The 55,750-nt window shown below is 72.0% G+C and carries 49 protein-coding genes, 10 tRNA genes and 1 other RNA gene (2 of these 60 cut by a window edge); 30 read left to right on the top strand and 30 right to left on the bottom strand.

The genetic code is table 11. The annotated features are described in order from the left end of the window. Positions 1–169: the start of an asparagine synthase-related protein gene (locus ACFVX6_RS10700; protein WP_389689967.1), read on the bottom strand. The gene continues 2,147 nt to the left of window position 1, outside the view; 169 of the gene's 2,316 nt are visible here — the first part of the coding sequence; the start codon lies at positions 167–169; its stop codon lies beyond the left edge, outside the window. A gap of 659 nt (positions 170–828) precedes the next feature. Here ACFVX6_RS10700 and ACFVX6_RS10695 point away from each other — a divergent pair. The 4 genes from ACFVX6_RS10695 to ACFVX6_RS10680 all read left to right on the top strand — a co-directional run bounded on the left by ACFVX6_RS10695 (position 829) and on the right by ACFVX6_RS10680 (position 6,065). Further along, positions 829–2,367 carry a sporulation protein gene (locus tag ACFVX6_RS10695; protein ID WP_389689965.1) on the top strand — a complete coding sequence of 513 codons (1,539 nt, stop codon included), beginning with the start codon at positions 829–831 and terminating at the stop codon, positions 2,365–2,367. Positions 2,368–2,445: 78 nt separating this feature from the next. After that, positions 2,446–3,645, top strand: coding sequence for an L-2-hydroxyglutarate oxidase (gene lhgO / locus ACFVX6_RS10690; protein ID WP_389689988.1), 1,200 nt, complete (start codon positions 2,446–2,448; stop codon positions 3,643–3,645). 307 nt (positions 3,646–3,952) lie between these two features. Continuing rightward, entirely contained in the window at positions 3,953–4,702 is a 750-nt protein-coding gene (gene trmB, locus ACFVX6_RS10685; protein ID WP_389689986.1) for a tRNA (guanosine(46)-N7)-methyltransferase TrmB, read from the top strand. Between the two features lie 49 nt (positions 4,703–4,751). Beyond that, a complete protein-coding gene (locus ACFVX6_RS10680; protein ID WP_389689963.1) occupies positions 4,752–6,065 on the top strand; it encodes a PrsW family glutamic-type intramembrane protease in 1,314 nt (437 codons plus the stop codon). On the opposite strand, the gene ACFVX6_RS10675 is transcribed toward ACFVX6_RS10680, so the two are convergent. From ACFVX6_RS10675 to ACFVX6_RS10640, 8 genes are all read right to left on the bottom strand, one after another. Continuing rightward, positions 6,016–7,065, bottom strand: coding sequence for a M23 family metallopeptidase (locus ACFVX6_RS10675; RefSeq protein WP_389689961.1), 1,050 nt, complete (start codon positions 7,063–7,065; stop codon positions 6,016–6,018). The two genes, ACFVX6_RS10680 and ACFVX6_RS10675, sit on opposite strands and share 50 nt — an antisense overlap. A 282-nt stretch (positions 7,066–7,347) precedes the next feature. Beyond that, the gene (locus ACFVX6_RS10670; RefSeq protein ID WP_389689959.1) at positions 7,348–8,529 is read right to left on the bottom strand and encodes a PP2C family protein-serine/threonine phosphatase; all 1,182 of its coding nucleotides are present in this window, start codon (positions 8,527–8,529) and stop codon (positions 7,348–7,350) included. A 172-nt stretch (positions 8,530–8,701) separates the two neighbouring features. Then, a tRNA-Met gene (locus ACFVX6_RS10665) sits at positions 8,702–8,775 on the bottom strand. A gap of 246 nt (positions 8,776–9,021) precedes the next feature. Then, a tRNA-Lys gene (locus ACFVX6_RS10660) sits at positions 9,022–9,094 on the bottom strand. Between the two features lie 254 nt (positions 9,095–9,348). Beyond that, positions 9,349–11,781, bottom strand: a complete 2,433-nt coding sequence (locus tag ACFVX6_RS10655) for a DEAD/DEAH box helicase (protein ID WP_389689957.1) — start codon at positions 11,779–11,781, stop codon at positions 9,349–9,351. A 280-nt stretch (positions 11,782–12,061) separates the two neighbouring features. Further along, entirely contained in the window at positions 12,062–12,544 is a 483-nt protein-coding gene (locus tag ACFVX6_RS10650) for a hypothetical protein (protein WP_389689955.1), read from the bottom strand. Positions 12,545–12,756: 212 nt separating this feature from the next. Beyond that, the gene (locus ACFVX6_RS10645) at positions 12,757–13,131 is read right to left on the bottom strand and encodes a CrcB family protein (protein ID WP_250751918.1); all 375 of its coding nucleotides are present in this window, start codon (positions 13,129–13,131) and stop codon (positions 12,757–12,759) included. Continuing rightward, complete coding sequence (locus tag ACFVX6_RS10640; protein ID WP_389689953.1) at positions 13,128–13,619, bottom strand: CrcB family protein; 492 nt, start codon at positions 13,617–13,619, stop codon at positions 13,128–13,130. The genes ACFVX6_RS10645 and ACFVX6_RS10640 overlap by 4 nt, the downstream gene beginning before the upstream one ends. A gap of 106 nt (positions 13,620–13,725) precedes the next feature. Here ACFVX6_RS10640 and ACFVX6_RS10635 point away from each other — a divergent pair, with 106 nt between their 5' ends. From ACFVX6_RS10635 to ACFVX6_RS10620, 4 genes are all read left to right on the top strand, one after another. Next, positions 13,726–14,076, top strand: a complete 351-nt coding sequence (locus ACFVX6_RS10635) for a metallopeptidase family protein (protein ID WP_250751922.1) — start codon at positions 13,726–13,728, stop codon at positions 14,074–14,076. 155 nt (positions 14,077–14,231) lie between these two features. Beyond that, positions 14,232–14,304: transfer RNA gene (locus tag ACFVX6_RS10630), tRNA-Glu, on the top strand. A gap of 39 nt (positions 14,305–14,343) precedes the next feature. Next, positions 14,344–14,417 (top strand) — tRNA-Asp (locus tag ACFVX6_RS10625). Between the two features lie 22 nt (positions 14,418–14,439). Beyond that, positions 14,440–14,516: transfer RNA gene (locus ACFVX6_RS10620), tRNA-Phe, on the top strand. A 42-nt stretch (positions 14,517–14,558) separates the two neighbouring features. On the opposite strand, the gene ACFVX6_RS10615 is transcribed toward ACFVX6_RS10620, so the two are convergent. The 3 genes from ACFVX6_RS10615 to ACFVX6_RS10605 form a co-directional block, all read right to left on the bottom strand. Beyond that, the gene (locus ACFVX6_RS10615) at positions 14,559–15,410 is read right to left on the bottom strand and encodes a cytochrome c biogenesis CcdA family protein (protein ID WP_389689951.1); all 852 of its coding nucleotides are present in this window, start codon (positions 15,408–15,410) and stop codon (positions 14,559–14,561) included. Further along, positions 15,407–16,162, bottom strand: coding sequence for a DsbA family protein (locus ACFVX6_RS10610; protein ID WP_389689949.1), 756 nt, complete (start codon positions 16,160–16,162; stop codon positions 15,407–15,409). Before ACFVX6_RS10610 ends, ACFVX6_RS10615 begins: the two co-directional genes overlap by 4 nt. 64 nt (positions 16,163–16,226) lie before the next feature. Then, on the bottom strand, positions 16,227–16,640 hold the full coding sequence (locus tag ACFVX6_RS10605) for a hypothetical protein (RefSeq protein ID WP_389689947.1): 414 nt from the start codon (positions 16,638–16,640) through the stop codon (positions 16,227–16,229). Between the two features lie 174 nt (positions 16,641–16,814). Here ACFVX6_RS10605 and hrpA point away from each other — a divergent pair, with 174 nt between their 5' ends. Beyond that, positions 16,815–20,750, top strand: coding sequence for an ATP-dependent RNA helicase HrpA (hrpA, locus tag ACFVX6_RS10600; protein WP_389689945.1), 3,936 nt, complete (start codon positions 16,815–16,817; stop codon positions 20,748–20,750). A 69-nt stretch (positions 20,751–20,819) separates the two neighbouring features. Continuing rightward, positions 20,820–20,893 (top strand) — tRNA-Asp (locus ACFVX6_RS10595). Positions 20,894–21,641: 748 nt separating this feature from the next. Here ACFVX6_RS10595 and bldC read toward each other — a convergent pair. Both bldC and ACFVX6_RS10585 read right to left on the bottom strand, forming a co-directional pair. After that, positions 21,642–21,848 (bottom strand): developmental transcriptional regulator BldC, encoded by a 207-nt coding sequence (gene bldC / locus ACFVX6_RS10590; RefSeq protein WP_003949541.1) that lies wholly within the window; start codon positions 21,846–21,848, stop codon positions 21,642–21,644. Positions 21,849–22,436: 588 nt separating this feature from the next. Further along, positions 22,437–23,291: a hypothetical protein gene (locus ACFVX6_RS10585; RefSeq protein ID WP_389689943.1), complete on the bottom strand. Its 855-nt coding sequence runs from the start codon at positions 23,289–23,291 to the stop codon at positions 22,437–22,439. 196 nt (positions 23,292–23,487) lie between these two features. Between ACFVX6_RS10585 and ACFVX6_RS10580 the strand changes: the two genes are divergently transcribed. Together ACFVX6_RS10580 and ACFVX6_RS10575 are read left to right on the top strand one after the other, a co-directional pair. After that, positions 23,488–24,585, top strand: a complete 1,098-nt coding sequence (locus ACFVX6_RS10580) for a Leu/Phe/Val dehydrogenase (protein WP_389689941.1) — start codon at positions 23,488–23,490, stop codon at positions 24,583–24,585. A gap of 308 nt (positions 24,586–24,893) precedes the next feature. Next, the gene (locus ACFVX6_RS10575; protein ID WP_243341155.1) at positions 24,894–25,160 is read left to right on the top strand and encodes a DUF3073 domain-containing protein; all 267 of its coding nucleotides are present in this window, start codon (positions 24,894–24,896) and stop codon (positions 25,158–25,160) included. Positions 25,161–25,325: 165 nt separating this feature from the next. Here ACFVX6_RS10575 and purM read toward each other — a convergent pair whose 3' ends face one another. Together purM and purF are read right to left on the bottom strand one after the other, a co-directional pair. Continuing rightward, on the bottom strand, positions 25,326–26,396 hold the full coding sequence (gene purM / locus ACFVX6_RS10570) for a phosphoribosylformylglycinamidine cyclo-ligase (RefSeq protein ID WP_389689939.1): 1,071 nt from the start codon (positions 26,394–26,396) through the stop codon (positions 25,326–25,328). A gap of 160 nt (positions 26,397–26,556) precedes the next feature. Next, a complete protein-coding gene (gene purF / locus ACFVX6_RS10565; protein WP_389689937.1) occupies positions 26,557–28,074 on the bottom strand; it encodes an amidophosphoribosyltransferase in 1,518 nt (505 codons plus the stop codon). A 148-nt stretch (positions 28,075–28,222) separates the two neighbouring features. Here purF and ACFVX6_RS10560 point away from each other — a divergent pair, with 148 nt between their 5' ends. From ACFVX6_RS10560 to ACFVX6_RS10550, 3 genes are all read left to right on the top strand, one after another. Beyond that, the gene (locus tag ACFVX6_RS10560; RefSeq protein ID WP_323187867.1) at positions 28,223–28,318 is read left to right on the top strand and encodes a putative leader peptide; all 96 of its coding nucleotides are present in this window, start codon (positions 28,223–28,225) and stop codon (positions 28,316–28,318) included. A 140-nt stretch (positions 28,319–28,458) separates the two neighbouring features. Further along, entirely contained in the window at positions 28,459–29,892 is a 1,434-nt protein-coding gene (locus ACFVX6_RS10555) for a sulfatase-like hydrolase/transferase (RefSeq protein WP_389689935.1), read from the top strand. A 52-nt stretch (positions 29,893–29,944) separates the two neighbouring features. Further along, a complete protein-coding gene (locus ACFVX6_RS10550) occupies positions 29,945–30,550 on the top strand; it encodes an HIT family protein (protein ID WP_389689933.1) in 606 nt (201 codons plus the stop codon). A 9-nt stretch (positions 30,551–30,559) separates the two neighbouring features. On the opposite strand, the gene ACFVX6_RS10545 is transcribed toward ACFVX6_RS10550, so the two are convergent. The 6 genes from ACFVX6_RS10545 to purS all read right to left on the bottom strand — a co-directional run bounded on the left by ACFVX6_RS10545 (position 30,560) and on the right by purS (position 36,120). Then, on the bottom strand, positions 30,560–31,387 hold the full coding sequence (locus tag ACFVX6_RS10545) for an META domain-containing protein (RefSeq protein ID WP_389689931.1): 828 nt from the start codon (positions 31,385–31,387) through the stop codon (positions 30,560–30,562). 38 nt (positions 31,388–31,425) lie between these two features. Then, the gene (locus ACFVX6_RS10540; protein WP_389689929.1) at positions 31,426–32,217 is read right to left on the bottom strand and encodes a sterol carrier family protein; all 792 of its coding nucleotides are present in this window, start codon (positions 32,215–32,217) and stop codon (positions 31,426–31,428) included. Between the two features lie 35 nt (positions 32,218–32,252). After that, positions 32,253–32,792, bottom strand: a complete 540-nt coding sequence (locus ACFVX6_RS10535) for a hypothetical protein (protein WP_389689927.1) — start codon at positions 32,790–32,792, stop codon at positions 32,253–32,255. Between the two features lie 123 nt (positions 32,793–32,915). Beyond that, a complete protein-coding gene (gene purL, locus ACFVX6_RS10530) occupies positions 32,916–35,165 on the bottom strand; it encodes a phosphoribosylformylglycinamidine synthase subunit PurL (protein WP_389689925.1) in 2,250 nt (749 codons plus the stop codon). Then, on the bottom strand, positions 35,162–35,866 hold the full coding sequence (gene purQ / locus ACFVX6_RS10525; protein WP_388509088.1) for a phosphoribosylformylglycinamidine synthase subunit PurQ: 705 nt from the start codon (positions 35,864–35,866) through the stop codon (positions 35,162–35,164). The genes purL and purQ overlap by 4 nt, the downstream gene beginning before the upstream one ends. Before the next feature lie 2 nt (positions 35,867–35,868). Beyond that, positions 35,869–36,120 carry a phosphoribosylformylglycinamidine synthase subunit PurS gene (gene purS, locus ACFVX6_RS10520; protein ID WP_008740952.1) on the bottom strand — a complete coding sequence of 84 codons (252 nt, stop codon included), beginning with the start codon at positions 36,118–36,120 and terminating at the stop codon, positions 35,869–35,871. Between the two features lie 357 nt (positions 36,121–36,477). On the opposite strand from purS, the gene ACFVX6_RS10515 reads away from it, so the two are divergent. The 6 genes from ACFVX6_RS10515 to ACFVX6_RS10490 all read left to right on the top strand — a co-directional run bounded on the left by ACFVX6_RS10515 (position 36,478) and on the right by ACFVX6_RS10490 (position 39,207). Beyond that, positions 36,478–36,795 (top strand): Lsr2 family protein, encoded by a 318-nt coding sequence (locus tag ACFVX6_RS10515; RefSeq protein WP_389689923.1) that lies wholly within the window; start codon positions 36,478–36,480, stop codon positions 36,793–36,795. An 85-nt stretch (positions 36,796–36,880) separates the two neighbouring features. Further along, positions 36,881–36,952, top strand: a tRNA-Gly gene (locus tag ACFVX6_RS10510). Between the two features lie 78 nt (positions 36,953–37,030). After that, positions 37,031–37,103 (top strand) — tRNA-Gly (locus tag ACFVX6_RS10505). 154 nt (positions 37,104–37,257) lie between these two features. Further along, positions 37,258–38,502, top strand: a complete 1,245-nt coding sequence (locus ACFVX6_RS10500; RefSeq protein ID WP_389689921.1) for a sensor histidine kinase — start codon at positions 37,258–37,260, stop codon at positions 38,500–38,502. Continuing rightward, the gene (locus tag ACFVX6_RS10495; protein WP_250751962.1) at positions 38,499–39,110 is read left to right on the top strand and encodes a response regulator transcription factor; all 612 of its coding nucleotides are present in this window, start codon (positions 38,499–38,501) and stop codon (positions 39,108–39,110) included. Before ACFVX6_RS10500 ends, ACFVX6_RS10495 begins: the two co-directional genes overlap by 4 nt. A 24-nt stretch (positions 39,111–39,134) precedes the next feature. Continuing rightward, positions 39,135–39,207: transfer RNA gene (locus ACFVX6_RS10490), tRNA-Gly, on the top strand. A 149-nt stretch (positions 39,208–39,356) separates the two neighbouring features. On the opposite strand, the gene ACFVX6_RS10485 is transcribed toward ACFVX6_RS10490, so the two are convergent. The 6 genes from ACFVX6_RS10485 to ffs form a co-directional block, all read right to left on the bottom strand. Then, positions 39,357–40,259, bottom strand: coding sequence for a phosphoribosylaminoimidazolesuccinocarboxamide synthase (locus tag ACFVX6_RS10485; RefSeq protein WP_389689919.1), 903 nt, complete (start codon positions 40,257–40,259; stop codon positions 39,357–39,359). 77 nt (positions 40,260–40,336) lie between these two features. After that, positions 40,337–41,824 carry a N,N-dimethylformamidase beta subunit family domain-containing protein gene (locus tag ACFVX6_RS10480; RefSeq protein ID WP_389689917.1) on the bottom strand — a complete coding sequence of 496 codons (1,488 nt, stop codon included), beginning with the start codon at positions 41,822–41,824 and terminating at the stop codon, positions 40,337–40,339. Positions 41,825–41,980: 156 nt separating this feature from the next. Further along, positions 41,981–43,597 carry a hypothetical protein gene (locus ACFVX6_RS10475; protein WP_389689915.1) on the bottom strand — a complete coding sequence of 539 codons (1,617 nt, stop codon included), beginning with the start codon at positions 43,595–43,597 and terminating at the stop codon, positions 41,981–41,983. A 309-nt stretch (positions 43,598–43,906) separates the two neighbouring features. Further along, positions 43,907–45,160 (bottom strand): phosphoribosylamine--glycine ligase, encoded by a 1,254-nt coding sequence (gene purD, locus ACFVX6_RS10470; RefSeq protein ID WP_389689913.1) that lies wholly within the window; start codon positions 45,158–45,160, stop codon positions 43,907–43,909. Positions 45,161–45,220: 60 nt separating this feature from the next. Beyond that, positions 45,221–47,446 carry a DNA polymerase III subunit gamma and tau gene (locus tag ACFVX6_RS10465; protein WP_389689911.1) on the bottom strand — a complete coding sequence of 742 codons (2,226 nt, stop codon included), beginning with the start codon at positions 47,444–47,446 and terminating at the stop codon, positions 45,221–45,223. A gap of 112 nt (positions 47,447–47,558) precedes the next feature. Next, an RNA gene (gene ffs / locus ACFVX6_RS10460) (signal recognition particle sRNA small type) lies at positions 47,559–47,657 on the bottom strand. 185 nt (positions 47,658–47,842) lie between these two features. Between ffs and ACFVX6_RS10455 the strand changes: the two genes are divergently transcribed. The 7 genes from ACFVX6_RS10455 (at position 47,843) to ACFVX6_RS10425 (ending at position 53,036) form a co-directional block, all read left to right on the top strand. Continuing rightward, positions 47,843–47,930, top strand: a tRNA-Ser gene (locus tag ACFVX6_RS10455). A gap of 94 nt (positions 47,931–48,024) precedes the next feature. Beyond that, positions 48,025–48,699 carry a histone deacetylase gene (locus ACFVX6_RS10450; protein ID WP_389689909.1) on the top strand — a complete coding sequence of 225 codons (675 nt, stop codon included), beginning with the start codon at positions 48,025–48,027 and terminating at the stop codon, positions 48,697–48,699. Between the two features lie 57 nt (positions 48,700–48,756). Next, a complete protein-coding gene (locus ACFVX6_RS10445) occupies positions 48,757–49,650 on the top strand; it encodes an RNA polymerase sigma-70 factor (RefSeq protein ID WP_389689907.1) in 894 nt (297 codons plus the stop codon). 71 nt (positions 49,651–49,721) lie between these two features. After that, positions 49,722–50,498, top strand: a complete 777-nt coding sequence (locus tag ACFVX6_RS10440) for an SDR family oxidoreductase (protein WP_389689905.1) — start codon at positions 49,722–49,724, stop codon at positions 50,496–50,498. A gap of 121 nt (positions 50,499–50,619) precedes the next feature. Next, positions 50,620–52,320 (top strand): aspartate:alanine exchanger family transporter, encoded by a 1,701-nt coding sequence (locus ACFVX6_RS10435; RefSeq protein ID WP_389689903.1) that lies wholly within the window; start codon positions 50,620–50,622, stop codon positions 52,318–52,320. Positions 52,321–52,401: 81 nt separating this feature from the next. Further along, positions 52,402–52,617 (top strand): type II toxin-antitoxin system VapB family antitoxin, encoded by a 216-nt coding sequence (locus ACFVX6_RS10430; RefSeq protein WP_327305865.1) that lies wholly within the window; start codon positions 52,402–52,404, stop codon positions 52,615–52,617. Beyond that, a complete protein-coding gene (locus ACFVX6_RS10425; protein ID WP_389689901.1) occupies positions 52,614–53,036 on the top strand; it encodes a PIN domain nuclease in 423 nt (140 codons plus the stop codon). The genes ACFVX6_RS10430 and ACFVX6_RS10425 overlap by 4 nt, the downstream gene beginning before the upstream one ends. Before the next feature lie 85 nt (positions 53,037–53,121). On the opposite strand, the gene ACFVX6_RS10420 is transcribed toward ACFVX6_RS10425, so the two are convergent. Further along, positions 53,122–53,985 carry a universal stress protein gene (locus ACFVX6_RS10420; RefSeq protein WP_389689899.1) on the bottom strand — a complete coding sequence of 288 codons (864 nt, stop codon included), beginning with the start codon at positions 53,983–53,985 and terminating at the stop codon, positions 53,122–53,124. Between the two features lie 379 nt (positions 53,986–54,364). On the opposite strand from ACFVX6_RS10420, the gene ACFVX6_RS10415 reads away from it, so the two are divergent. Next, positions 54,365–54,712 carry a DoxX family protein gene (locus ACFVX6_RS10415; RefSeq protein WP_389689897.1) on the top strand — a complete coding sequence of 116 codons (348 nt, stop codon included), beginning with the start codon at positions 54,365–54,367 and terminating at the stop codon, positions 54,710–54,712. A gap of 58 nt (positions 54,713–54,770) precedes the next feature. Here ACFVX6_RS10415 and ACFVX6_RS10410 read toward each other — a convergent pair whose 3' ends face one another. Next, a complete protein-coding gene (locus ACFVX6_RS10410) occupies positions 54,771–55,583 on the bottom strand; it encodes a VOC family protein (RefSeq protein ID WP_389689895.1) in 813 nt (270 codons plus the stop codon). Positions 55,584–55,691: 108 nt separating this feature from the next. On the opposite strand from ACFVX6_RS10410, the gene ACFVX6_RS10405 reads away from it, so the two are divergent. After that, positions 55,692–55,750: the start of an HhH-GPD-type base excision DNA repair protein gene (locus ACFVX6_RS10405; protein WP_389689893.1), read on the top strand. 622 nt of this gene lie beyond the right edge of the window; only the first 59 of its 681 coding nucleotides appear in the window; it begins with the start codon at positions 55,692–55,694; its stop codon lies beyond the right edge, outside the window.

Genomic DNA, 55,750 nt, shown 5'->3' with positions numbered 1-55,750 from the left:
CGTTCCCGGGGCCGTAGGCCGAGGCCGATCCGTAGCCCGCGCCGGATCCGGAACCGTAGCCCGAGCCGTATGCGCCCTGGTCGGAGGCGTGCGCAGCGCCGTGCCCCGCGACCCGTCCGGCCGTGCCGAAGCTCGCGGCGATACTGCTCCAACCCACCAACCAGCGCACCGCCGCCTCCCCAGCCCGTGGGCACCTGACCGGGGTGCGAACCGCGCGGCCGGCGCTCAGCGCGCGGCCGGAGGGACCCCGGGTGGCTCGGGGTCCATGCTGCCACGAGACAGGCGTGCGGGAGTGGGTAAGGGGGGCGCACGTATAAACGAACACGCCCCGGCCGTGCGGTATTTGGCGTTCCGTTCCGACCGCCCCATAGGTCGGTTTCGGCCATTCTTCGGCCGTACTGGGAGCCCTGTGCGGAGCCCTGCGCGGAGCCCCGCGGGTCCGCCGCCCGGGCCCGCCCGGCGGAGCGCGGCCCGGGGGGCGGGATCCACCCCCCGGACCGTTCCGCCACCCGCGGGGATTGAGGCAGCGGCATCCCCCGGCCCGCCCGGTCCACGCGGCGGGCCGACCCACGCACCGCACATCGAATCGCCGGGCCCCCGCAGCGGCCAGAGCGCACGGCCGGGCGCACGGCCACACGGGTGGAGCACGCGCTGACACGTGCGCCCCGCCCCCGGACGCCTGCCCGACTGTGCATACGGACAACAATCCCGCCATACGGAACAGGAGCCCTTAACGCTTGGGAGGCGGGGAACTACGCTGGGTTTACGAAATGCCGGGCGCCTATGCCCCGGCGGCGTCTGCGTTCCGCGTGTGACGAGGGGTGGCGCATGTCCAGGGAGCTCCGCGAGCCCAATGAGAAGCTCGGCGCCGTCCTCGCCCTCGCGGGCATCAGCAACGCCGGGCTGGCCCGGCGGGTCAACGACCTCGGCGCTCAGCGCGGTCTGACCCTTCGCTACGACAAGACGTCGGTGGCCCGATGGGTGTCGAAGGGCATGGTGCCGCAGGGCGCCGCCCCGCACCTGATCGCGGCCGCCATCGGCGCGAAGCTCGGCCGGCCCGTGCCGCTGCACGAGATCGGGCTCGCGGACGCGGATCCGGCGCCCGAAGTGGGGCTTGCCTTCCCGCGCGACGTCGGCGCGGCCGTGCGCTCGGCCACCGACCTCTACCGGCTCGACCTCGCCGGCCGGCGCGGAGGAGGCGGCATCTGGCAGTCGCTCGCCGGTTCCTTCTCGGTGTCGGCGTACGCGACGCCGGCCTCGCGGTGGCTGATATCTCCCGCCGACAGCTCGGTGGCGCGCGAACCGGTAGTACGCGAACCGGTGCCGGGCGCGGCCCCGCCGGAAGGCCTTCCGGCGCCGCCCGGCGCCCACGTCGGGGGTGTGCCCGCCCAGCCTCCACGTGAAACGCCACCGCCGCCCGCTCCGTCCGCACCCGACGCCGGGGTCCCGCAGCGCGTGGGCCACAGCGATGTGACCAAGCTGCGCGAGGCCGCCGAGGACGCCCGTCGCTGGGACTCCAAGTACGGGGGCGGCGACTGGCGTTCCTCGATGGTCCCCGAATGCCTGCGGGTGGACGCGGCGCCGCTGCTGCTCGGCTCCTACACCGACGAGGTGGGCCGCGCGCTCTTCGGCGCCACCGCCGAACTGACCCGGCTGGCCGGTTGGATGGCCTTCGACACCGGGCAGCAGGAAGCCGCCCAGCGGTACTACATCCAGGCGCTGCGCCTGGCCCGCGCCGCCGCCGACGTACCGCTCGGCGGGTACGTGCTGGCGTCGATGTCCCTGCAGGCCACCTATCGGGACTTCCCGGACGAGGGCGTGGACCTCGCGCAGGCCGCCGTCGAACGCAACCGGGGCCTGGCGACCGCGCGGACGATGAGCTTCTTCCGCCTCGTCGAGGCCCGGGCGCACGCGAAGGCGGGCGATTCGGTCGCCGCCGGGGCCGCGCTGCGGGCCTCCGAGGGCTGGCTGGAACGGGCCCGGGACGGCGACGCCGATCCGACCTGGCTGGGCTTCTACTCGTACGACCGCTTCGCGGCGGATGCGGCCGAGTGCTACCGCGACCTCAAACTCCCGCGCCAGGTAAGGCGTTTCACGGAACAGGCACTGTCCCGGCCGACGGAGGAGTACGTACGATCACACGGGCTGCGGCTCGTCGTGAGCGCGGTGGCCGAGCTGGAGTCCGGGAACCTCGACGCGGCGTGCGCGGCGGGGACCCGGGCGGTGGAGGTCGCGGGGCGGATCTCGTCGGCCCGGACGACGGAGTACGTACGGGACCTCCTGCACCGGCTGGAACCGTACGGAGACGAACCGCGCGTCGCCGAACTGCGCGAGCGGGCCAGGCCTCTGCTGGTAACCCCGGCATAGGCCCCGCGTGGCCCCGTTGTCAGTGGCGGGGTGCACTATGCAGGGGTGGGAGGTGTCAGTGTGGGCGGCGTGGGCGGCATGGGCAGGCTGGACTGCGATGTGCTGGTGATCGGAGGCGGGATCGTCGGCCTGTCGACGGCGCATGCCCTCGCGGGGCTCGCTCCGGGGACCCGGGTGGTCGTCCTGGAGAAGGAGGACGGCCCCGCCCGGCACCAGACGGGCCGCAACAGCGGCGTGATCCACAGCGGGATCTACTACAAGCCGGGCTCCCTCAAGGCCCGCTTCGCGGTGCGCGGCGCGGCCGAGATGGTCAAGTTCTGCACGGAGCACGGCATCCCGCACGAGGTGACGGGCAAGCTCATCGTCGCCACCGAGCGGGACGAGCTGCCGCGGCTGCACGCGCTCGTGCAGCGGGGCCGGGAGAACGGCATCCCGGTGCGGGAGCTGGGGCCGACGCAGATCTCGGAGTACGAGCCCGAAGTGCGCGGGCTCGCGGCGATCCACGTCGGGACCACGGGGATCGTGGACTACGGACGGGTCGCGCAGCAGCTCGCGGAATCCTCGGGGGCGGAGATCGTCTACGGCGGCGCCGTCGAGCTGATCTCGCGGCGCGCGGCCGGCGTGGCGGTGCGCACGAGCAGTGGTGTGGTGGTGCGCGCGCGGGTGCTGGTGAACTGCGCAGGGCTGCAGTGCGACCGGATCGCGCGGCTGGCCGGGGACGACCCGCAGATGCGGATCCTGCCCTTCCGGGGCGAGTACTACGACCTGGCCCGGCCCGATCTGGTGCGCGGGCTGGTCTATCCGGTGCCGGACCCGGCGTTCCCCTTCCTCGGCGTCCACCTGACCCGGGGCATCGGGGGTGGGGTCCACGTCGGGCCGAACGCGGTGCCGGCGCTGGCGCGCGAGGGGTACGGCTGGGGCGTGGTCCGGCCGCGGGACCTCGCGGACGAGCTGGCCTGGCCGGGATCCTGGCGGATGGCCGCGCGGCACTGGCGGTACGGAGCGGGTGAGGTGCGGCGGTCGCTGTCGAAGGCGGCGTTCGTCGAGGCGGTACGGAGGCTGCTGCCGGCGGTGCGCGCGGAGGACCTGGTGCCCGCGGCGGCGGGGGTGCGGGCGCAGGCCGTGCTGCGGGACGGGGGGCTGGTGGACGACTTCCTGATCCGGGAGGGGGAGCGGACGGTGCACGTGCTGAATGCGCCTTCGCCTGCGGCGACCGCTTCGCTGCCGATCGGGCGGGAGATTGCCGGGCGCGCGCTCAAGTCCCTGCGCAGCGCGTAGCCCTGCGGGGCTTGGCTCCGGGGCGAGGCCGGATCACCGCTGCGCGGGGCTGTCCCCCGCCCCCGGAGCGTGGCTGCGGGTGCGCCACTGCGCGGGCTGCCCCCTACCCGCCCTTCGCCCGTTCCCCGGGGCTGCGCCCCGGACCCCGCGCCTCACACGCCGGCGAGGCTGGGTTTGCCTGCGCATGCGGGCAGGCGGCCGCACAGCAGGTGGGGGCGGGCGCGCGTAGAATCCGGGGATTGTGTCTGAGTCTCTGAGTCCCCAGAATCCCGCCGCCGAGCCCGCGCCGGAGGCGACCTCCACCTACGTGCCCCCGAAGTGGCGTACCGAGCCGCGGTTCCCCGACGGGCCCGCGCCCGATCCGGCGGGTTCGCACCACGAGCGGCGGATCCGGAGCTTCCAGCCCCGTCGCAGCCGGGTGACCACCGGGCAGGGCGAAGCCCTGAAGCGGCTCTGGGGGACCTGGGGGCTCGACATCGACGGGCACGACGTGATCGATCTCAAGGAGATGTTCGACGGGCTTCCCGTCGTGCTGGAGATCGGCTTCGGCATGGGCGAGGCCACCGCGCAGATGGCCGCCGCCGACCCGGGCACCGGAATCCTGGCCGCCGACGTGCACACCCCCGGGCAGGGCAACCTCCTCGCCCTCGCCGAGCGGAACGGGCTCGAGAACGTGCGCGTCGCCAACGGCGACGCCATCATCCTGCTCCGCGAGATGCTGCCCCCGGACTCCCTCGCTGGGCTCCGCGTGTACTTCCCGGACCCCTGGCCCAAGGCCCGCCACCACAAGCGGCGCCTGATCCAGCCGGAGTTCCTCGCGCTGGCCGCCACCCGCATGGCGCCCGGGGCGATGCTGCACTGCGCGACCGACTGGGAGCCGTACGCCGAGCAGATGCTCGAAGTGCTCACGGCCCAGCCGGAGTTCGAGAACACCCAGGCCGACGGCGGTTACGCGCCGCGCCCCGACTTCAGGCCGCTCACCCGCTTCGAGGGGCAGGGCCTCGACAAGGGACACGTCGTACACGATTTGCTGTTCCGGCGTACCGGTAACGCCTAGAACCGAGGACATCACTCCGCGTGTCGGGTCCGCTCGGTAGAGTCATCATGTGCCCCGAGCGACCCGGCCGCCCAGGCTGTTGCACCGCGTGCCGCGTACTGCCGGCGCCGTGCGCACGTACGCACTCGTCGCGCTGCTCGGCGTCTGCGGCATCGCGATCCTGGAACTCGTACGCGAACAGACCGGTACGCCCGGGTTCTTCGTCGGTCTGGGCCTGGCCCTGCTGCCGGTGGCGCCGCTCGTGGCGGCGTTCCGCTGGGTGGGGCGGGCCGCGCCCCACCCGTGGGCGCAGGTGGCGTTCTGCTTCGGCTGGGGGGCGTGCGCCGCGGCGCTGATCGCCATACTGGCCAACAGTTTCGCGACCCAGTGGATAGCCGCGGCCACCGCCGATCCCTCCTACGGCGACCAGCTCGGCTCGGTGGCGATCGCCCCGGTGGTCGAGGAGAGCGCCAAGGCGGCCGCCCTGCTGCTGGTGTTCCTGTTCAGGAGACGCCAGTTCAGCGGTCCCTCCGACGGTTTCGTGATGGCCGGTTTCACCGCCACCGGCTTCGCCTTCACCGAGAACATCCTCTACCTCGGCAACGCCTTCGACGAGGACGTCGAGAACGGCACCGGGGTGCTGAACTCCGTGACGGCGGCCACGTTCTTCGTCCGGGGCGTCATGTCCCCCTTCGCCCATCCGCTGTTCACCGTGGCCACCGGCCTCGGTTTCGGCGCCGCCGCGCTCGCCGTGCGCCGTACGCGCAGGATCGGTTTGCCGCTGCTCGGCCTCGCCTCGGCCATGGGGCTGCACGCGCTGTGGAACAGCTCCTCGGACCTGGGCGAGTCCGGGTTCTACGTGGTCTACGGCTGCGTGATGGTCCCGGTGTTCGGGCTGCTGGCCTGGCTGGCCGTGTGGATACGGCGCCGCCGACTGCGGGCCGTCGCCGGGGAGCTCGCCGTGTACGCGGCCGCCGGCTGGCTGGGCCCGGCCGAGGTGCCCGCGCTGGTCTCGATGCCCGCGCGCTCCCTGGCCCGCGCGCTGGCCCGGAGCACCGGGGGCCGGCCGGCGGGACGGGCGGTCGCCTTGTACGAGGCCGATGCCGCGGAACTGGCTCTGCTACGTCACCGGGCGCGCAGCGGCGGCCCGGACCGGGAGCCGGACTTCGCGGGGCGGGAGCGGGAGCTGCTGCGCCGGCTCTGGCTGCGCCGCGCGACGGCGGGCCCGGCACTGTCCCGGGCCGCGGTGCTGGAGGAACTCCTCCCGCCCTGCTTCGACCCCCTGGGCCCGATCGGCCCGATCGACGGGCCGGCGCCGGGACTCGTACCGCGACCTAGACGTTCAGGCCCCGTGCCGTCAGCCATGACAGCGGGTCCACCGTGACGCCGCCCTGGCGGACTTCGAGGTGGAGGTGGGGGCCGGTGACGTTGCCGGTCGCGCCGACCCGGCCGATGGTGTCGCCCCCGGCGACGGAGCCGCCGGTCACCGACATCGAGGACAGGTGGCAGTACCAGATCTCGGTGCCGTCGGGGAGTTCCAGCACGATGCGGTAGCCGTACGCCCCGGACCAGCCGGCCGAAATGATCTTCCCGCCGCCGACCGCCTTGACGGGGGTGCCGGTCGGGGCGGCGAAGTCGAGGCCGGTGTGGTGGCCGGAGGACCACATCGAGCCGGAGTCGCCGTAGTGCGAGGTGAGGGTATAGGCCGAGGTGGGCAAGAAGAAGGCTCCGGCCGACCGGGCGGCGCTCTCCGCCTTGGCCTTGGCCTCGGCGGCCTCCTTGGCCTCCTGCGCCTGGCGCGCTTCCTCGGCGGCGGCCTTCTCGGCCGCCTCCGCCGCCGCCTTCTCGGCCGCTTCCTTGGCCGCCTGCGCATCGCGGGCCTGCTGGGCCGCGGCTTCCTGCGCCACCCGCTCGACTTCGGCCCGCTCCTGGGCCGCGGCGGCCTCCTGCTGGGACTCGGCCTGCTGGAGGATGCGGCTGCGCAGCAGCTCACCCGCGTCGGAGCGGCGGTCGGCCTGCTGCGGGATGATCCCCGACCGGGCCGGCTCGGCGGTCCGCGTGGAACCACCGTCGGAGTCCCCGGCGGACCGGTCCGCGCCGCCCAGGGCCTCCGGGAGATCGGGCAGGGGCGGCAGCGAGGGCAGGGATATGGCGACCTGGGGCCGGTCCTGCGCGGTGGCGATGCCTCCCGCGCCGACCGCGGCGATCACGCCGACGCCGAGAACCGTGGAGGAACGGGCCAGTCCCCCGCGCTGCTTGAGCACGCGGTGCTTGCCGCGGGGCGGCCGGGCCGAGTCCTCGGTGGGGTTCCACTCGCCCCAGGCACCGGCGGTGGGCTGCTCCTGGACGTCGATGCCTTCAGGGGCAGGCGAGTTGGAGGCCACCGGGGCACACTCCTCATGGGCGAGCACGCGCACGGTGCCGTCTCTTGCGACGGCTGGGACGACCGCTCTGCGTTATCGAACGGTAATAGAGAAAGGGGAGTGATTCCAAGCAGTTGCGATTGATCGTTAGCGACAATCAGCCACTGCCCGCGCAGCTCTGGCCATGACTTCTCGCCACACTCGGGGACCAACTCGGGCAAAAATCACCCCCCTCTCCCACCCCTCACGCCACATCTTCACATTGACGGTCCGTCAGCTTGCTTGCCGAGCGCGCCTCTTCGGTCACGCTCCGTTCCCCTTCGCGACCACCCGCACCGTCCGCCGCCGGTTCGGCTGCCGCGCCCCGGGCCTGGCCACCGCCAGCAGGGCCATGTCGTCCGTCGCCGCGCCGCCCGTGTGCCGGCGGACATCGGTGGCGAGCGCGCTCAGCAACTCCTCGGGCCCGGGGAAGACCCGCCCGCGCAGCCGGGCCGCCGGATCGTAGAAGGCCCCCGTCCCGTCGCGGGCCTCGGTCAGCCCGTCCGTGTACAGGAGCAGCGTCGCGCCCTCCGGGAAGGGCCACTCCTGCACCCGGTCCGGCCAGCCGCCCAACTCCCCCATGCCCAGCGGCAGCGCCGGCTCGGCGGGGGGCAGCTCCACGAGGCCGCCGTTCGCGTACAGCAGCAGCGGTTCGGGGTGGCCACGGTTGACGAGCCTCAGCAGTCCGGCGCCCGGCGGGATCTCGCCGAGCACGCACGTCGTGAACCCCTCCACCGCGTCCAGGCTGTCGCGCCGGTTCCCCTCCCGGGCGAGCGCCCGCTCCAGCCGCCGTGCCACCCCCTCCAGGGTGGGCTCGTCCTCGGCCGCCTCCCGGAACGCCCCGAGGACCACGGCCACCGCCTCGACCGCCCCGAGCCCCTTCCCCCGTACGTCGCCCACCGCGAGGCGCACCCCGTACGGGGTGTCCTGGACGGCGTAGAGGTCGCCACCGATGAAGGCGTCCGCCTGCGCGGCCTCGTACGAGGCCGCGACCTGGAGGCCCGCGATCCGGTCGGCGGGCGTCGGCAGTACGGCGCGCTGGGCCGCCTCGGCGATCCCGCGCGCGGAGGCGAGTTGCTCCGTACTGCGCCGCACGACGATGTTGATCAGCGTGGCCAGCCCGGAGACGGTGAGGACGGTGGCCAGCTCGGTCATGGCCTCCACCTTGAAGGTGGTGCCGTTGAAGATGTGCAGTACGACCACGGCGAAGGTGGACAGGATCCCCGTGAGGACGGTCGCCCGGAGCGTGAACAGCGGGGCCGCGATGAGCGGAGCGGCGGAGAAGAAGGGGGAGCCGGTGAAGCTGGGCGGGGTCAGCACGTCGAAGAGGAAGCCGAGGACGATCAGGGTGCCCGGGAGCATCTTGACGATCCGGCGGACCACGGCGCTGCCGGCGACCGCGCCGAAGACGCGCTCGCCCCTGCCCTGCCGGCCCAGCCCCACCACGCTGCTCTCCTGCCGCCCGGTCCGCCTCGCCCCCCAAGGCTGGGGGCAGGAGGGCCCGTACGGCGACCCGGACAGGACCGTCCGAGTGACGGGACGCGCCCCACGGATACACCGGACACACGGAAACGACGAAGGCCCGGTCCCCCAAAGGGGACCGGGCCTTCGTACTGAGTAGCGGGGGCAGGATTTGAACCTACGACCTCTGGGTTATGAGCCCAGCGAGCTACCGAGCTGCTCCACCCCGCGTCGGTAAACACAACTCTACGCCATCCGGGGGGAGCCCCCCGCCAATTACCGCCCGCACCACCCACACATAGGGCATCACCGCAGGTCAGAGCCCTGAAACCGGCCGATCGGCGGCACTCCGACCCCTCCCGGGCACCCCGAACAGCACCCCTAACTCCGCCTCGACTCCGCCTCCGCACCCCTCTGACTCCCCTTCAGGACACAAAAACGCCCCACCCGGCGGACCGGGTGGGGCGTTGTGAGCTGTAGGCCATGTCGGACTCGAACCGACAACCAACGGATTAAAAGTCCGCTGCTCTGCCAATTGAGCTAATGGCCCTCGGCGTGCTCACCCCAGAGCATAGCCGCAGAGCGCGGGGCAGCCGATCGTAAATCGGCTGTCCGGCCCGGGGATGTCGGTACGGGCTTCGTCTCGTGGTTCCCGCCCCTGGAGTTCGGGGCCTCATGGCGCCAGTGGTCCCCGGCTTCGCCGTGCCCCCGGGCACAAAGTCTGCGGAGCCTGGCATCAACGGCACAGGGCCCCAACGACGGTGTCGTTGGGGCCCTGTGTCAATCAGTCAGTTCAGACTGCGATCAGTCGTTGCGCTTCCAGCGCGGCTTGTCGTCGCGACGGCCGCCGAAGGAGGAGCCGCCGGTCGAGCCGGTGGGACGGTCGCCGCCGGAGCGGAAGCCGCCGCCGGCCGGACGGTCGCCGCCGGAGCGGAAGCCACCGGTCGGACGGTCGCCGCCCGAGCGGAAGCCGCCACGGTCGCCGCCCCCGCCGCCGCGGACCTCACGGTTTCTGCCACCCGAGGGGCGGTCGTCACGACGGAAGCCACCACCGGTGGGACGGTCGCCGCCGGAGCGGAAGCCGCCGCCGGCCGGACGGTCGCCGCCGGAGCGGAAGCCACCGGACGGACGGTCGTCGCGGCGGAAGCCGCCACCGGTCGGACGGTCGCCGCCCGAGCGGAAGCCGCCACGGTCACCGCGGTCGTCACGGTTGAAGCCACCCGAGGGGCGGTCGTCACGACGGAAGCCGCCACCGGTGGGACGGTCGCCGCCGGAGCGGAAGCCGCCGCCGGCCGGACGGTCGCCACCGGAGCGGAAGCCACCGGACGGACGGTCGCCACCGGAGCGGAAGCCGCCACGGTCGCCGCCACGGTCACCGCGGTCGTCACGGTTGAAGCCACCCGAGGGGCGGTCGTCACGGCGGAAGCCACCACCGGTGGGACGGTCGCCGCCGGAGCGGAAGCCGCCACGGTCGCCACCGCGGTCACCGCGGTCGTCACGGCGGAAGCCGCCACGGTCGCCGCCACGGTCACCGCGGTCGTCGCGACGGTTGTCACGGCGCTCGTAGTTGCCACGGTCGTCACGGCTCTGGAACGCGGGGCGCTCCTCGGCGACCGGCTCGGCCACGGCAGCCGCGACCTCGGCCTCGGCGGCCTCGACCACCTCGGCGACAGCGGCCTCCGGGTCCTCGCCGCGCTCACGTGCGGAGCGGGCGACCAGGCGGTCGGCCTCCTCGCGCAGCTCGACGGCACGGCGCGACAGGCGCTCGAGCTGCTTGGTGAGGTCGGCGACCTCGCGCTCGGCCTGCTTCGCGGCGTTGTTCGCGGAGTCGGCCTGGACCTGGGTCAGCGAACGGGCACCGGTGATCTCGGCGACCTCGGGGTCGAAGGCGCCGACGCCCTGGACGATGTGGCGCGAGGCGTCGACGCCCGCGTCCTCCATCAGGCGGAAGATCTGGCGGCGCTGGTGCGGAAGCGCCAGCGACACGACGACACCGGACTTGCCGGCGCGGGCGGTACGGCCCGAGCGGTGCAGGTAGTCCTTGTGGTCGCCGGCCGGGTCCACGTTCAGGACCAGGTCGATGCCGTCGACGTGGATGCCGCGGGCGGCGACGTCGGTGGCGACGAGCGCGTTGACGTAGCCGTCCTTGAAGTCGGCGAGGACGCGGGTACGGGCACCCTGCGTCATGCCGCCGTGCAGCGCGTCGGCCTTCACACCGGACTCGATGAGCTGCTCGGCGATGCGGTCGGCGCCCAGCTGGGTGCGGACGAAGATGATGGTGCGGCCCTTGCGGGCGGCGATGGCGGCCGTGACCGGCGCCTTGTCCTTCGGCTTCACGACGAGGACGTGGTGCGTCATGGTCGTGACGTTGCCCTGCGCGCTGTCGACCTCGTGCGTGACGGGGTTGGTCAGGTAGCGCTTGACCAGGGTGCCGATCTCGTTCTCCATGGTGGCGGAGAAGAGCATGCGCTGGCCGCCGCCGGGGATCTGGTCGAGCAGCTCGGTGACCTCGGGCAGGAAGCCCAGGTCCGCCATCTGGTCGGCCTCGTCGAGGACCGCGACCTGGACGTTCGCCAGGGAGCAGGCGCCACGGTTGATGATGTCGCGCAGACGGCCCGGGGTGGCGACGAGGACGTCGACACCGCGCTCCAGAGCGAAGATCTGGTTGCTCATGGAGGTACCGCCGCAGACGACCTTCATCTTGAGGCCGAGCACGTCGCCGTAGGGCTGGAGAGCGTCCGCGACCTGCATCGCGAGCTCACGCGTCGGCGTCAGGATGATCGCGCGGGGCTTCTTCTTCTCGGTGTGCCCACCGGCCAGCGAGGCCAGGGTCGGCAGACCGAAGGAGAGGGTCTTGCCGGAGCCGGTGCGGCCACGGCCGAGGATGTCCTTGCCGGCCAGGGCGTCCGGGATGGTCGCGGCCTGGATCGGGAAGGGCGCGGTGACGCCGTTCTGCGCGAGCTTGCGCACGATGCCGTCCGGCAGACCGAGGTCGCCGAAGGTAAGGGTGGGCTCGGCGTCGGCGTCGTCCTCGGACGCGGCGTCGTCGAAGTCTTCGGTGGAGTCCTCGAAGGAGTCGTCGGACTCGTGGTTCGTCACGTCGGCCTCGAGGGCCTCGATGATCTCGTCGGTGACTACGGCCTCAAGGGCCTCGGTGACCGCGAGGGTCTCGGCGTCGACGATCTCGTTGGAGTCGTTCTCGGGCATGACGGAACGGTCAGAACTGGAAATGGACATGCGAAATGCGAAACCTTCCGGAGTCTCGGCACGCGCCCAAACTCCGTGAATTCGCAAATCGACCGCCTCAATGCGGTCAGCCACGGCTGGGGAGAGTACGCGCCACGCGGCGCTCTTCGGAGTCGGCGCCGGGCAATGGGATCAAACGATCTATAACCATACGCACCCTCCCCGGGGTCTGGCAAGTCGCTCCCCCAAAGAAGGCGCTGACCTGCGGAAACGCCATCCGCCCACCAGGCCCTGGCGGGCGGATCGCGCCGCGGCCGAGCCGGTTTCGGGCCTACGGCTGCCCGCCCGGCTCGCCCGTCGGGTCCGGCTTCGGAGGCTCCGGACTCGGTGTGGGTTCCGTCACGGGCGGCGGGGAGACCGGCGGGGCGGGGCTCGGCGGTTCCGGGGTCGGGGAGGCGGGCTGGCCGCCCCCGGAGGCGCCGCCTCCGCCGGACCCCGACCCGGAGCCGGAACCGCCCGCCGGGGGCTGCTGGGGCCCCTGGCCGCCCGCTCCGCCGCCCGGGCCGGCCGATGGTGAGGGGGCCCCTGGCGGTCCGGCCGGCGCGCCCGGGCTGGGGGAGGCCCCGGCCGCGCCGGAGGTGGTGCCGGGGCCCCCGGCCTTGCCGTCCTGGTTTCCCGTACCGCCCTTCGAGCCGTGGCCGCCGCCCTGGGTCCCGGCGCCCTTCCCGGACGAGGAGCCTCCGCCGGACTTGCCGCCCTGGACGCCCGTCGACGCTGAGGGCCCGGGCTTCGCGGCGTCCTCCCCGACACTCATGCATCCCGCCGTCGCCGCCACCGCGAGCGCGGCGACGGCGAGGCGAAGCGACCGGGAGGATCGGAGGGAACGGAGGGAAGCGGACAACTGGCGCACGGGGCACCTCCGGAACGCTGGCAAGGGTCCGCGATGAGCGGGTCAATGTGCCCAACTCCCTCTGCCCCGTAAGGGACACGCCCCAGTACGCCCCGGGGGAGACGGGCGGCGCGCCGTCAGGCGAACAGTTGTCCCGCCACCTGGTGGCCGAGCGTGACCCCGCCCAGCCCGACAAGCACCGAGGCCGTCACGTTCGCCGCCGCCAGGAACTTCCAGCCCCGCTCGGCCAGGCGCAGCGTCTCGTAGGAGAACGTCGAGTAGGTGCTCAGCGCCCCGCACAGCCCGGTACCGAGCAGCAGGTTCAGCCGCGAGGAGGCGGCCCCGTCCAGCACCGCCCCGGTCAGCGCCCCCAGCACCAGGGAGGCGGCCGCGTTCACGACGAAGGTGCCCCAGGGGAACACCGAGTCGTGCCGCGCCTGCACCGCGCGGTCGGTCAGGTACCGCAGGGGCGCCCCGACGGCCGCGCCCACCATGACGATCAGCCAGTTCATCCCCGCCCCGCTCCCCGCACGGGACCGTCGCCGACCGCGCGCCGGGTGACCACGGCCGCCGCCCACACCGCGGCCAGCGCCCCGGCCACCGTGAGCCCGGCGTACGCCAGCGCGGTACCGGCCTCACCGGCGTCGAGGAGGCGCGCGAAGTCGACCGCGTAGGTGGAGAAGGTGGTGAACCCGCCGAGCACTCCGACCCCGAGGAAGGGCCGTACGAGGGGATGCGCCGACCGGCCGCCCTCGCTGATCAGCACCATGAGGACGCCGATGAGCGCGCAGCCCGCCACGTTGATCCAGAAGGTGCCCCACGGGAAGGCCCCGGGCGCGGCCGGCCACAGCAGCCCGACCCCGTACCGCGCCGCGGCGCCCACGGCGCCGCCCGCCGCCACGGCCGCGAGGACCCGGCGCTGCGGTTCGGCGCGTTGCGCCGGCACGTGCAGGTCGACGTCCGGGTCGATGGCCTCGGCCCCCTCCGCCGGCCGGGTCATCCGCACTCCGCTTCACAGGTCGCCACCGGGCCATTCTCGCGCTCCGGGTCCCGGCCCGCCGGAAACGAGCCGTCGCAATCGGGGCGCGGCGCGGGAGAATGGCCTCGTGCTGGAGATGACGCGTGACGCGTTCGAAGAGCTGGTGGCCGAAGCGCTGGACTCGATCCCCGAGGAGCTGACCCGGGTCATGGACAACGTGGCCGTCTTCGTGGAGGACGAGCCCGCCTCCGACGACCCGGAACTCCTCGGCCTCTACGAGGGGACCCCGCTCACGGAGCGCGGGGAGTGGTACGCCGGGGTCCTGCCCGACCGGATCTCGATCTACATGGGGCCGACCCTGCGGATGTGCGAGAGCACGGACGAGGTGGTCCACGAGGTCGCCGTGACGGTGGTCCACGAGATCGCCCACCACTTCGGCATCGACGACGAGCGGCTCCACGAACTCGGCTGGGGCTGACCTCCCGGGTCCCGTGCGGGTCTCCTCCGAGCTGCCCCCGGCTCGCCTCCGACCCACCGCGGACCCGCCCGCGGAAACCGTTTTGGCGATCGCCGCCGGGATCCCATATGCTTCTCACGTCCCCGACGCGCTGGAAAGTGCCCGGCGGGCCTTTAGCCCTCATCGTCTAGTGGCCCAGGACGCCGCCCTTTCAAGGCGGTAGCACGGGTTCGAATCCCGTTGGGGGTACGCATTACCGTGTGCGAGACTTGTGCTCGCACATTGCAAGGACCTGTGGAGCAGTTGGTTAGCTCGCCACCCTGTCAAGGTGGAGGTCGCGGGTTCAAGTCCCGTCAGGTTCGCTGAAGCCGGAAACGGTTTCGTGGCTGGGTAGCTCAGTTGGTACGAGCGATCGCCTGAAAAGCGATAGGTCGCCGGTTCGACCCCGGCCCCAGCCACCAGAGAATCGAGAAGGCCCCGTCCATCGGACGGGGCCTTCTTCGTCATTCCCCTTCCGCGCCCGCGCCCGCACCCGTCGCCCGGGCCCGCCGGCGCCACTGCGCCAGGCCCGCGCCCGCCGCCGCCACGGCCACCAGCCCGAGCAGCGCCCAGTCCGGGACCGCGTCCGCCACCGCCTGCACCCGCTGCTCCACCGCGAACGAATCGTCCACGTCCAGCAGCCCCGGCAGGGCGCTCGCCCCGTCGTAAGCCAGGAACAGCGTGCCGAGCAGGACGAAGAACAGGCCCGAGGCGAGCGAGGTCGTGTGCAGTTCGAAGCGGCCCACCGAGAAGGTGCGGCCGCGAAGCCAGCGCCGGCGGCCCAGGTCGAAGCGCTCCCAGAGCAGTGCCAGCACGAACAGCGGCACGGCCATGCCCAGGGCGTACACCGCCAGCAGCAGGCCCCCGTAGACCGGACTGCCGCTGACGGCCGCCACCGTCAGGATGCTGCCGAGGATGGGCCCGGCGCAGAAGCCGGCCAGCCCGTAGACGGCGCCCAGCGCGTACACCGACAGGGCGGTGGTCGGCCGGATCTTCCCCGACAGCTCCGAGATCCGCTTCGAGGCGAAGCCCAGGCCCAGGATCTGGGCGAGGCCGAGCCCGATGATCAGCCAGCCGCCGACCAGCACGAGGGCCTCGCGGTTGCCGTGGAAGAACCGTCCGGCGTACGAACCCGCCGCCCCCAGCGGTACGAGGGTGCTCGCGAGGCCCGCGTAGAAGATCCCGGTGCGTGCGAGCAGCCGGGACGTGGAGTCGATGGAGTACGCGAAGAAGGCGGGCAGGAGCAGCGCGCTGCACGGGCTGAGCAGCGCGAGGAGGCCGCCGAGCAGGGCGGCCAGGTATCCGGCGTCGGTCACTTCGCGGCCGCCTGCGCCTTGGCCTTGGCGATGGCGGCGTCGAAGGCCGCCGGGGGCTGGGCTCCCGCGATGGGCTGCCCGTTGATCAGGAAGGACGGGGTGGAGGTGACGCCGATGCGGTAGCCCTCCTCCTGGTCCTTCGCCAGAGCGGCGGCGGCCTGCTCCCCCGCCATGTCCTTCGTGAAGCGCTCCAGGTCCGGGACCCCGGCCTCCCGCGCCAGTTCGGTCAGCCGCTCAGCGCCGAAGCCCTTCTCCTTGGCGCCCTCGGCGTACGCAGCTGCGTGGAACTGCGCGAAGCGGTCCTGCTGCCCCGCCGCCCAGGCGGCCTTGGCGGCGGCCTCGGAGTCGGCGCCGAAGATCGGGAAGTTGCGCCACTCGATGCGCAGGGTGCCGTCCTCCACGTACTTCTTCACGAGCTCGGGCTCGGTGTCGCGGGCGAACTTTCCGCAGTAGCCGCACTTGAAGTCGGAGTACTCGATCAGGACGACGGGGGCGTCGGCCGGGCCGGCGGCGAGCTTGTCGCCGGACTCGCGGCGGGCCAGGGCCTTGAGCTGCGCGGCGGGGTCCGTGGCGGATCCGGCCTCCGGAGCCTCCGGGGAGGACGCCGAGGACGACCGGGGGCTGCTGTCCTCCGGCGCGGTGGCCTGCCAGGAGACGAGGCCGAGGGTGACGGCGGCGAGGGCGACCCCGGCGGAGATCAGCAGGGGCTTGCGGGAGGAAGAGGAGGAAGGGGAGGAAGGGGAAGCGGGCATGCGGGTGCTCCAGAGCTGTGCGGACGTGAGGGGGCGGACCGGGCCGCTGATGCGGCCGGTCCTCCTAGACCCGCATCACGGACAGCTCCAGCAGGGACGGCGCCGACGGTCCGGGCCCGCGTACGGGAACCCGTACGGGTATCGCCCGCGCCGGGACCGCCACCTCGGGCCCGGGCCGCGCGGGCGGGGCCTGGGGCTGCGCCTGGTCGGACCCGGCCCGCACCGGCAGGGCGGGCACGCCGTCCCGGCCGGCGGACCCCGGGCCACAGGCGGGCCCGGCAGGACCGCCAGAGGCGAAGGCTGCGACGGGAGGGGAGCCCGGCTCCGCGGGGTCCGAGGCCCTCACGGCCCCCTGCCCAGTGGCTGCGGGAGCCCCGGCGACCGAGACGGCCGGGACCGCCGCGACCCGGGCGGTCGCCGGGGCCGCCGCCTGGAAGGTTCCGGCCAGCAGGGCCCAGCCCAGGAGTACCGCGAACACGCACCGGAGGCGGTGGCTGCGGGACATCGTGGGCGGCCTCTCGCTGGGACATGGTTGGGGCGTCGCTGGGGACACGTCGGGGTAACGCTCGGGGGACTCGTCCCGAAATGGTACGGGTCAGCCCCACAAATGCGTTCGCCACCCGGCACCTACGGGTGAGATCCTCGACCAGGTATGTCTACTTCCTTCGCCGCCCTGCAGACGCTTCTCGGTGAGATCTCCCTCCGTGACGCGCACCGCCTCGGCCGCCGCCTCGAAGGCGCCCGCCGTATCCGCAAGCCCGAGGCCAAGCAGGCCGTGCTCGACGAGATCGCCGCGGAGGCCGAAACGGCCGCCGCGCGACTGGCCGGCCGCGCCTCGCGGAAGCCCGAGGTCACGTATCCCGAGAACCTGCCCGTCAGCCAGAAGAAGGACGAGATCGCCGAGGCGATACGCGACCACCAGGTCGTGATCGTCGCGGGCGAGACCGGCTCCGGCAAGACCACGCAGATCCCCAAGATCTGCATGGAGCTGGGGCGCGGGGTCCGCGGCATGATCGGGCACACCCAGCCCCGCCGGATCGCGGCCCGCACGGTCGCGGAGCGCATCGCGGAGGAGCTGAAGTCCGAGATCGGCCAGACCGTCGGCTGGAAGGTCCGGTTCACCGACCAGGTGGACCAGGACGCGACCTTCGTGAAGCTGATGACGGACGGCATCCTGCTCGCCGAGATCCAGACGGACCGCGAGCTGCGCGCGTACGACACGATCATCATCGACGAGGCCCACGAGCGGTCGCTGAACATCGACTTCCTGCTCGGCTACCTCGCCACGCTGCTGCCCAAGCGCCCCGACCTCAAGGTGATCATCACCTCGGCGACGATCGATCCGCAGCGCTTCTCCCGGCACTTCGGCGACGCCCCCATCGTCGAGGTCAGCGGCCGGACGTACCCGGTGGAGGTCCGGTACCGCCCGCTCCTCGAGGACGATTCCGAGGACAGCGACCGCGACCAGATCACCGCGATCTGCGAGGCCGTGGACGAGCTCCAGGCGGAGGGTCCGGGCGACGTCCTGGTCTTCCTCTCCGGCGAGCGCGAGATCCGCGACACGGCGGACGCGCTGGAGAAGCGCAAGCTCCGCCTGACCGAGGTCCTCCCCCTCTACGCGCGCCTCTCGCACGCCGAGCAGCACCGGGTCTTCCAGCAGCACACCGGTCGCCGGATCGTCCTGGCCACCAACGTCGCCGAGACCTCGCTGACCGTCCCCGGCATCAAGTACGTGATCGACCCGGGCACCGCCCGCATCTCCCGCTACAGCCACCGCACCAAGGTCCAGCGGCTGCCCATCGAGCGGATCTCGCAGGCCAGCGCCAACCAGCGCAAGGGCCGCTGCGGCCGTACCAGCGACGGCATCTGCATCCGCCTCTACTCCGAGGACGACTTCCTCACCCGCCCGGAGTTCACGGACGCCGAGATCCTGCGCACCAACCTCGCCTCCGTCATCCTCCAGATGACCGCGGCCGGCCTCGGCGAGATCGAGAAGTTCCCCTTCATCGACCCGCCGGACCACCGCAACATCCGCGACGGCGTGCAGCTGCTCCAGGAGCTCGGCGCGCTCGACCCGGACGAGAAGGATCACAAGAAGCGGCTCACCCCGATGGGCCGCCAGCTCTCGCAGCTTCCGGTGGACCCTCGGCTGGCCCGCATGGTGGTGGAGGCGGACAAGAACAACTGCGTCCGCGAGGTCATGGTCATCGCGGCGGCCCTGTCCATCCAGGACCCGCGCGAGCGGCCCTCGGACAAGCAGACGCAGGCCGACCAGAACCACGCCCGGTTCAAGGACGAGACGAGCGACTTCCTCTCGTTCCTGAACATGTGGCGCTACGTCCGCGAGCAGCAGAAGGAGCGCGGCTCCTCCTCCTTCCGCCGGATGTGCAAGCAGGAGTACCTGAACTTCCTGCGGATCCGCGAATGGCAGGACATCTATTCGCAGCTGCGTACGGTCGCCAAGTCCATGGGCATCCACGTCAACGAGGCCGACGCCCCCGAGACGAGCGTGCACGTCTCGCTGCTGGCCGGCCTGCTGTCGCACATCGGGCTGAAGGACACCGACAAGAACGAGTACCTGGGGGCCCGGTCCGCCAAGTTCGCGATCTTCCCGGGCTCCTCGCTGTTCAAGAAGCAGCCCAAGTTCCTGATGTCGGCCGAGCTGGTGGAGACCTCGCGGCTGTGGGCCCGGGTGAACGCCAAGGTCGAGCCGGAGTGGGTGGAGCCGCTCGCCCAGCACCTGATCAAGCGCACGTACAGCGAGCCGCACTGGGAGAAGGACCAGGCGGCGGTGATGGCCTTCGAGAAGGTCACGCTGTACGGGGTGCCGATCGTCGCGCAGCGGAAGATCAACTACGGCCGGATCGACGCCGAGGTCTCGCGCGATCTGTTCATTCGCAACGCCCTGGTCGAGGGTGACTGGCGGACCCACCACAAGTTCTACGCCGACAACCGCAAGCTCCTCACCGAGGTGGAGGAGCTGGAGAACCGGGCCCGGCGCCGCGACATCGTGGTCGACGACGAGACGCTCTTCGACTTCTACGACCAGCGGATCCCCGAACACGTGGTCTCGGGGGCGCACTTCGACTCCTGGTGGAAGCACAAGAAGCGCGACGAGCCCGAGCTGCTCGACTTCGAGCGCGAGATGCTCCTGACGGAGAAGGCGGCCGGGGTCACCAAGGCCGACTATCCGGACTCCTGGATGCAGGGCCGCCTGAAGTTCCGGGTGACCTACCAGTTCGAGCCGGGCGCGGACGCGGACGGCGTGACCGTCCACATCCCGCTCCAGGTGCTGAACCAGGTCACGGACGAGGGCTTCGACTGGCAGATCCCGGGTCTGCGCGAGGAGGTGGTCACGGAGCTGATCCGGTCCCTCCCGAAGCCGATCCGCCGGCACTACGTGCCCGCGCCGAACTACGCGACCCGCTTCCTGGCCACCTCGCATCCGCTGCAGGAGCCCCTGCACGTGACGCTGGCCCGGGAGCTCCAGCGGATGGTCGGGGTGCCGGTCAGCGCCGAGGACTTCGACCTGACCCGTATCCCCGACCACCTGAAGATCACCTTCCGGATCGTCGACGAGCGCCGCAAGAACCTCGCCGAGGCCAAGGACCTGGAGGCCCTGCGGCTCCGGCTCAAGCCGAAGGCCCGCCAGGCGCTCTCGCAGGCCGCCGCGGCCAGCGCCGAGCGCGAGGGCGGCGAGTCGGTGGAGAAGACCGGGCTGACGGACTGGACGATCGGCACGCTGACCAAGGTCTTCGAAACCCGCCGGGCCGGCCAGCCGGTGAAGGCGTACCCGGCGCTCGTGGACGCCGGTACGAGCGTCTCCGTACGCCTCTTCGACACCGAGGCCGAGCAGCAGCAGGCGATGCGGCTCGGCACCCGGCGGCTGATCCTGCTCAACATCACGGTGAACCCGGCGAAGTTCGCCTCGGACCACCTGAGCAACCAGCAGAAGCTGGCGCTGTCGCGCAATCCGCACGGCTCCATCCAGGCGCTGTTCGACGACTGCGCGACCGCGGCGGCCGACCACCTGATCGCGCGCCACGGCGGACCGGCGTGGGACGAGGCGGGCTTCCGCAAGCTCTACGAGGCCGTGCGGACCGACCTGGTGGACACGACCGTACGGACGATCACGCAGGTGCAGCAGGTGCTGGCCGCCTGGCAGGCCTGCGAACGCCGTCTGAAGACCACGGCCAGCCTCGCCCTGGTGGCCAACGTCCAGGACGCCAAGACGCAGCTCGCGGCCCTCGTACCGGCCGGCTTCGTCACGCTGACCGGACTGCGCCGGCTGCCGGACCTGATGCGCTACCTGGTGGCCGTCGACCGGCGGCTCCAGCAGATGCCCACGGGCGTCCAGCGCGACACCACGCGCATGGAGAAGGTCCACGAGATGCGGGACGAGTACCTGTGGCTGCTGGAGCAGTTGCCCAAGGGCAGGCCGGTCCCGGCGGAGGTCACCGAGATCCGCTGGATGATCGAGGAACTGCGGGTCAGCTACTTCGCGCACGCGCTCGGAACGGCCTATCCGATCTCCGACAAGCGCATCGTGAAGGCGGTCGACGCGGCGGCCCCGGGACCCGCTCGGTGATCGAGTTCGACTGCACCCCCTGAGCTGCGGTACAGTCTGATTCGCAGCCGCCCAGCGGCCGCAAATCAAGGACCTGTGGAGCAGTTGGTTAGCTCGCCACCCTGTCAAGGTGGAGGTCGCGGGTTCAAGTCCCGTCAGGTTCGCAAGATCGTCAGGGCCCGCATCCTCTGGATGCGGGCCCTGACGCGTTTCCGGGGCACGACGGCGCCAAAAGGGGGACGGCGGCACCGAAGTACGGGGCGAGGTACGGCCCGAGGTGCCGGCCGGTGCACCGACCGCTGCACGGCCCGTTGGGCCGGACGGCCCACCAGCCCGCCTCACGGGCCCGATTGGGCCCAGCCGCCCCCAGAACCCTCACCAGGCCCTCCACGGCGCACTGAGGGGCGCCTGGAGCCTCGTGCGGGGCCGACGGGGAAACCCGGACCACCCCGGAGCGCCTCGCCTCGCCGCCGCCCGGCCGCCGTCCGCGACCCATCCGCGACCCGTCCGCGACCCGTCCGACCCCACCGCCCCGTCGCGGCTGCGAAATCGCCCGTTCGGATGATGCACTCTGCGCGACACGTCCCTTTACGGGGTGCATTGCCTGATCCACAAGAGTGATCATCTGTGACGGGAGTCACCCCATGTGTTTTTGAGACGCACCCTTTTATGGGACTCCTACGCCCGCTCGATTTTATATGTGCCATTGCACCCACCCCCGCCGGCTCCGCACATCAGCTCGATAACGCCCTGACCAGGGCATAAAAAAGATCGCGCTGGACCCGGCGGAGTCCAGCGCGATCGAACGACTGATGAACCTGTTGGGGCAGGTCCGGCCGTTTCAAAGCTCTGTGGGGCTCATCGGATTGGGGGACCCGATAAACGCCCGGCAATAAGTGGTGCTGCGGAACCTCAGGCCTCGCTGCGCTGCTGCGGAATTCCCGCAAGCAGTGCGCGGACCTCAGCCTCGCGGTAGCGGCGGTGTCCACCCAGGGTGCGGATGGACGTGAGCTTGCCAGCCTTGGCCCAACGGGTGACCGTCTTCGGGTCCACGCGGAACATCGTGGCAACCTCAGCCGGGGTCAGCAGCGGCTCGGCATCAGGGGTGCGAGCGGTCATGAGCGGCCTCCTCGGGAGAACCGAACCATCTCGGTTCTTTCCTCTAAATTCTGCACCTTGGCCCACGTTGCCCGAAATGGACATACGCGGGCCGAGTCGGTTATAGGACGAACGGCTTGTCCTCGGCACTACAACTACACCATCCGTCCAGCCTCGACGGCCAAACCGATGGAATTGCCCTCCGAGGTGTTCATCAGCGGCGGAAGCCGATGGACCGTCCCATAACGGACAGTCACCCCACTGTGACGATCAGTCACAGAGCGATCAGGAGTCGTCAGACCCCCCGTAGAGTGCAATACCGAGCATTCCGCCCTTAGTTGGACGGAAGGAACCCTCCCCGGACTCCTTGTCCTATTTTGGCACGAGGGTAGGGGAAGGGCGCAAGGGTGTAGAAAGTGCGGTCCGTCACGCTTGGGCCAATGGCCCGTATCGGGACGAAGGTCCCGGAACAAAGACCCAAAAGAGGGCATCACGGCCTTGAGCTGGCCGTTCTCTTCCGTGCTCGGCCGATCGGCGGATGGACAGCCGCGTCCGGAGTCGCTACCCGGGTCGCGCAGGTCACTCGGACCGAAACCGGAACCGAACCACTCAATTGGCGAAGAGTCTCTCCCGGACCGCCCGCCACCGCTCCGCCAGGGCCCCGTAAGTCCGCGCAGCCCCGTCCCGGTCCCCGGCCCGCAGGGCCGCGAGCCCCGCCGCCAGGTCCGCCGCCGAGTGGTCGGCCTCGAGCCGGTCCGCCGGCAGGGCGTGCAGCAGCCCGCCGTAGTCCAGCTCCACCATCGAGCGGGGGTGGAACTCCTCCAGCCAGCTCCCGACCTCCACCAACCCCTCGGCGAGCATCCCGTAGCCCTCGGCCTCCCGCAGGGTCCGCAGCCCCCGCGCGAGCCGGCGCCGGGCCTGCACCATCGGCGTCCGGTAGCGCAGCCCCTCGCCCGGCGCGTACTCCCGCTCCTCGTCGGCCACCAGCACGAACCAGCGCAGCGGCACCTGCCAGACCCCCGTACGGATCCACGGCCGCGCATCGGGATTGCGACCGCGCCAGAGCTCGTACTCCTCGGTCGCGCGGCGGCGGGCGGCGGCGGGCAGGGCGGCGTCGAGCACCGTGAGCGGGAACTCGGCCTGCAGTTCCTGGAGCGCGAGCCAGCCCCGCAGCCTCGTCCGCCAGGGGCAGACCAGCAGGACCCCGTCGACCTCGGCGGTGAAGGCGTCCGCGCTCTCGTGCGCCGGGACACCGACCACGGGCACCCGTACCAAGTCCACCAGCGACCGTCGCAGTTCGTCCTGGGCGGTCGGGGTGGCCCCGCGCCGGGCGTAGTCGGCCCAGTGGGTGCGCTCGGGCTCCGGGAAGGCCGTCAGCGGCTCGTAGATGCGCAGGTAGGAGGCGTACGGGACGGCGGGGGCCGAGCGGGCGGACGGCAGCCGGGGATCGGGGGATTCGCTCACGCTCTCGTACTCCCCCGCCCCGCCCGGCGCTACTCCGGCGGACGCTCCCCCACATCCCCCTAACCCTTCAGCGTCCCGATCTCCGGACAGGGAGGATCGCGGGGCCCCGGAGGTCTTACGCTGCTCCCAGCACGCCCTCCCCCACCCGCAGGGCGGGCGTCTTTCCCGCCGCATCTCTTCCATGGGAGTCACCACCGTGACCGAAATGACCGACGGCGTCCTGCACACCCTGTTCCGCAGCGAACAGGGCGGCCACGAGCAAGTCGTGCTGTGCCAGGACCGAGCCTCCGGCCTGAAGGCCGTCATCGCGATCCACTCCACCGCCCTGGGCCCGGCCCTCGGCGGTACGCGGTTCCACGCGTACGCCTCGGACGAGGAGGCCGTCCTCGACGCGCTGAACCTCTCGCGCGGCATGTCGTACAAGAACGCGCTCGCCGGGCTCGACCTCGGCGGCGGCAAGGCCGTCATCATCGGCGACCCGGACGTCTTGAAGTCCGAGGAACTGCTGCTGGCCTACGGCCGGTTCGTGGAGTCCCTGGGCGGCCGCTACGTGACCGCCTGTGACGTCGGCACCTACGTGGCCGACATGGACGTCGTGGCCCGCGAGACCCGCTGGGCGACCGGCCGCTCCCCCGAGAACGGCGGCGCCGGCGACTCCTCCGTCCTCACCGCCTTCGGCGTCTTCCAGGGCATGCGCGCCAGCGCCCAGCACCTGTGGGGCGACCCGACCCTGCGCGGCCGCAAGGTCGGCATCGCGGGCGTCGGCAAGGTCGGCCACCACCTGGTCGAGCACCTGCTGGAGGACGGGGCGGAGGTCGTCATCACGGACGTCCGCACCGAGTCCGTGCAGCGGATCCTGGACAAGCACCCGGGCAAGGTGACCGCCGTCGCCGACACCGAGGCGCTGATCCGCGTGGAGGGCCTGGACATCTACGCCCCCTGCGCGCTCGGCGGGGCCCTGAACGACGACTCCGTGCCGGCACTCACCGCCAAGATCGTCTGCGGCGCGGCGAACAACCAGCTCGCCCACCCGGGCATCGAGAAGGACCTCGCGGACCGCGGGATCCTCTACGCCCCGGACTACGTGGTCAACGCGGGCGGGGTCATCCAGGTCGCCGACGAGCTGCGCGGCTTCGACTTCGACCGGTGCAAGGCCAAGGCCTCGAAGATCTTCGACACCACGCTGGAGATCTTCGCACGTGCGAAGGCGGACGGGATTCCGCCGGCCGCGGCCGCCGACCGCATCGCCGAGCAGCGGATGGCGGACGCGCGCAGCGGGGCACGCACCGTCTGACCCTCCCGACCCTCACGGGGCCCTTGACGGGGCTTCTGGGCGGCCCGCCGGGGCGCAGCGAGACGGAACTCACTGCGCTTCGGCGGGTCGCCCGTCAGGAAACGGCTAAAATCGCAGCTGACCAGCGAGGACGGGGCGCCTTGCTGGTACTGCACCGGGGCGCGTCATGCGGGCGGCGTACCGTATGGCCGCGGAAGCAGGTACCGTTAAACCCCTACGGACGGTCTCTCCACGGAGAGCCCGCTCCGAACCATGAACGCGTGTCAGACTCTGGGGCCGTCGAGCCCCGTCACCGAGGGGGTCGAGCCATGGGGCGCGGCCGGGCAAAGGCCAAGCAGACGAAGGTCGCCCGCCAGCTGAAGTACAGCAGCGGCGGGACTGACTTGTCGCGTCTGGCCAATGAGCTGGGCGCATCGCACACGGAACCGCTGCCTGTCAGCGAGCCGGTCGTCGATGACGAGCTTGATGATGATGACGAGGACGACCCGTACGCCAAGTACGCGGAGCGCTACAACAGCGATGACGAGGACGAGGACGAAGAGTCCGGTCCGTCCGTCTACCGTCGCGGTGCTTGACGCGCCCATCGGCGTCGAACTCGCGGTGCGCTGATCCTCAGCAGTGGCACACAGTTTCACATGCACGGAAACCCGGTCCAGGGCATCGCCCCGGGCCGGGTTTCCGTGCTGTTCGCACAGGTGAGAGCCCGTGGGGAGCCGGTGGTGGCCGGCTCCCCGAGCCGATCAGCTCGCGTAGTCACCGGTCATCGTCGCGCCCTCGGCGTGGTCGCCGCGGTCCAGGATCTCGCCCGCGACCCAGGCGTCGACGCCCCGGTCGGCCAGGGCGGTCAGGGCCACGTCCACCGACTCCTGCGGGACCACGGCCATCATGCCGACGCCCATGTTCAGGGTCTTCTCCAGCTCCAGGCGCTCCACCTGACCGGCCTTGCCGACCAGGTCGAAGATCGCGCCCGGGGTCCAGGTCGAGCGGTCGACCGTGGCGTGCAGGTGGTCCGGGATCACCCGGGCGAGGTTGGCCGCGAGGCCGCCGCCCGTGATGTGGGAGTAGGCGTGCACGTCGGCCGTCCGGGTGAGGGCCATGCAGTCCAGCGAGTAGATCTTCGTGGGCTCCAGCAGCTCCTCGCCGAGGGTCCGGCCGAGCTCCTCGACGTGGCCCTCCAGGGACATTCCGGCCCGGTCGAAGAGGACGTGGCGGACCAGCGAGTACCCGTTCGAGTGAAGACCGGAGGACGCCATCGCGATGACGGCGTCGCCCGTACGGATGCGGTCCGCGCCCAGCAGGCGGTCGTACTCGACGACGCCGGTGCCGGCGCCCGCCACGTCGAAGTCGTCCGGGCCCAGCAGGCCGGGGTGCTCGGCGGTCTCGCCGCCGACCAGGGCGCAGCCGGCCAGGACGCAGCCCTCGGCGATGCCCTTGACGATGGCCGCGACGCGCTCGGGGTGGACCTTGCCGACGCAGATGTAGTCGGTCATGAAGAGCGGCTCGGCGCCGCACACGACGATGTCGTCCATGACCATCGCGACGAGGTCGTGGCCGATGGTGTCGTACACGCCCATGCGGCGGGCGATGTCCACCTTGGTGCCGACGCCGTCGGTGGCGGAGGCGAGCAGGGGGCGCTCGTAGCGCTTGAGGGCGGAGGCGTCGAAGAGGCCGGCGAAGCCGCCGAGGCCGCCGAGGACCTCGGGGCGCTGCGTCTTCTTCACCCACTCCTTCATCAGCTCGACGGCGCGGTCTCCCGCGTCGATGTCCACGCCCGCGGCTGCGTAGCTGGCACCGGTGGTCTTCTCTGTCATGACAGGAGAGAGCTTTCGTGTCGTTGCTGCGTGTGGTGCGAGGCCCTGGAAAAGCCTGAAAGAGAAGGCCCCGCGCAGGTTGAGCAGGATGAGGGGGGAGGGGAGGGGCCGCGGTGCGCGGGCTCGTGGGAGCCCGCGTACCGCGGCGTTGCCTCGGGCCCTACGGGCGCCGGAGGGCGTCGGCGGCGTCGGTGCCGCCGGCCAGCTCCGACTCCAGGAGCTGCTTGCCCAGGAGCTGCGGGTCGGGCAGTTCCATGGGGTACTCGCCGTCGAAGCAGGCACGGCAGAGGTTGGGCTTCTGGATGGTGGTCGCCTCGACCATCGCGTCCAGCGAGATGTACGAGAGCGAGTCCGCGCCCAGCGACGTGGCGATCTCGTCGACCGTCATGCCGTTGGCGATCAGCTCGGCCCGGGTGGCGAAGTCGATGCCGAAGAAGCACGGCCACTTCACCGGCGGCGAGGAGATCCGGATGTGGACCTCCGCCGCGCCCGCCTCGCGGAGCATCTTGACCAGGGCGCGCTGGGTGTTGCCGCGGACGATCGAGTCGTCGACGACCACCAGGCGCTTGCCCCGGATGACTTCCTTGAGGGGGTTGAGCTTGAGGCGGATGCCCAGCTGGCGGATCGTCTGCGAGGGCTGGATGAAGGTCCGGCCCACGTAGGCGTTCTTGACCAGGCCGACGCCGTACGGGATCCCGCTGGCTTCGGCGTATCCGACGGCGGCGGGCGTGCCCGACTCCGGCGTCGATATCACCAGGTCGGCATCGGCCGGGGCTTCCTTGGCCAGGCGCCGTCCCATCTCGACACGCGAGAGGTAGACGTTCCGGCCGGCGATGTCGGTGTCCGGGCGCGCCAGGTAGACGTACTCGAAGACACAGCCCTTGGGCTTTGCTTCCGCGAAGCGAGAGGTCCGAAGACCGTTCTCGTCGATCGCGATCAGCTCGCCCGGCTCGACCTCGCGGACGAAGCTGGCGCCGCAGATGTCGAGGGCGGCGGTCTCGCTCGCCACCACCCAGCCGCGCTCCAGGCGGCCGAGGACCAGCGGGCGGATGCCCTGCGGGTCACGGGCGGTGTAGAGCGTGCCCTCGTCCATGAAGACGAGCGAGAAGGCGCCCTTCACCTTCGGGAGGACCTTGGTGGCCGATTCCTCGATGGTCAGGGGCTTGCCGTCGTCGTCCGTCTGGCCGGCCAGAAGGGCGGTGACCAGGTCGGTGTCATTGGTGGCCGCCACCTGGGTGGCACGGCCGTCCTGACGGGGGAGGTCGGCGACCATCTCGGCCAACTCGGCGGTGTTCACCAGGTTGCCGTTGTGACCCAGGGCAATGGAGCCGTGGGCGGTCGCACGGAAGGTCGGCTGAGCGTTCTCCCAGACGGAGGCACCAGTGGTCGAGTAGCGGGCGTGACCGACCGCGATATGACCCTGGAGCGAGCCGAGAGAGGTTTCGTCGAAGACTTGGGAAACGAGGCCCATGTCCTTGAAGACGAGGATCTGGGAACCGTTGCTCACAGCGATACCCGCGGACTCTTGTCCACGGTGCTGCAGTGCATACAGTCCGAAGTAGGTGAGCTTGGCGACCTCTTCACCCGGAGCCCAGACACCGAAGACGCCGCAAGCGTCCTGGGGGCCCTTTTCGCCGGGGAGCAGGTCGTGGTTGAGTCGTCCATCACCACGAGGCACGCCTCCGAGTGTAGGCGAGATCGACCACTGGTCCGAATTGGGGATGCCCGGGAAATGTCACAGCACGCAGGGTGACGAAACCTGTTCGTCTCAATATCCGGATTGCCCTGGTTGACAGTCGCCTGTCGTTTCGTACAAGCTCCGGCTCATGCAGCCTCTCGGTGACCGCACCGTCACCCTCGTCGCGCGCCGACACGTGGACCTCGTCCGTGTCGCCAGCGCCATCTGTCGCTGTTCTGCGTAGCTCGCGCCGCTTTTCCCTTTCTCTTTCTCCTTTCCCCGCTGCTTTCCGTCCGTGCTTTGCTCCGCCGTGCCCTGCGCCGTCCCGCGCTGCCCGGAGCCGGCCCGCGCCGGACGGCCGGCGGGCCCTGCTCTGGAGTACCCGTGACCTCGTACGAACCCAACCTGTCCCGGCGCGCCTTCGGCGGCGCGGTCGGCGCGACCGCGGCCGCCGCGGTGGGGCTGGGCGCCGCCGCCCCGGCCCATGCGGCGCCCGCCGCGGAAGCCCAGCACGCGGGCCCGCAGGAACGGGAGTTCCGGGCCGACCGGGGACGCCGCTCCCGCCGCCCGAACATCCTGTTCATCCTCGGGGACGACCTCGGCTGGGCCGACCTGTCCTCCTACGGCTCCCCGCACATCAAGACCCCGAACCTGGACCGGCTCGCCCGCCAGGGCGTCCGCTTCACCGACGCCTACTCGGGCTCCGCGACCTGCTCCCCGACCCGCTTCAGCCTGTACACCGGCCGCTACCCGGGCCGCACCAAGGGCGGGCTCGCCGAGCCCATCGCGGACAAGTCGGCGGGGCTGGAGCCGACCCACCCGACGCTCGCCTCGCTGCTGCGCGACTCCGGCTACGCGACGGCGCTGATAGGCAAGTGGCACTGCGGCTACCTGCCCGACTACAGCCCGACCAAGTCCGGCTGGGACGAGTTCTTCGGCAACTTCGGCGGAGCCCTGGAGTACTACTCCAAGCTGGGCCTGGGCGGGGAGTACGACCTCTACGAGGGCGACGCCGAGTACAAGGACCTGCGCTACTACACTCGGATCCTGACCGAGCGCGCAAGCGAGTACGTCTCCCGCGACCACGGGGACGAGCCGTGGCTGCTGAACCTCAACTTCACCACCCCGCACTGGCCATGGATCGCCGACGGGGACACCGAGGCGAGCGCCGAGGTCACGCGCCGGATCAAGGCCGGTGACGGTCGGGCCCTGTGGCACCAGGACGGCGGGTCCGTCGAGAAGTACAAGCAGATGGTGGAGGACCTCGACCGCTCGGTCGGCGAGGTGCTGAAGGCGCTGGGGCGCTCCGGGCAGGAGGAGGACACCCTGGTCTTCTTCTCCAGCGACAACGGCGGCGAGCGGTTCTCCTACAACTGGCCGCTCTCCGGCAACAAGGCCTCCCTCCAGGAGGGCGGCATCCGCGTCCCGAACATCGTCCGCTGGCCCGCCCGGCTCGACGGCGGCCAGGTCAGCCACGTGCCGGTCTTCACCCCGGACTGGACGGCCACCCTGCTGGAACTGGCGGGCGCCCGCGCGAACCCGGCGTACCCGCTGGACGGGGTCAGCCTCGCCGGGTACCTGCTGCGCGGCGAGAAGGCCGCCGAGCGGAACCTGTTCTGGCGGGTGCGCGGGGAGCGGGCGCTGCGCCGCGGCGACTGGAAGTACTACCGCGGCAAGACGGGCCGCGACCAGCTCTTCAACCTGGCCGGTGACCTCCGCGAGCAGGCCGACAAGGCGGCCCTGGAGCCGGCCCGGCTGGCCGAACTGCGCGCGGCCTGGGAGAAGACGGACGCGGGGCTGCTGCCGTACCCGGGCTGATCGCCTCCCCGGGTCGGTGACGTGGTCCACAGCCTGTGGAAAGCTGCGGATCATGAGCGATGCGATACCCGAACCCAGTGAGTACGTACGTGGTTTGCCGATCGGCGAGCGGATCCCCTTCCCCGCCGACGGCATCCCGTTCTGGGAGATCTTCCCGTACGAGGGGGACCTGCGGATCAAGGTGCTGGAGGAACCGGTCCTGCCCGAACCGCCCCGCGGCGGCGAGGCCGGGCCGGACACCTGCCGCTCCTGCGCCCGACCGGACTCGAGCTTCCTCTGGACGGACGAGCACTGGCGGCTGCACGGCGAACACGGCGCGCTGCCGGCGGCAGTGATGCTGGTGCCGCGCGGCCATCACGACCTGCTGGACCTGCCGTCCGAGCGGGCGGCCGAGCTCGGCGCGATGCTCCAGCGGGTGGAGCGGGCGATCCGGACGCTGGACGGGATCGCCCGCGTCCATGTGAACAAGTGGGGGGACGGCGGCGCCCACCTGCACCTCTTCCTGATGGCCCGCCCCGAGGGGATGCTGCAGCTGCGCGGCTCCTGTCTGCCTCTGTGGGACGACGTGCTGCCGAAGCTCCCGGACGAGGTGTGGGCCGAGTCCGTGCGCCTGATCGCCGGGGCGATGGCGAAGGACGGCGGGACCACGCACGTCTGAGACCGGAGGTCACTCGACGGCCGAGGCCGCCTTCGCGGTGATGGCGGTGCCCGAACCGGTCGCGGTGAGGGTGAGGGCGTCGCCCTGGATCTTCCAGTCGAGCGGGCCGCTGCCGAAGAGCTCGGTGAGGGTCCGTTCGAGCTCTCCGGGGGCGCCCTCGCAGGCCATCCGGGTGGTGGTGAGGGGGCCGAAGGTGAGCCGGTTCCCCTCGACGACGGCGGTCGCGTTGAAGCGGTTGCAGCCGAGGCTGCCGCTCGCCGTCCCGTCCGCGGCCAGGGTGAAGCGGGCCCGGCCCTCGGCGCCGGCGGGGACCGAGGAGGCGGTCTCCCCCTTGATCAGGGAGTCGACGGTCCACTGCGTGGCGAGGAGCGGGGCGGCGGGCGCCGGGGGCTTCGAGTTCAGGGCGATCGCGTTCCCGTCCGGGGCCTTCAACGTGATCTTCTCCGGGCTCCGTTCCACGGTCAGCGGGCCCCGGAACAGCCGGGCGAAGGCCGTCTCGAACGGCAGGTCGGGGCAGGCCATGTCGGTGTGGGCGCCGGGCGTCACCGTCATGCCGGCCGCCGAGTCGAAGACCACCGCGGCGGTGAAGCCGTTGCAGCCGTAGTTCCCGGTGGCCTCGGCCTCGTGGCCCTTGCCGGGTTCCACGGACAGCCGGGCGGCGGCGGGGGCCGTCAGCGTCTTCCCGTCGACTGTCAGGCTCTCGACCGACCAGGATCCGGAGAACCCGCGGCCGGGGGACGTCCCGGGCGTCCCGCCGCCGTCACCACAGGCGGTGGCGGTGGCGGACAGCGCGAGTACGGCGACCAGGGCGGCGGGGAGGAGCGGCAGCGTACGCATGCCGGTGGGACGCGGCCGGCCCCGAACCGGTTCCCGGATCAGCTCATCAGGGGGAGCAGCGCCGAGAGGTCGGCGCGCTCGCCGCTGGCCCGGACCTGGGCCCCGTCCAGCGCTTCGGCCCAGCTCGTACGGCCCGTGGCGAGCCGGATCCAGGTCAGCGGATCGGTCTCCACCACGTTCGGCGGGGTGCCGCGGGTGTGCCGGGGCCCCTCGACGCACTGCACCACCGCGAACGGCGGGACCCGGAACTCCACCGCCCCGCCCGGAGCCTTGAGCGCGAGGGCGTCGGCGAGCAGCCGGGTGCAGGCGGCCAGGGCCTGGCGGTCCACGGGGATGTCCAGTCCGGTGGCGCGGCGCAGGTCGTCGGTGTGGACGACGAGCTCGACGGTGCGGGTGACCAGGAAGTCGGCCAGGGTCATCGCCCCGATCCACAGGTCCAGCACGCGGCTGCCCGGGTTCGCGTCGAGCGCCTCGGCCAGGCGGGCGCCGGCCCGGTCGTAGAGCTCGACGAGCGGGGCGCCCTCCAGGGTCTCCTTGGCGGCTTCGGCGATCTTCCCGGCGAGCGAGGCCGTCGCGAACGGCCACTCGGCCGCGGACAGTTCGGCGACGGCGGCGGGCGGCCGGGCGAGGCCTCCGGCCAGCGAGTCGGCGATCCACGCGATGTGCGCGGCCAGCTCGGCGACGGACCAGGCCCCGACCCCGCTGGGGCGGGCGAGCTGCTCGGGCTCCAACTCCCGTACGGCGTCCCGGACGTGGTGGAACTGCGCGAGGACGGCCGTGCGGGTGCGGGCCTGGTCGTAGGTGCGCGGCTTCTTCTTGGCGGGCGGCATGGGCCGACCCTACGCCGCCCGGGATCCGGCAGCCGTCAGACCTTCGGGGCCGCGGGCAGGGTGGTCTCGCAGTCCGCCGTCGCCGCCGCGCGCAGGGCCGCCTCGCGGGCCAGCCCCGACAGGAAGCCGGGTTTGCCGCGGCCCGGGGAGTCGCCCTCGGTGGCGGCGGTCGCCCGCACGGCGGTCACTTCGCCGGATCTGGCGGGGTCGGCGCACCGCGCGATCGCCACGACGCTGCGGGCGTCGTACTCGAACCGGCTGCCGCCCGGTTCGGCGTCCTTGGAGGCCTCCACCTTGACGGAGGCGAACTCCTCCATCTGCTCCTGGCCCTCGAACGTCACCTCACGCAGCAGCACGCACGCCAGTTCCCCCGAGGCGCCCGCCTCCACCCTGGGCATGCCGAACCCCATCACCGCATCCGGATCGACCAGTCCGTGGCAGTTCGCGATGATCTCCGCCCGGCTCTTCGCACGGTCCCCGGTGTTGTCGTAGAGGAACCAGCCCCCCACCCCCACGGCGGCCACGATCACCGGTATCCCGACCCCGAGGAGCCACCGGCCCCAACTCTGCGCCATCTGCGTCCCGTTTCCCCGCCGGCCCCGCCACCGCCGTCGGCGCGGGCTCCTTGCCGGAACGGACGAGCCCCCGCCCGGAAACGGTTCCGGACGGGGGCTGCGTGGTTCGTGCAGAACGGCTGCTCAGGCGAGCAGTGCCGGGATCGTGCCTTCGTGGGCGGTACGGAGCTCGGCCAGGGGGAGGGTGAACTCGCCCTGGACCTCGATCTCGTCGCCGTCCACCACACCGATCCGGGTCGCCGGGAGGCCCCGCGCACCGCACATGTCGGTGAAGCGGAGCTCCTCGCTGCGCGGGACGGCCACGATGGCCCGGCCCGCGGACTCGGAGAACAGGAAGGTGAAGGCGTCCAGCGCCTCGGGCACCACGATCCGCGCACCGTTGCCGCCGCGCAGGCAGGACTCGGTGAGCGCCTGGATCACGCCGCCGTCGGACAGGTCGTGCGCGGCGTCGATCATGCCGTCGCGCGAGGCCGAGATCAGGATCTCCGCGAGGAGCTTCTCGCGGCCCAGGTCGACCTTGGGCGGCATGCCGCCGAGGTGCTGGTGGACCACCTCGGACCAGGCCGAGCCGCCGAACTCCTCGGCGGTGTCGCCGAGCAGGTACAGCAGCTGGCCGGCCTCCGCGAACGCCATCGGCGTACGGCGGTTGACGTCGTCGATCACGCCGAGCACCGCCACGACCGGGGTCGGGTGGATCGCGATGTCGCCCGTCTGGTTGTAGAGGGAGACGTTGCCGCCGGTCACCGGGGTGCCCAGCTCCAGGCAGCCGTCCGCGAGACCGCGGCAGGCCTCGGCGAACTGCCACATGACGTCCGGGTCCTCGGGGGAGCCGAAGTTCAGGCAGTCGGAGATCGCGAGGGGCTTGGCGCCGGTCGCGGCCACGTTGCGGTAGGACTCCGCCAGCGCGAGCTGCGCACCCGTGTAGGGGTCGAGCTTGGCGAAACGGCCGTTGCCGTCCGTGGACATGGCCACGCCGAGGTTGGTCTCCTCGTCGATGCGGACCATGCCGGCGTCCTCGGGCTGCGAGAGCACCGTGTTGCCCTGGACGAAGCGGTCGTACTGGTCGGTGATCCAGGACTTCGAGGCCTGGTTCGGCGACGAGACCAGGGCCAGAACCTGCGCGCGGAGCTCCTCGGAGGTCTGCGGGCGGGGCAGCTTGCCCGCGTCGTCGGCCTGCAGCGCGTCCTGCCAGGAGGGGCGCGCGTACGGGCGGTGGTAGGTCGGGCCCTCGTGGGCGACGGTGCCCGGGGGCACGTCCACGATGAGCTCGCCGTGCCAGTAGATCTCCAGGTGGTCGCCCTCGGTCACCTCACCGATGACGGTGGCGATGACGTCCCACTTCTCGCAGATCTCCATGAAGCGGTCCACGTACTGCGGTTCGACGATCGCGCACATGCGCTCCTGCGACTCGCTCATGAGGATTTCCTCGGGCGAGAGCGTGGCGTCGCGCAGCGGAACGGTGTCGAGGTCGACGCGCATGCCGCCGGTGCCGGCGGAGGCCAGCTCGCTCGTGGCGCAGGAGAGCCCGGCGCCGCCGAGGTCCTGGATGCCCGCGACCAGCTTCTCCTTGAAGATCTCCAGGGTGCACTCGATGAGGAGCTTCTCCTGGAAGGGGTCGCCGACCTGGACCGCCGGACGCTTGGTCGGCTTCGTGTCGTCGAAGGTCTCCGAGGCGAGGACGGACACGCCGCCGATGCCGTCGCCGCCCGTGCGGGCGCCGTAGAGGATGACCTTGTTGCCCGGGCCGGAGGCCTTCGCGAGGTGGATGTCCTCGTGCTTCATGACGCCGATGCAACCGGCGTTCACGAGGGGGTTGCCCTGGTAGCAGGCGTCGAAGACGACCTCGCCGCCGATGTTCGGCAGGCCGAGGCAGTTGCCGTAGCCGCCGATGCCCGCGACGACGCCCGGCAGGACGCGCTTGGTGTCGGGGTGGTCGGCCGCGCCGAAGCGGAGCGGGTCGACGACCGCGATCGGGCGGGCGCCCATCGCGAGGATGTCGCGGACGATGCCGCCGATGCCGGTGGCCGCGCCCTGGTAGGGCTCGATGTAGCTCGGGTGGTTGTGCGACTCGACCTTGAAGGTGACCGCGTAACCCTGGCCGACGTCGACGACTCCGGCGTTCTCGCCGATGCCGACGAGCATGGCGTCGTTCTGCGGGACCTTCTCGCCGAACTGCTTCAGGTGGACCTTGCTGCTCTTGTACGAGCAGTGCTCGGACCACATGACGGAGTACATGGCGAGCTCGGCGCCGGTGGGACGGCGGTCGAGGATCTCGCGGATCCGGGCGTACTCGTCCTCCTTGAGGCCGAGTTCCTTCCAGGGCTGGGAGGCGTCCGGGGTCTCGGTGGCGTTCTTGACGGTGTCGAGGCTCATGCGCTGACCAGCTTCTTCAGGACCGAGGTGAAGAACGGGAGGCCGTCGGTGCGGCCCGTCCCGATCAGCGGCTCGACCGCGTGCTCGGGGTGCGGCATGAGGCCGACGACGTTGCCCGCGGCGTTGGTGATGCCGGCGATGTCGCGCAGCGAGCCGTTGGGGTTACCGCATCCATCAGCGGCTTCGCCGCGGACCACGTACCGGAAGGCCACTCGCCCTTCGGCCTCCAGTTCGTCCAACACCCGCTCGTCGGCCACGTAGCGGCCGTCCATGTTCTTGAGCGGTACGGAGATCTCCTCGCCGGCGGTGTAGTCACCGGTCCAGGCGGTCTCCGCGTTCTCCACCCGCAGCTTCTGGTCGCGGCAGATGAAGTGCAGGTGGTTGTTGCGGAGCATCGCCCCCGGCAGCAGGTGGGCCTCGGTGAGGATCTGGAAGCCGTTGCAGATGCCGAGGACGGGCATGCCGCCCTTGGCCTGCTCGATGATGCTCTCCATCACCGGCGAGAAGCGGGAGATGGCTCCGGCGCGCAGGTAGTCCCCGTAGGAGAAGCCGCCCGCGAGGACGACCGCGTCGACCTGGTGGAGGTCCTTGTCGCGGTGCCAGAGCGATACGGGCTCGGCTCCCGCGAGGCGCACGGCGCGCAGCGAGTCACGGTCGTCGAGCGTTCCGGGGAACGTGACGACTCCGATGCGAGTGGTCACCGTCAGGCCTCGACCTTCACGGTGAAGTCTTCGATGACGGTGTTGGCGAGGAAGGTTTCGGCCATCTTGTGGATGCGGTCGAGGGCGGCCTGGTCGACCGGTCCCTCCACCTCCAGTTCGAAGCGCTTCCCCTGGCGGACGTCGGCGATTCCTTCGAAGCCCAGGCGCGGCAGTGCACGCTGCACCGCCTGGCCCTGGGGGTCGAGGATCTCCGGCTTGAGCATGACGTCGACTACGACGCGTGCCACTGGCACTCCCGATGAGGTGGTTGGTGCGAAGGCGGTTCCCTCAGCGTACCCGGCCGAAATTTCTACGCGGGTAGATATCGCTCTTGTATGATCCTCCACGCCGTTTCGGCTTCACCAACGCTTCGCAAAATCCGCCGGAAAACCATGCGCCCGGCATTGCGGCGGGACACGCGGAGATAATTAACTGGGCTTCGCAATGGAATGAGAATCGGGGTACAAAGGATTCCTCCGTTGCGCCGGCATTTTTTCGGCGCACGGCGACGCCAGAAAGATGCATTCCTCCGAAACATCCACACAGGCGACATCACCGCTCCGTCCGCGCACGTCAAGCGGGAGCGGCGTCGCACGAAGGGACCGATATCCGTGGCGCAGCGCGTAGTAGTCACGATCTCCGACGACATCGATGGCGGAGATGCATCGGAAACGGTCGTCTTCGGGCTGGACGGTAAGTCGTACGAGATCGACCTCAATGTGGCCAACGCAAAGAAACTGCGGAAGAGCCTCGCCCCCTTCGTGGCCGCCGGCCGCCGGCAGGCCCGGTCCGGGAAGGCCTTCAAGCACACCGCCATCGCCCCCGACCCCGCGGTCGTCCGGGCCTGGGCCCGCTCCAACCAGCTCGACGTCCCGCCGCGCGGGCGGATCCCCAAGAAGGTCTACGAGGAGTACAACGCAGCTCACTGAGAGCCGATTTGCCATCCACCCCTACCGGTCCGCTAGTGTGTGGATCACGCCAAGGGGCGCGGCCGCGGTCGGACCCCGAAGTCGTGCGGGTGTAGTTCAGTAGCAGAACATCCCCCTTCCAGGGGGAAGGCGCAGTGTGCGATCCCTGTCACCCGCTCTGCTCGCTTTACCGACCACGGTTGTGGATCAGGTAGAGTGATGCACGCATCGCACGGCAGTTTGTCGTGAGAAGCATGCGGACGTAGCTCAGTTGGTAGAGCACCACCTTGCCAAGGTGGATGTCGCGCGTTCGAGTCGCGTCGTCCGCTCAGCGTATGAAGGCCCCGGTCATTGACCGGGGCCTTTGTCGTATGTCCGCCCCGGGTTATCCGAGATGGCCGTGAGCTCTGAGATCTCCCCGAGCTCCGAGATCCATGACAGGTGTCATGGCCGCCCCGGCCCGGAGCCCGCGAGACTGGGCCCATGAAACTCAGCGGCTGGTGGAAGAACCGCAGCAGCGCGGGAAAGGTCGAGCTGTACACGCGCTGGTCGTTCCACTTCTTCGTGGCCATCGAGATCGCGTCGATCGGACTGGCCGTGCTGGGCTCGACCGTCGGAGAGGGCTCGCCGATGGTCCCGGTCGCGCTCTTCCTGACGGTGTGCGCGCACTCCCTGCTCGTCGGCTTCCTCTCCTCCCGGTCGCTCGACTGGATCCTGGGGCGGCGCGAGCGGCCGGTGCGGCTCGCGGTCGCCGTCACCGGCCTGACCGCCGCCGCCGTCCTGGGCGCCCTCGGCGTGCGCGCGGCCGGGCTCACCAGCGATCCGGCGGTGGCTCCGACCCTCATCGCCGGAATGACCTGCTTCACCAGCGGCACGCTCGTCCTGTGCCTGCGCAAGGTCCGGCAGATGCGCTACGTGGCCCCGGCCACCGCCGCCTTCGCCGGGCTGGCCTCCCTCGCCTTCGGGGTCCCGGCCGGCGAGTCCGCGGGGCTGGCCGTCGGGGTGCTGCTGACCAGCGCCTTCCTCTGCTTCGCCTGCGGGTTCTCCGGCTGGCTGCTCGACACCGTGTGCGAGCTGGACCGGGCCCGCGAGGTCCAGGCGCAGCTCGCGGTGGCCGAGGAGCGGCTGCGGTTCGGCCGGGACCTGCACGACGTGATGGGCCGCAATCTGGCGGTGATCGCCCTCAAGAGCGAGCTGGCCGTGCAGCTCGCGCGGCGCGAACGCCCCGAAGCCGTCGACCAGATGATCGAGGTGCAGCGGATCGCCCGGGAGTCCCAGAAGGAGGTCCGCGACGTGGTCCGCGGCTACCGCGAGGCCAACCTCGCGGTGGAGCTGGAAGGTGCGCGCGGGGTCCTGCACGCGGCGGGGATGGACTGCCTCGTCGAGTACGAACAGGGCCGCGAGCTGCCCGCGGAGGCCCAGTCGGCGCTCGGCTGGGTGGTGCGCGAGGCGACGACGAACGTACTGCGGCACGGCGACGCCCGCAGCTGCGTGATCCGGCTGACGGCGGCCCCCACGGGCGCGCTCACGCTGGTCGTGGAGAACGACGGGGCCCCCAAGGCCCCGGCCGGGCCGCCGGGCTCGGGGCTCGCGGGCCTGCGGGAACGGCTCGCGGTGCTGGACGGCACGCTGGAGGCCGGCCCGGTGGACGGCGGCCGGTTCCGGCTGCGGGCGCAGATCCCCGGCCCGGCGGCCGGTCCGATGCGAGAACTGGAGGCGCGGGCATGACCCCCGTACGCGTACTGCTGGCCGACGACGAGCACCTGATCCGGGGCGCGCTGGCCGCGCTGCTGGGACTGGAGGACGATCTGCTGGTCGTCGCCGAGGCCGCCTCGGGGCCGGAGGCGCTCGCGATGGCGCGGGCCCACCGGCCCGACGTGGCGGTGCTGGACCTGCAGATGCCGGGGGCCGACGGTGTGAGCGTGGCCACATCCCTGCGGGCCGAACTCCCCGACTGCAAGACCATGATCGTGACCAGCCACGGGCGGCCCGGCCACCTGAAGCGGGCCCTCGCCGCGGGCGTACGGGCCTTCGCGCCGAAGACCGTTTCGGCGCAGCGGCTGGCCGAGCTGATCCGTACCGTGCATGCCGGAGGCCGTTACGTGGACCCGGAGTTGGCGGCCGACGCGATCAGCGCCGGCGACTCCCCGCTGACCGCCCGGGAGGCCGAGGTGCTGGAACTGGCCGGGGACGGGGCGCCGATCGCGGAGATCGCGGAGCGGGCCTCGCTGTCCCCGGGGACGGTACGGAACTACCTGTCCTCGGCAGCCACGAAGCTGGGCGCCGAGAACCGGCACACGGCGGTGCGTCTCGCACGGGCCCGGGGTTGGGTATAGTAGTTCTCGCGCTACGGCGCACCTGCGGACATAGCTCAGTTGGTAGAGCACCACCTTGCCAAGGTGGATGTCGCGCGTTCGAGTCGCGTTGTCCGCTCAGCAGTGAAGAAGCCCCGGTCCTCGGACCGGGGCTTCTTTCGTTTTCCGGGTTCGCCGACCCGGGGAACCCGTCCCGTGGGGACGGCCCGTGGGGGGACGGCCCGTGGGAAAGGGCCCCGTTTCCGGGGCCCTTCGCCGTTTCCCGCCTCAGGCCCAGGTCTGGCCGGTGAGGCGCTCGTAGGCCTCGACGTAGCGGGAGCGGGTCTGCTCCACGACCTCCTGCGGGAGGGCGGGCGGCGGGAGTTCGCCCTTGGAGTCCCAGCCGGAGGCCGGGGAGGACAGCCAGTCGCGGACGTACTGCTTGTCGAAGGAGGGCTGGCTGTGGCCCGGCTCCCACAGGTCGGCCGGCCAGAAGCGGGAGGAGTCCGGCGTCAGCACCTCGTCGGCGGCGACCAGGTTGCCGTCCTTGTCGAAGCCGAACTCGAACTTGGTGTCCGCCAGGATGATCCCGCGGTCGCGGGCGACGTCCCGGGCCCGGCCGTACACGGCGAGGGTGGTCTGGCGCAGCAGGGCGGCCGTCTCGGCGCCCTGGGTGCGCGCGACCTCCTCGTAGGAGACGTTCTCGTCGTGCTCGCCGACCTCGGCCTTGGCGGCCGGGGTGAAGATCGGGGCGGGCAGCTCGGAGCCGTCGACCAGGCCCTCGGGCAGGGCCAGTCCGCAGACCGTACGGGTCTTCTCGTACTCGGCGAGGCCCGAGCCGGTCAGGTAGCCGCGGGCCACGCACTCGACCGGGACCATGGCGAGGTTCCGGCAGACCAGGGCGCGGCCGGTCCAGTCGGCGGGGGCGCCGGCGGGCAGCTCGGCGCTGATGACGTGGTTCGGGACGAGGTCCGCGAGCTGGTCGAACCACCACAGGGAGAGCTGGGTCAGGATCCGGCCCTTGTCCGGGATCTCGGTGGGCAGCACCCAGTCGGCGGCGGAGATGCGGTCACTGGCGACCATCACGAGGTTGCCGTCCTCGTCGCGGTAGAGGTCGCGGACCTTGCCGGTGTGGAGGTGGACGAGGCCGGGCACCTGGACCGGCTCGGGCTTTTCGACGAATCCGGGCACGGAGTCTCCCTGTGGTTCTGTACGAGCGCGCGGCCCATTCTCCCGCACCTGACCAGGACCGCGGACAACGGGTCCGGTCAGTCCCTCTTGCAGATCCGGTCGAGGAGATTGGCGGTGGCCCGCTGGACCCGCTCGTCCACGTGCCCGGGGCGGTCGAGGGCCGGGGACCAGGCGAAGGTGCCGGACGCGAAGACCAGCGCGCCGCTGGGGGCCCGGTACAGGGAGGTCTCCTGGTGGCGGCGGTGGCCGTCGCCGTCCTCGTACGGGGAGTGCGCGAGCAGGATCCGGCTCTGGTGCTCGGGGAGCTGCGTGCGCGGGAAGTACCGGTCGGCCTCGCCCGCGACCAGGCCGGGCAGTTCGTCGTTCTCCACGGCTCCGGTGGAGTCCCAGAGCCAGTGCGTGGCATTGCGCACGATGAGCGGCGCGGGCTCGGGGACCCGTCCCGCGTACTGGATGCCGAGCAGTTGCTGCTCCGGGCGGTCCACCTCGCGCCAGAGGCTGGGTCGGCCCGGGCCGCGGCGTTTTCGGCAGGTGAGGAGCCGGTCGTCGACTCCGGAGGGCGAGGGGGAGAGCTCGACCTGCCAGTACATGGTGTTGGCGGAGAGGAAGACGAGCGAGGTCCCGTGGTCGCGGGCGCGCTCGACGGTGCGGCGCATGGGGCCGGACCAGTACTCGTCGTGGCCGGGAAAGACCAGGCCCCGGTAGCGGGTGGGGTCGACGCGGCCGGCGTGCAGGTCGCGGGCGTCGGCGTAGGCGAGGTCGTAGCCGTAGCGCTCGGCCCAGCGGATGAAGTCGTAGGCGTGGCCCACGTGCAGGGGCAGGCCCGCACCGGCGTAGGGGCGGTCGAAGGAGACGGTGATGGCGGCGTCGCGCTCGCCGAGCAGCCGGCCCTCCTCGTCCCAGGCGTGGTAGAGGCTCGCGCCCGTTCTGCCGTCCTCCGGGTAGAGGTTGTAGGCCTGCCAGGTGATGTCGGGCAGCAGGAGCAGCAGATCGGCCGGGTGGTCGTCGCGCACCGTGAAGGGAATGTGCGAGCGGTATCCGTCGGCGGTCGTCAGGACCGCCACGTAGGCGCCGACGCTCCAGTACGAGGGGACCTGGAGCCGCCAGGAGAGCCACCAGTGGTGGCAGGAGACGGTGCGGTCGGCGGTCAGGGGTGCGGGCTGGACGATGCCGGAGAGCCGGGGGCTCGTGGTGATCTTGGAGGCACCGTCGCCGCCGTAGTGCCCGATGCGGTAGACGTCCACGGAGAACTGCTGGGGCGGATCGACGGTGACGTGGAAGTCGATGGCCTCACCGGGCGTGACGGCTCCGGTGGAGGTGAACCCCTTGATCTGCCGGTGCACGTCGTCGGCGGTGCGGGGGCCGCCCGCGCCACGGGCGCGGGGGATCTGCTGCCCCGGCCCGGCGGCGACGGCCGGGTCCACGTACCAGGGCACGACCTGCCCGTTGTCGTCGTAGTAGAGCTCGCTCCCCCGGAACCACGGCAGGGGGCCCTGGCCGAAGGGATCGGTCACCGCGTGCGCGAGCGCACCCGACTCCCAACGCCTGATCTGCTCCGCACCCATACCGCTGCTCCCCTCCCTCGCTCCCCCGAACGCCGCGACCTGTCCCCAGCACATCACATAACGCACGCACTCCGTCACCGTTCGTCGCGAAAACTTCAACGGGGATCCCGACCGGGCCCGGCCCGGGGACCAGGGGGGCCAGGGAGGCCCGCGGGGCTAGACCAGGCGGACCGGCTTCTCCGGGCGTACGCCGACCTCCGCGAGCCAGTCCCGGAGCGGGCCGGGGTCCTGGTCCTCCACGAGCGACAGCACCGGGCCGGCGAGATCGGCCCGCCGCACTCCGGCGACCAGCAGGACCGGCCCGTCCAGCCAGTCCAGCCCGGGCTCGCCTCCCGCGGAGTCGACCGCGGCGCAGCACACCAGCGCCACGACGTGGTCCGCCAGCAGGTCCCGCCCGCTGCGCGGAGCCTCCAGGGGGAACAGCGGCAGCGCGTCGGCCCCGCGGCCCGCGGCGGCGGCCGCCAGGGCGGGGACGGCCTCCCGCGCCAGATCACCGCTCAGCCGGCCCGCCAGGGCGTCGGCGTCGGCGTCCGCGAGGTAGGTCAGCACCCGCTCCACCGTGGAGGCGGCGGGCACCGACGGAGCCGACAGCGCGTCCAGGGCGGCCAGCAGGCGGGCCGCCTCCGTGCGCCACTTGCGGTCGACGACCTCCTCCGGATAGGCCGCCCAGTCCACCGGCGACCAGTCCGGACCGGCCTCGGCCGGTCCTCCGTGGAACAGCCGCGCGGCCAGCAGCGAGGCTGCCTCGTCCACCGCACCCGGCTGGTCCAGCAGATCGCACGCCGGGCGCTCGCCCAGCCGGGAGGTGAACCCGTCGGCCAGCCGGTCGCGCCGGGACAGCTCGGTCAGTGCGGAGACGACTCCCGCGTCCAGGTGCGCCGGCCAGCGGCCCATCCGCCAGGCGGGCAGGGCGACGCGGGTCAGCAGCCGGTCCCAGCCGGCGTACGCCAGCCCGACCTGCTCCTGGGCGGCGATGCGCAGCGCGTAGTCCACACCCTGTGCACGGTCCGACGCGGCGGCGGCGACCCCGCGCTCCATCTCGGCGGCGTCCACCCTGCACAGCCGCAGCAGCAGCCGGGCGGGGGCCGCGATCCAGCCGAGGAAGCACCGGCCGCCCACGTCCACGGCGGCGTCCAGGCCCCGTACAAATCCCCGCGCGTCGGCTATGTCCGGGTGCGCGGAGGGGCCCGTACCGGCGACGACGGGCGCGAGGACGGCGCGGAGCTCGGCGACCCTCATCCACCACAGGAACGGCGAGCCGATCACCAGCACCGGGGCGGCGCCGGGCTCGCACTCCGGACCGCCGGCGCCATCGGCCCCACCTGATATGTGCGTGCGGCCGCGGGCACGGCGGTGCGCCGCGTGCGTGCGGTCCTCCAGCCAGCTGTCGCAGTCGGGTGTCAGGGCTATCGCGGAGGGCGCCGGAACGTCCATCCGGTCCGCCAGGTCCCGCACGAGCCGGTAGAGATCGGGGGCGGCGGACTCCGACAGCGGCACGGTCGGGGTCATGGCGGGGCTCGCCCGCAGCACGACGGCGGCGAAGATCCCGCCGACGAGCAGGACGAAGGCGGCGACGGCGCACACGGCGAGGGTCACGGCGGGCCAGGGGTCACCGGCGAGCCGGCCCGTCGTACGGGCGCTCACCAGCACCACGGCCACGGCGGCGGGCAGCAGCCCGACGGCCAGTGCCCTGCTGCGCACACGCAGCACGGCCAAGGCACGGGAACGCGCGGACGGCGTACCCACTTCAGCGATCGAACCGGTTCCGGACACGGCCGGACCTCACCCCCTCTGCCATGCGACGGCGTTGCTCACTCCCCCACTGTGACACCAGCCACTGACATCGCAATGCCGGTGGGCCATGTGCCGGAATGAGAGCCGGAATGCTTGCGCCGCACCATAGTTGGGACGCGGGCGGCCGTCAGGCAGACCGGGTGACGATCACCCGATGGAATGGCTTTGGGTAAAGGTGGGTGCGTTCGAACGCGGCTGGATGCACTCGCACGCGAGCATGCACGCGGGCCCGGCCGCACCGAGTGCGCACCGGGCCCGCTTCCGTCGGATCTCGCTGAACGCCGCCGGTCAGCGGGATTCCGCGGCCTTCGCCGCGATGTCCGTGCGGTACTGCGAGCCGTCGAGCCCGATCCGCGCGACCGCCTTATACGCCCTGTCCCGGGCCTCCGCCAGATCGGAACCGGTCGCCGTCACCGACAGGACGCGTCCGCCCGCGCTGACGACGGCGTCGCCCTCGGCACGGGTCCCGGCGTGCAGGACGTACGCGTAGGGGGCGTCCAGCTCGGCCACCTCGGCCAGGCCCGTGATGGGGTCCCCGGTGCGCGGGGTCTCCGGGTAGTTGTGCGAGGCGATGACCACGGTGACGGCCGCGTCCTCGCGCCAGCTGAGCGGAGGCAGGGCGTCCAGGGTGCCGTTGGCCGAATTGAGCAGCACGCTCGCGAGCGGGGTGCGCAGCCGGGCCAGGACCACCTGGGTCTCGGGGTCGCCGAAGCGGGCGTTGAACTCGATGACCCGCACGCCGCGCGAGGTGATCGCGAGGCCCGCGTAGAGCAGTCCGGAGAAGGGGGTGCCGCGGTGGCGCAGCTCGTCCACGGTCGGCTGCAGGACGGAGGCCATGACCTCGTCGACGAGCTTCGGGTCGGCCCAGGGGAGGGGCGAGTACGCGCCCATGCCGCCCGTGTTGGGGCCCGCGTCGCCGTCGAGCGCGCGCTTGAAGTCCTGCGCGGGCTGGAGCGGCAGCACGGTGACGCCGTCGGTGATGGCGAAGAGGGAGACCTCGGGGCCGTCGAGGAACTCCTCGATGACCACGCGGTCGCAGCCCAGCGCGTGGGCGCGGGCGGCGGCCCGGTCGTCGGTGACCACGACGCCCTTGCCGGCGGCGAGGCCGTCGTCCTTGACCACGTACGGGGCGCCGAAGGCGTCGAGGGCCTCGTCCACCTCTTCCGGGGTGGTGCACACGTAGCTGCGGGCCGTCGGGACTCCGGCGGCGGCCATCACGTCCTTGGCGAAGGCCTTGGAACCCTCCAGCTGCGCGGCTTCGCCGGACGGGCCGAAGACGGGGATGCCCACCGCGCGCACGGCGTCGGCGACTCCGGCGACGAGCGGGGCCTCCGGGCCGACGACGACCAGGTCGGCGCGGAGCTCGGTGGCGAGGCGGGCGACGGCTTCGCCGTCGAGCGGGTCGACGGGGCGGAGCTCGGCCACCTCGGCGATGCCGGCGTTGCCGGGAGCGCAGTACAGCGCGTTGACGTCGGAATCGAGGGACAGAGAGCGGCACAGGGCATGTTCGCGGGCGCCGCCGCCGATGACGAGGACCTTCACGCCATGAAGACTAGCCCGCGTGAGCGGGTGCCCTTCGTGCGGGCACCCAAGTCGGACCCCCTATTCGTTCGTGTATTCCTCTACAACGGTGGCTCCGAGCTCGCGCACGATCAGGTCGTGTCCGCTCAGTGCGGTGTCGACGAGGTCCGGGTCGTCGGCCTCCGCGACATCGTCCTCGGGGGCGACCGGCGGGGGCGCCTGGTGGGTCGGCTGGTGCTGCTGGGACTGCTGCTGCTGGTACGACTGCTGCGGCTGCTGGGACTGCTGCGGCTGCTGCTGGTACGTCTGCTGGGGCTGCTGCGACTGCTGGGGCTGTGACTGCTGCGGGGCCTGCTGGGCCGGCGGCTGGTAGGCGGGCGCGGGCGGAGCTCCGTAGGAGGACCCGGACACGGGGGCCAAGGGCTGGGCTCCCCCACCGACCACGGCCTCGATCTTCCAGGTGACCTGGAACTGCTCGGCGAGCACCGCCTTGAGCACGTCCTCGCTGCCGCTGCTCGCGAAGTTGTCGCGGGCTCCGGCGTTGGGGAAGCCGAGCTGGAGGGTGGTGCCGTCGAAGCCGGCCACCTGGGCGTTCTGGCTGAGCAGGATCCAGGTGAAGCGGCGGCGGTTCTTGACGGCGTCCAGGACGGCCGGCCACATGGCCTGGATCTGCCCCGCGCCGGCGGCCATGCCGGGGGCCGGAGCCGCGGGCGCCGCCGGAGCGGAGCCCTGCGCGGGGGCCGCCGGGGGAGCCGCGGGGGCCACCGGGGCGCCGGGGGTGGCCGCACCGGGCCAGGCACCCGCGGCGGGGGCGGTGGCCGGAGCCGGGGCGGGAGCCGGGGCCGCGGGGGCGCCGGGGGTCGCGGCGCCGGGCCAGGCACCGGGGGCGCCGCCACCGGGCTGCGCGGCTCCGGGCCAGGCGCCGGGGGCGGCAGCCGGGGCCGCGGGGGCCACCGGCTCGGGCGCAGCCACGGGGGCCGGGGCGGGGGCCTGGTGCACGGGGGCAGGGGCCTGGTGCACGGGAGCCTGCTGCACCGGAGCCTGCGGCGCGGGGGTCCGTACCGACGCGGGGGCCATCGCGTGGGCCTCCGGCCCGGGCACGTAGCCCATGGCGGGGGCCGGGGCGAAGGCAGCGGCGGCGGAGGCGGCGCCGCCGCGCTCCAGCCGGTCGAGCCGCGCCTGCACGGAACGCTCGTCGTCGAAGGCGGCGGGCAGCAGCACGCGGGCGCAGATCAGCTCCAGCTGCAGCCGGGGCGAGGTGGCTCCGCGCATCTCCGTGAGCCCCGTGTTGACCAGGTCGGCGGCCCGGGACAGCTCGGCGGCGCCGAAGACGGAGGCCTGGGCCTGCATCCGCTCGACCACGTCGTTGGGGGCGTCGATGAGCCCCTTCTCCCGGGCGTCGGGCACGGCGGCCAGGATCACCAGGTCGCGCAGCCGCTCCAGCAGGTCGGCGACGAAGCGGCGCGGGTCGTTGCCGCCCTCCACCACCCGGTCCACGATCTCGAAGGCCGCGGCCCCGTCCCCGGCGGCGAAGGCGTCCACGACGGCGTCGAGCAGGGTCCCGTCGGTGTACCCGAGGAGCGAGGTGGCCATGGCGTACGTCACACCCTGCTCGGTGGCGCCGGCCAGGAGCTGGTCCATGACGGACATGGAGTCACGGACGGATCCGGCTCCGGCGCGCACGACGAGCGGCAGCACGCCCTCCTCGACGTGGGCGCCCTCGCGGCCGCAGACCTCGCCGAGGTAGTCCCGCAGGGTGCCGGGGGGCACGAGCCGGAAGGGGTAGTGGTGCGTCCGGGACCGGATGGTCCCGATGACCTTCTCGGGCTCGGTCGTGGCGAAGATGAACTTGAGGTGCTCCGGCGGCTCCTCGACCACCTTCAGCAGGGCGTTGAAGCCCGCCGGGGTGACCATGTGCGCCTCGTCGATGATGTAGATCTTGTACCGGCTGGAGGCGGGCCCGAAGAAGGCCTTCTCGCGCAGGTCACGGGCGTCGTCCACACCACCGTGCGAGGCCGCGTCGATCTCGATGACGTCGATGGAACCCGGCCCGTTGCGCGCGAGGTCCTTGCAGGACTGGCACTCCCCGCAGGGGGTGGGCGTGGGGCCTTGCTCGCAGTTCAGGCAGCGGGCGAGGATGCGCGCGCTGGTGGTCTTGCCACAGCCTCGCGGCCCGCTGAACAGGTACGCGTGATTGACCCGGTTGTTGCGCAGGGCCTGCATCAGCGGGTCAGTGACATGCTCCTGCCCGATGACCTCGGCGAACGACTCGGGGCGGTAGCGGCGGTACAGCGCAAGGGACGACACGTCTACGAGGTTATCCGGGCCCACCGACAACGGTGGCCCGCAGACCCACCCGGTCTGCCGTGGTCCGCGCCCGGTCGCGCAGAGCGGCCCGGCCGGCCCGACCCGTCCCGGAACGCAAAGCGCCCCCCACGCACCCACCAGAGCCCACTTACCCTTGCTGCCTTCCGGCCCTGGGGGAGTTGGGTGAGATAGCGCCACGTGAGGGGCTGGCCCCACCCTAGCGGATGGAGGGCCTCGGAATCGAGCCGGACCCCGGCCGGAGCTCCCCGCGACCCGAGCCGGACCCGAGCCGGACCCGACCCGGACCCCGACCCGCACCCCGACCTGGCCCCCCGCCCGGGCCCGCCCGACGATCACGTTCGCGAGCACCCCTCAACGTCTTGTATTGTTTGCCGCGGAGGATTCGCCTAGTGGCCTAGGGCGCACGCTTGGAAAGCGTGTTGGGGGCAACCCCTCACGAGTTCGAATCTCGTATCCTCCGCCATTGCTCTCACCGGGCAATAAGCCGAAGAGCCCCGCTGCTTGCAGCGGGGCTCTTCGACTTTCTCCTCACGTACGGTCCGCAGGCGAGGAACCGCATGGTCGTCCACACCGCCGTTCCGCTCGGCGTCGAGGCTCCGAGGGGCCACGGGCGGGTCTGGTACGCCGCGTACGGCTCCAACATGCACATGGACCGGCTGGCCGCCTACATCGCCGGCGGGACGCCGCCCGGCGCGACGCGCTCGTATCCCGGCTGCCGGGACCGGCGGGCGCCGGAGCGGTCGATCGCCGTCCAGCTCGACGGATGCCTCTACTTCGCCACCGAGTCCCCGGTGTGGACCGGGGGCAGGGGCTTCTACGATCCTTCGGCGCCCGGTCGCCTGCTGGGGCGCGCCCACCTCGTGACCGTGGGCCAGGTGTCGGACATCGCCGCGCAGGAGATGTACCGGCAACCGGGAACGGACCTCGACCTCGGCACGGTACTGCGCGACGGCCGCGACGCGTCGGGCAGCGGCCGGTACGAGACCTTGATCTGCCCGGGGACGGTCGAGGGCATCCCCGTGCTGACCTTCACCGCCCCCTGGTCCCTCCGGGACGTCGAGCCGCTCATGCCGTCCGCCGCGTACCTGCGGTACCTGGCGGGCGGTCTGCTGGAGTCCGGGCCGTGGCGGGAGCAGGAGATCGCCGACTACCTGTCCGCCTGCCCGGGCGCGACCGGCAACTGGACACCGCGGCAGGTGCTCGACCTGCTCACGCAGCAAAGCGGCTGCTGACGCACGCCCACCGGCCCTGCCGGGGGCCCGTCGGGAGCCCGCATTTAGCGTGGGGCCATGGACACGGCACAGGAGTTCGAGACCCATCGATCGCGGCTGTTCTCGCTGGCGTACCGGATGCTCGGCTCGGCGGCCGAGGCCGAGGACGCCGTGCAGGACGCGTACCTGCGCTGGCACGGGGTCGAGCCCGGCCGGGTGGCCGCGCCGGGCGCGTGGCTGGCCAAGGTGCTCACCAACCTGTGCCTGAACCGGCTCACCTCCGCCCGGGTGCAGCGCGAGGAGTACTTCGGGCCCTGGATCCCGGAGCCGGTGGGGACCGGCGCGGGGGTGCTGGGCCCCATGGAGACGGCCGAACAGCGGGACTCGGTGTCCTTCGCCGTGCTGACGATGATGGAGCGGCTGTCGCCGCCCGAGCGGGCCGCCGTGGTGCTGCGCGACGCCTTCGACTACAGCCACCGGGACATCGCGGGCGTGCTCGACTGCACGGAGGCGAACGCGCGCCAGCTCTACCGCCGGGCCAAGCAGCACCTGACCGACGGCCGGCCGCGGTTCACCACCTCGCGGGAGCAGGACGACGAGCTGCTCGCCCGGTTCCTGGCCGCCGCGTCCGAGGGCGCGATGGCCCAGCTGGAGCAGCTGCTCGCCGACCAGGTCGTCGTCTGGTCGGACGGCGGCGGCAAGGCGAGCGCGTCGAGCCGGCCGGTGGCCGGGCGGGACAACGCGGCCCGCTTCCTGGCCGGTCTCTTCTCCCGGTGGGTCAACGGCGCGCAGATCGGTTTCGCCGAGGTGAACGGCGTTCCGGCGGTGGTCGGCTGGGCGAACGGCGAGCTGACCGCGTTCGGGGCGCTGGAGCTCGGCGAGGGCGGGATCACCGGCGTCCGGCTCGTCCTGAACCCGGACAAACTCGCCTTCCTCGCGACTCAACTCCGAGAGCTGTCACAGAACGCCTGACCCGTTGGTTCTTCATCGGTGACGGCAACGGCGACAGCTGCTGCGACAGCGCCTGCGGAAGGCTGGGACTGATGAAGAACGACACGATCATGGTGACCGGGGCGACGGGCATGCTCGGCCGCGAAGTGCTGGAGCGGGTCCGCCGCACCGGCCGCCCGGTCCGCGCGCTCACGCGCAGGAGCGCGCTGCCGAACGACGCCGGGGTGGACTGGTACACCGGCGACCTGACCACCGGCGCCGGACTCGACGAGGCGCTCGCGGGCGTCCGTACGGTCATCCACTGCGCCAGCGACATCCGGCACTTCAAGAACGACGTCCCGGGCTTGCGGCACCTGCTGGAAGCCGTGCAGCGGGCCGGCGTCGAACACGTCGTCAACATCTCGATCGTCGGCGTCGACCGGATCCCCTACCCCTACTTCCGGGTCAAGCTGGAGTGCGAGCGGCTGCTCGCCTCCTCGGACACCGGCTGGACCAACCTGCGGGCCACACAGTTCCCCGCGTTGCTCGACCTCGCCCTCGGCGCCCTGTCCAAGCTCCCGGTGGTCCTCGTACCGTCCGGCACCGACTGCCAGCCGGCCGACGCGGGCGAAGTGGCCGACCGGCTGGTCGAGCTGGCCCTCGGCGCCCCGGCCGGCCGGGTACCCGACTTCGCCGGCCCGACCGTGTACCCGGCCGCCCGCCTCGCCGAGGACTGGCTGCGCGCCGCCGGCAAGCGCCGCACCGTCCTTCCCGTCCGGATCCCCGGCAAGATCGGGGCCGCCTGGCGCGCCGGCCATCTGACCGCCCCCGGCCAGGCGCTCGGCCGCCGCACCTGGGAGCAGTACCTCGCCGAGCGGGTCGCCCGCTGACCCCGCGACCGGCCGGTCGCGCCCGGTGCAGGGAGCCGGCGGAGGAAGCCGGCGGACCGGCTGGACATGCGGGCGGGCATACCCGCACATACCGTTTCCCGAGACGGCCGAGGAGGTGTGGATGGACTGGCTGCGGGACGAGATCTTCCGGCCCTACCCCGAGCTGCTGATCTTCCTGACCATCGCCGTCGGCTTCCTGCTCGGCCGCCTCCGGTACAAGTCCATCGCCCTCGGCGCCGTCACCGGGTGCCTGGTCGCCGGCCTGGTCATCGGCTCCCAGGCCAAGGTCGAGATCGACGGTCCGATCAAGTCCGTCTTCTTCCTCATGTTCCTCTTCGCCCTCGGCTACGACGTCGGCCCGCAGTTCTTCCGCGCCCTGCGCAAGGACGGCCTCCCCCAGGTCGTCCTCGCCCTCATCGTCTGCGTCACCGGACTCGCCTCCGCCTGGGCCTTCGCCGCCCTCGCCGGGTACGGGCCCGGCCTCTCCGCCGGTCTGCTCGGCGGCGGCCTCACCCAGTCCGCCGTCATCGGCGTCGGCTCCGACGCCATCGCCCACCTGCCCGGCGTCGGCGCGGACGAGGCCCGGGACCAGTCCCATCTGATCGCCGTCGCCTACGCGGTCACGTACCCCCTCGGTACGGTCCTGCCCGCGCTGCTCCTCGCCGGCTTCCTGCCCCGCCTCCTACGCCGGGACCTCGCGGCCGAGAGCGCCGTGCTCGCCGCCGACCTGGAGGCCGCCGAGGACAACCCCGACGCCGGGGAGGGCTACTACAAGCACGTGCTGCGCGCGTACGCCGTCGACGTGGCGGCCTTCGCGGGGCGCACGATCGGGGACTTCGAGGCGGAGCAGAAGGCCGCCGGGCGGCGGCTCTACATCACCCGGCTGCGCCGCGCCGGGGAGATCCTGGAGCACACCGCCGACACCCGGGTCGAGATCGGGGACGTCCTGGCCGTCAGCGCGGTCCGCGGCGACCTCGTCGCGTACGACGCGCGCACGCACATCGGGATGGAGACCGACGACTTCGAGCTGCTCGCCTACCGCACCGAGTCCCTGCACGTGGTCATCACCGACCGGAACCTCAGCGGCCGCACCATCCGCACCCTGCGCCACGAGGAGTTCATGCCGGGCGTCTTCGTCGACGAGCACTGGCGGGCCGGCGCCGACCTGCGGGTCCGCCTCGACAGCACCGTGGAGCGGGGCGACACCCTGGTCCTCACCGGGCCGCGCAGCCGGGTGGAGGCGGCCGCGGCGGAGCTGGGCAAGCCGGTGCCGACCAGCTTCGCGACGGACATGGTGTGGATCGCGCTCGGGCTCTTCCTCGGCGGCTGCCTCGGCATCCCGGCCCTGCACGCGGCCGGTGCTCCGCTGTCGCTGTCCACCTCCACCGGGGCGCTGCTGATGGGGCTGGTCTTCGGCTGGATCCGGAGCAAGTACCCCACGTACGGGAACCTGCCGTCGGCGGCGCAGTGGCTGATGGGCACGCTCGGCCTGTGCGTGTTCGTCACGGTCGTCGGCCTCAACGCCGGCCCGAGCTTCGTCCCGGGCCTGCGCGAAGCCGGCTGGCCGCTGCTGCTCTGGGGCGCGGCCGTGACGAGCGTGCCGCTGCTGGTCGGATTCGCCTACGGGCACTTCGTGCAGCGGCTCCCCCTCCCGATCCTGCTCGGCGCCCTGGCCGGAGCCCAGACCACGACGGCCGCGCTGGGCGCCCTCACGGAACGCGCCCGCAGCCAGATCCCGGCCCTGGGGACGACGGTCCCGTACGCCTTGGGCAACGTACTGCTGACGATGTGGGGGTCGGTGATCGTGCTGCTGCGGCGGTAGAGGGCCACTCGTTAAAGGTTCCCTGGAAGATACCTTCAAAGATATAATCGGCATCCGAGTTGATATCAACGGAGGTGCCTCGTGAGTAGAACCGTGATCGATCTCGACGATGAGTTGCTTGCGGACGTCGCCCAAGCACTCGGCACCAGCACCAAGAGGGACACGGTCAACACCGCCCTGCGCGAGGTGCTGGAGACCCGACGACGAGCCCTTGCACTGACGCGTCTTCGTGCGGCCGCCACCGACGGCGCCTTCGACCTGGACCTTTTTGACGACAAGGGGAACTACCGGCGGTGAGCGCTGCCCAATTCCTCATCGACACGAGCGCGTTGGCCCGACTCATGCGGGGCGACGCGGAACAGTACGGCTGGGACCAGGCCGCGGCGGCCGGACTCATCGCCACCTGCCCGATCACCGAGCTGGAGTTCTTCTATAGCGCCCGGTCCGCCGAGGACCGGATCCGGGGGATCGAGGACATGCGCCTGTTGTTCGGCTGGGTGCCGATCGACGACCGCGCATACGACCGGGCCTGGCAGGTGCAGGAGCTGCTGACGCGGCGGGGGCAGCACCGCAGTGCCGGCGCCGTGGACCTCATCGTCGCCGCGACCGCGGAACTGCAGGGGCTGACCCTCCTGCACCGCGACCGTGACTTCGAGTGCATCGCGGCCGTCACCGGCCAGGCCTTGCAGTGGTACGGCCCGGCAGCTGACAAGTAGGACGCAGACCGCCTCGACGGAGCGGTCCCGGAGGTCGACCTCCGGTTCGTGCGCGGCTGAGGTCCCGGAGACGGATAGAGACGGCCTAGCCGTGGGGGATCAGGGCCACCGGGCTGTGGGCGTGGTGGGCCACCGCGTGGTCCGTGGGGCCCATGCCGTGGAGGGGGCGGTGGTGGCGGCGGCCCACGACCAGGAGGTCGGCCCCGGCGGACTCCTCGAGCAGGAGCTTCGCCGGGTCGCCCGAGCGGGTCACGCACTGCGTCGGCACCCGCGGGTAGGCCGCGCCGGCCGCGGCCACCGCCGCTTCGAGCGGCTCCGGGGCGGCCGGGCCCACTGGCACCGCGTGCACCGCGCGCAGCGGGAGGGCGTGCCGCGCCGCCCAGGCGTACGCGAAGTCGAGGACCGCGGCGTAGTCGCCCGCCGGGTCCACCCCGACGACGACCCCGCGCCCGTGCGGCGCGCGCTCGGCGGGCTCCCGTACCAGGACCACCGGGACCTCGGCGCGCCCCGCGACGTGCAGCGCGGTGGAGCCGAGCAGCGGAACCACGTGGCGGTCCTCGCCGCTCGCGCCGAGCACGATCAGCCCGGCGTTCGCCCCGGCGGCCGCCCGCGGGATCTCGTTGCCGGGTCCGCCCTCGGCGGTGGCCGCCTCGACGGTCAGGTCCTGGTGGGTGGCGCGGAGTTCCTCGGTGAGGGCGGTCAGTACGGTCCTCGCCGCGGACTCGCTCGCGCCGAGCACGGGCTGGAACTCCGGTGAGATCGGCTGGACGGTCGGCCAGGCCTGGCCGACGTGGAGCAGCAGGAGCGGCGCCCCGGCCGCCAGGGCCTCACGGGCGGCCCACCGGGCGGCGGCGAGGCTCCGGGGCGACCCGTCGAACCCGACGAGCACGGGGAGGGCGCGGAGGACGGGCGGGGTGGGCGGGACGGGCGGGACGGGCGGGACGGACATCGGCGGCACCCTTCGTTCGTTCACATGGCCCTTTTGCGCGTATTTCGCATGCCGTGGCCGTTTTTCTGGTCGCTCCTACGACGCTACGCCCCTTGCCCCGTTTGTCCCGTGAGGAGGGTTCTGCTCTTGCTCGGACCGGCCGTAGGGCAGGGCCCCCGGACCGCCGGGGGCCCTCAGATGTCCAGGGCCCTCAGACCGTCAGGACCCTCAGACCGTCGCGAGGGAGATCTCGGTCGACTTGATCAGCGCGACACCCGAGCGGCCGGCCGATGCGCCGACAAAAAAATCTTCTGGGTTCCTGTCACACCCGTGCGGTGGCGCGGGTCAGTGCGGTGAGGACGAAAAAACACCGTCCGCACCGCCTACCGAGGAGCCCCTCATGCAGATCGCCGCCACCGTCGTCGCCGTCCTTGCCGCCGCCATGTCGGGCTTCTCGGGCTACTCGCTCCTGCGCCGCGCCCCCTGGGTCGTGGAGGCCATGGAGCAGTACGAGGTCCCCCGGGCCTGGTGGACCCCGCTCGGTGCGGCCAAGGCCGCCGGAGCGCTGGGCCTGCTGGCCGGCCTCGTCGTCCCGGCCGTCGGCATCGCCGCCGGCATCGGCCTGGTCCTCTACTACACCGGCGCCGTGATCACCGTGCTCCGGGCCCGGTCGTACGCCCACGTCCCCTTCCCGGTGATCTACATGGCCCCGGTCGTCGCCGCCTTCGCCCTCGGCTTCGCGGCGTAAGGCGTAGGGGGTGCGGGGGCGGGGGCGCAGGGCGGTCCCCCGCATCCCCCACCGCCCGTCAGGGGAACTTCGGCATCTCGCCGACCGTCTTCGCCACGTCGATCACGGCGAAGGCCGCGCCCTGCGGGTCCGCGACCGCCGCGAAGCGGCCGAAGGGGCTGTCCATCGGGCCGAAGTGCAGCTTGCCGCCGTGGGCCTGGGTCTTCGCGACCGCCTCGTCGCAGTCCGGGACGGCGAAGTAGACCTGGACGTACGAGGGGATCTCCGGCGGGAAGTCGGTGCCCATGTTCATCCGGCCCAGCACCGGGTTCTCCGGGCCGCCGAGGCTGAAGACCTTGAAGTCCATCCCGGCCGCCTCGGGGTCGTCGCCGAGGTCCATCTCCTGGGTTCCGTACGGGAAGACCTGCGGGAGGAACGCGTCCGGCTTGGCCACGTCGCGCGAGAAGAACTCGGCCCAGCAGTACGCACCCGGCTCGCCGATCTTCTCGAAGCCCTTGTGGTCGCCCGGCTGCCAAACGCCGAAGACCGCGCCGCTCGGCTCCTTCGCGATGGCCATCGTGCCGAAGGAGCCGACCTGCATCGGCTCCATCAGGAGCTCGCCGCCGGCCGCCTTGATCTTCGCGGCCGTGGCCGCGGCATCGGGCGAGGCGAGGTAGAGACACCATTGCGAATGGCCCTCCGCCCCCGGCATCGGCGGCACCACGGCCGCGACGGCCTTGCCGTCGGAGTAGGCCTGCGTGTAGTTCCCGTACTCGCTGCTGGACTCGCCGAAGGTCCAGCCCAGCACATCGGCGTAGAAGGTCTTCGCGCCCTCCAGATCGGAGAACATCGCGTCCACCCAGCAGGGCGCGCCTTCCGTGAACTCAGTCATGATCGATCGACTCCTGTGTCGTGTACGACGTGACCCGTCTCCGTACTCACGCTAGGCGCGGGGTCTGACAATCGCGCGGGGAGCACCGCCGCGCGGGACCCTGGAGTCATGGACGACAGCAACGACAAGAACGCCACGAAGGACGAGAAGGACGAGAAGGGCGAGAA

This window comes from Streptomyces sp. NPDC058289, assembly GCF_042880975.1.
Taxonomy (GTDB): Bacteria; Actinomycetota; Actinomycetes; order Streptomycetales; family Streptomycetaceae; genus Streptomyces; species Streptomyces stoeckheimensis.
Note: the sequence above shows the minus strand (reverse complement) of the source record. Positions and strands in the feature narration are given on the sequence as shown.

What these genes read in the sequence shown, in the direction of transcription:
- hrpA (WP_389689945.1), top strand. Translation starts at nt 16,815, where the DNA reads ATGTCTACTTCCTTCGCCGCCCTGCAGACGCTTCTCGGTGAGATCTCC.
- ACFVX6_RS10420 (WP_389689899.1), bottom strand. Translation starts at nt 53,985, where the DNA reads ATGTCCGTCCCGCCCGTCCCGCCCGTCCCGCCCACCCCGCCCGTCCTC.
- lhgO (WP_389689988.1), top strand. Translation starts at nt 2,446, where the DNA reads ATGGGCAGGCTGGACTGCGATGTGCTGGTGATCGGAGGCGGGATCGTC.
- ACFVX6_RS10545 (WP_389689931.1), bottom strand. Translation starts at nt 31,387, where the DNA reads ATGCGTACGCTGCCGCTCCTCCCCGCCGCCCTGGTCGCCGTACTCGCG.
- ACFVX6_RS10440 (WP_389689905.1), top strand. Translation starts at nt 49,722, where the DNA reads ATGAAGAACGACACGATCATGGTGACCGGGGCGACGGGCATGCTCGGC.
- bldC (WP_003949541.1), bottom strand. Translation starts at nt 21,848, where the DNA reads ATGACCGCTCGCACCCCTGATGCCGAGCCGCTGCTGACCCCGGCTGAG.
- ACFVX6_RS10410 (WP_389689895.1), bottom strand. Translation starts at nt 55,583, where the DNA reads ATGACTGAGTTCACGGAAGGCGCGCCCTGCTGGGTGGACGCGATGTTC.
- ACFVX6_RS10575 (WP_243341155.1), top strand. Translation starts at nt 24,894, where the DNA reads ATGGGGCGCGGCCGGGCAAAGGCCAAGCAGACGAAGGTCGCCCGCCAG.
- purL (WP_389689925.1), bottom strand. Translation starts at nt 35,165, where the DNA reads ATGAGCCTCGACACCGTCAAGAACGCCACCGAGACCCCGGACGCCTCC.
- ACFVX6_RS10650 (WP_389689955.1), bottom strand. Translation starts at nt 12,544, where the DNA reads ATGAGTGTCGGGGAGGACGCCGCGAAGCCCGGGCCCTCAGCGTCGACG.
- ACFVX6_RS10415 (WP_389689897.1), top strand. Translation starts at nt 54,365, where the DNA reads ATGCAGATCGCCGCCACCGTCGTCGCCGTCCTTGCCGCCGCCATGTCG.
- ACFVX6_RS10500 (WP_389689921.1), top strand. Translation starts at nt 37,258, where the DNA reads ATGAAACTCAGCGGCTGGTGGAAGAACCGCAGCAGCGCGGGAAAGGTC.
- ACFVX6_RS10495 (WP_250751962.1), top strand. Translation starts at nt 38,499, where the DNA reads ATGACCCCCGTACGCGTACTGCTGGCCGACGACGAGCACCTGATCCGG.
- ACFVX6_RS10655 (WP_389689957.1), bottom strand. Translation starts at nt 11,781, where the DNA reads ATGTCCATTTCCAGTTCTGACCGTTCCGTCATGCCCGAGAACGACTCC.
- ACFVX6_RS10645 (WP_250751918.1), bottom strand. Translation starts at nt 13,131, where the DNA reads ATGAACTGGCTGATCGTCATGGTGGGCGCGGCCGTCGGGGCGCCCCTG.
- ACFVX6_RS10435 (WP_389689903.1), top strand. Translation starts at nt 50,620, where the DNA reads ATGGACTGGCTGCGGGACGAGATCTTCCGGCCCTACCCCGAGCTGCTG.
- ACFVX6_RS10540 (WP_389689929.1), bottom strand. Translation starts at nt 32,217, where the DNA reads ATGCCGCCCGCCAAGAAGAAGCCGCGCACCTACGACCAGGCCCGCACC.
- ACFVX6_RS10695 (WP_389689965.1), top strand. Translation starts at nt 829, where the DNA reads ATGTCCAGGGAGCTCCGCGAGCCCAATGAGAAGCTCGGCGCCGTCCTC.
- ACFVX6_RS10610 (WP_389689949.1), bottom strand. Translation starts at nt 16,162, where the DNA reads ATGCCCGCTTCCCCTTCCTCCCCTTCCTCCTCTTCCTCCCGCAAGCCC.
- ACFVX6_RS10445 (WP_389689907.1), top strand. Translation starts at nt 48,757, where the DNA reads ATGGACACGGCACAGGAGTTCGAGACCCATCGATCGCGGCTGTTCTCG.
- ACFVX6_RS10535 (WP_389689927.1), bottom strand. Translation starts at nt 32,792, where the DNA reads ATGGCGCAGAGTTGGGGCCGGTGGCTCCTCGGGGTCGGGATACCGGTG.
- ACFVX6_RS10550 (WP_389689933.1), top strand. Translation starts at nt 29,945, where the DNA reads ATGAGCGATGCGATACCCGAACCCAGTGAGTACGTACGTGGTTTGCCG.
- purM (WP_389689939.1), bottom strand. Translation starts at nt 26,396, where the DNA reads ATGACAGAGAAGACCACCGGTGCCAGCTACGCAGCCGCGGGCGTGGAC.
- ACFVX6_RS10450 (WP_389689909.1), top strand. Translation starts at nt 48,025, where the DNA reads ATGGTCGTCCACACCGCCGTTCCGCTCGGCGTCGAGGCTCCGAGGGGC.
- ACFVX6_RS10560 (WP_323187867.1), top strand. Translation starts at nt 28,223, where the DNA reads ATGCAGCCTCTCGGTGACCGCACCGTCACCCTCGTCGCGCGCCGACAC.
- ACFVX6_RS10640 (WP_389689953.1), bottom strand. Translation starts at nt 13,619, where the DNA reads ATGACCCGGCCGGCGGAGGGGGCCGAGGCCATCGACCCGGACGTCGAC.
- ACFVX6_RS10480 (WP_389689917.1), bottom strand. Translation starts at nt 41,824, where the DNA reads ATGGGTGCGGAGCAGATCAGGCGTTGGGAGTCGGGTGCGCTCGCGCAC.